Raw genomic sequence first — 57,671 nt, forward strand, 5'->3', positions numbered from 1 at the left:
TCGTAATGCGAGTGACAAGCCACTTTGACCTGAGGAGGTCGTGCCTGCTGGTTGGGCCGGTCCGAGCGCCGTGCTGAGCGAGGCGCTAGTTGGAGTGCCGCATCGGATTTCCCGTGTCGATGCGATGGTGGTGTTGGACGATCGCATGGTGAAACGATTCGTTGTCACTGCTGGGGCGAATGAGGGGTGTGTGACTGCTGCAGTCGGGGTTGTCAGATGAGCGTTCGGCGCGGCGTCGGTGTCGCGCCGATCGCGGTGTCGGTCGCAAAGACCCTGAAGCCGCGGCGGTGGGCTCGCCGTTCGCACTGCGGTAGCCAATGTTGCACTGCGGTAACCGAATTCGCGCCACCGTAACCTCTTCCCGCTGCGGTGGTTACGTCCGCGGGACCAAGTTGCCACAGCGGCAGTTCGTCAACACTACCGCCGCGTGAACGCACTACCGCAGTGCGAACGCGGCAGTGGCGCTGTCCAGACGCGAGCCGACACCCGGCCTGGATCCACCGACGGCCGGTGTTCTCTGCCGCGAATTCGTATGCGTGCAACGGATCTGGTTGCGTTGGGATCTTTGTGTCGCCAGCCCCTCGATACACCGAAACTCGCAGCTCGTTTCGGCACTCGGGGAGCGGGGGTGCGTGCTCAGTACGGCGTGCTTACGCTCCTCACGGCTCAACCTGCGGAGAGGGCCCACCGCCGGTGAATCCAGGCTCAACCAGCGGACTACTCACAGGGTGATGATGTGATCCGGCGGATTTCCTGCGAGTGCCTCGTAGAGGTCCGGGAAACACCCGACGTGTACGCCGGGCACCGTGTCCGTGGTGGTGACACCGCCGGGCTGCCCCGGAGTGCCCTGAGCCAGACCGCGTTCGATCGAACACTGGTCGCAGATCATCAGGAGGATTCCCTGCTCCTGCGCGACCTTGGCCAGCCGTTCCCCGATGGGGTCGCCGGACCGGAGGACATAGGTGTTGTCGTCGAAGAACATCATTCCGACCACCTCGGCACCGTGGCCCTGTGGATATTTTGTGCGGCCTTCGAGTTGAGGCAGGATCATCTGTCCGAGTTTGTAACTCGCGGTGTGTCCCGAAGTGGAGAAGACGTATGCCACCTTCATCTGAGGATTCCTTTCGGAGGGTTTTGCTGGCGACTTATCGCTCAGCCGGGGGCGACGATGATGCGGTGTGCGTCAACCGTCGTGTCGAGCTCGACCGTCCGGGCGTCGAGGCGACGCCACGTGGAGCTCTCTTCACCGTCGACGATCACCGACAGTCGTGGACTGGCCGGAAGCGTGTCGACGTGGAAGGTTGTGGTCTCACCACGACTGGCGGGCGTGGCGGCGAAAGTGTCGATCTCCAGTCGCCGCCGTTGCGAGTCGTAGTGTGTCCGGCGCACACCGATCGTCGGATAGTCGAGTCCGCGGATCGTAGGTTGTCGGTGGACCGCCAGGTTCGGAGAATTGAAGACACGTGACCAGGCGCCCGCTTCGGCGCACTCGACCATCATCATGGTGGCGTTCAACTGCCCGCGCGGCCACTCGCGGTTCTCGTTGAACCAGAAGGCGAAGCGAGTGTCGTTCTCGCCGAAGAATCGTGGTTCGAACTCGCGCTCGGCTACCTCGCGCAGCCGGTCCCAGGTGGTGGTGTCGCCGACCTCGCGGGCCATCCACAGCGCCGTTGACAGGAGTTGGGGATCGTCGGCCAACTGCACCACGGGGTACCTGGGGTTGTTCCACCCGAGTTGACGCATCGATGATTCGTAGAGGTCGATGCCCAGTTGGTGGTCCTGCGGGCTCAGGTAGTGCAGCAGAATTAGGGCGCTGTAGGCGTTCACCGTTCCCGGGAAAGTCATCGTCGCGTCTTCGATCGGATCGTAGTAGAACGCGACCCAGTCGATTCTGCCCTTGCGGTCGCGTCCCATGTAGTGCCGCTTGGCGTAGTCGATCCACCGTCGGAACGAGTCGTTGACATCGGTGCCGAGAACGGCGTCGTACAGCTGCAGTCCCAGCCCGGCGGCGCTCATGCAGAACGGCCAGATCTTCGTGTTCTCACAGTGAGCTCCCTGCGGCCGGGCCCACAGTTGGTCGGAGATGAATCGGGCCATTCGCTGATGGGTCCAGGTGAACTGCCGGTTCTGATAGCCCGTGACTTCGAAGGTGTCGCCTTCGGTCGCCTCGCCCGAGATGTAACGGCGGATGCTCATCAGAAGGGTGAGCCAACCGCGGTAGAAGAGATTGCCGTCGCAGCCGACCGGGTCCGGCTGCAGACCCCACGGTTCGACGCCGTTGCCGGTCCAGCCCGGAAGCGCGTAGCGGCCCCGCAGGTGTTCGGGAACGACGGTGAGCCACTCCGGCGGATAGCGGTCGACCAACGGGTCCGGGCCGATCAGGGTGTTCCAGTCGACTGCGCCCCAAAACGACCGGTAGCGTCCGATGAGTTCGTCGAGGATGCGGACGTACCCTTCGCGCCACGCCGGCGTGGATTCGAGCATCATCGGCAGGATGTAGCCCATCTCGGCGATGTCGAATCGCGGGAAGGCGCACATCGGCGGTTCGCTGTAGCGATCCCACCACGGATGGGGCTCGCCCTGGTCCGACCAATCGTCGGGCGTGGTCGCCTTGTCCCACATGAATCGCAGCCAGCCCAGTGACCGATCGTTGAGCCCGTCGCGCGGGCCGCTGGTATCCCACGAGAGTCGTGGGGCGCTGCTATTCCTATGCATTATGTGATCACGGCTCCAGCACTGGTTCGCCGGTCGTGGACCGGAGTTGATGCAATGTCGACCGGGCGCGGTGGGCCGCGGTCCAGGTGGGATCGAGATGGTCGACCGCCGGCTCGATCAACACTGTTTCGGCACCCCAGGTGGTCGGGTCGACCCGCAGGTAGCGGTGCGGGAGTTCGTGGCGCGGCCCCGCGGGGCGGCCGAGTCGGAAGAACTTGCGCGTCAAGCCGTGGAACCACAGCAACACGAAGGCGCTGCCGGTGAGCTGCACCGAACCTTCGTGCAGTCCGGCCACGACCCTGTTGACCGTCGTCGGCGAGACAAGTGCGCGCAGTGCCTGCCAGCCGGTGCGGAAGTGGACGGCACAGTCGGGCGTTTCGGTGCGTCCGCGAAAGGATCGGATTCGGCGTCGCGGCGCGTCGAACTCCCATACCTGACTGACCGTCTCGCCTGCGGACATCTGGAAGGTGAGTGTGCGGGTGATCTGTGAACGCAGTGCCGGGTGGATGCGTGATGCGGCCGACATGACCCGTCCCAGACTCCACAGCAACGCGGCGAGTACGTGGTCAGCCACGTCGCGGCGCTCCGGGCGCAACCGATTCCGGTGTGCCGGTGGCACGTCCGCGCACCAGGGCTTCGGCGTAGCCGCCTGCTCGGTAGATCGGTAGCTCACCGTCGCGGCTGGTCTCGGCCAGATAGTCGAGCATGATCTGCTGCGCCTCGCGTTGTGGCAGGGATGCGAGGAACTCGGTGCGCTCGGCTCGCAGGCCGGCCCGCTGGCCGCGGGTAACCCCTGCCGCCACGGCTCGCTTGACGGCACCGATCGCCCGCGGGGGCCGCGAGGCGAGTCGGCGGGCCTGGAGGACCGCGGTCTCGATGAGCTCGTCGGCGGGTACTTGAGCGTCGACGACCCCAAGACGCACCGCGTCGGGTCCGATGAGCGGCGCGCCCTCAAGGATCAGGAGCCGAGCCTTGTGGGGACCGACGAGTGCGCTGAGTCGCTGGGTTCCGCCCGCCCCCGGAGCGAATCCGAGCAGCACCTCGAGATGGCCGATCATATGGTCGCCCTCGGCCATCAGCCGGACGTCGCACGCCCACGCGATCTCAGCGCCGAGTCCGAGTGCGGATCCGTTGAGCGCCGCCACGTAGATCGTCTGACCGGTGCTCATTCGATCCAGGGTCCGGTGCATCTCGTCCAGTTGGATCGCGCCGGTCATCGGAGTCTTGGCGGTCATGAATCGGGTCGCCCGATTTGTGTTCAGCACGCGCGCCAGACGGACCACGACGCCCATGACGCGTCGATTGAGGGGCGGGACGGCTGAGCCGTCCTGCTGCAGCCAGGCCAGGTCCGCGTGGCTGATGAATCTCGTCGGGTGCGTCCCGGTCAGAACGACGGCGCGCCAGCGCGGATCTCGATCGATCGCCGCGACGAACGCCGCGAACTCAGCGGCGGCATCGCGGCCGAACAGACCGTGTTCGTCGGTGTGGAGGTAGGCCAGGAGGACTCCTCCGCCGAGATCCTCCGTGCGTATCGACCGTGAAGTGTGCGCGTTAACCATCGTCAACCCCTAGTGGAACTTCGTTACAGTAGGGGAGACGCTATCCTGTGGCGTCGTATCTGGCAAGCAGTTGAAAGGCAGTGATGACTGGCTCCTCAAGGCTCAGTCGCGACCAGGCCACCTCGCGGCTGGTCGCGGCTGCCGCCGACATCCTGGCCGCGGAGGGCCCCGGTGCGGTCAAGGCGCGGACCGTCGCGCAAGCCGCGTCCGTGTCGACGAGTGCGGTCTACCATCACGTCGGCGGGATTCCGGAGCTCTTTCAAGCGGTGGCCGATCGCGGATTCGAAGAACTCGCGGAGAAGTTCAGCGCGGTTCCCCGGACCGACGATCCGGTGGCGGATCTGTTTCGGCACGCGCTGGCGGCGCGGGGGTTCGCGATGGCGAGTCCGCATCTGTACGACCTGATGTTCGGATTGTCGACGCGTGGCACATACCGTCCGACCGCGGCAAACGAACCTGATCGGCGGTCGGCGTCGTTCCGGCTCGCCTACGGTCACCTCCGTAGCGTGTGTGAACGAGTCCACGACGCTGGTCGAGTGCGCGCGACGACCGACGTGACGTCTGTGGCCGACCAGCTCTGGGCGGCGGTGCACGGCTTCGTCACCCTGGAGCTCGCCGGCCATTTCGTGCAGCACCTCGACCCGGTGCGTGAGGTGCTCACGCCGATGACGGTCAATATCCTCGTCGGAGAAGGGGATTCGCGGGCATCCGCCCAGGCGTCGCACGCACAGGTCATGCTGTGCGATGCCGGGGACGGGGATCAGCGTGAGAACGCCGACAGCTCGGCGACGAACCTCTCGTGATGCTGGAATACTCCGCCGTGGCCCGCGTCGGGGTACAGAACTAGCCGTGCGTCGTTGAGTCGATAGGCCAGCTCGATGGAGCCCCGGGTGGCCAACATGCGGTCGTCCTCGCCATTGGCGACCAAGGCTGGTCCGGTGAACATCGACAGATCCATCGGAGATCGACGCCCCCACCTACTGATCGCGAGGAGTTGGGCCGCAGCGGCCCGCAGGGTCGTTCTCGGCACGCGGTCGGTCTGCCGCTCGCCGATGCGGGCCATGTAGTCGAGTGCTGCGTCTCGGCCGGCTCGTGTCCTGGTGAAGAACAGGCGTGGCTTGGGATCCCGCAGCCTCATCGCGCTCAGGGCCGTATCGGTGACCAGCCTGCGATTGAGCGTCCCGACGCCTTTGAAACCGGACGGCCCGGTGCCGGCCAGAGCGATGCGGCGGACCAATCCGGGGTTCTCGAGCGCGACGACCTGCGCGACGAACCCGCCCAGCGAAAAGCCGAACAAATCGACCGGGGTCAGGCCGAGTGCGCGAATGAAGGCGACCGCGTCGTCGGCCATCGCGCCCACGGTCGTCGGCACTCGCCCCCGGCTTCCGCCGACACCGCGGTTGTCGAAGACGATGACATGTCGATGTGCGGCGATGCCGTCCAGAACGCGAGGATCCCAGTCGTCGATCGTCGCGGTGAAGTGGTGCAAGAACACCAGAGGTATCCCGGTCGGGGCGCCGAACACACGGTAGGCGAACCTCGTGCCCGCGGCCGCGACATAGCGCGTTGGCGCCGTGATGGAGGTTTCCGTCGTGCTCGTCATCGGGTGATCACGATCTTGCCGTTGGCCTTGCCCTGCTCCACATAGGACATGGCCTCCAGCGTGTCGTCGAAGTCGAACGTCCGATCCAGCACCGGCCGCAGGGTTCCGGCGTCGTAGAGTCGGGCGAGCGTCTTCAGCGCAGCGCCGTCGGCCCGCATGAAGAAGAACGAGTAACGGACTCCGAGCTTCTTGGCGCGGGATCGGATTCGACGGCTCAGCAACGCCATCGCGGGTTTGAGCACAGGCTTTCCGAGCTGGGCGGCGAACGCCGGGTCGGGTGGGCCGACCACGCTGATCGCGAGGCCGCCGGGTTTCAAGACGGTCAGCGACTTCTCGAGGCTGCCGGTGCCCAGTGAGTCGAGTACGACGTCGTACCCTGCGATCACCTCGGTGAAATCTTGTTTCGTGTAGTCCACGACTTCGTCGGCGCCCAGATCTCGTACCTTTGCGATGTCGTCGGTGTGGGCGGTGGTGGCGACGTATCCGCCCAGGTGCTTGGCGACCTGGATCACCGTTGATCCCAGGCCGCCCGCGCCCGCGTGGACGAGGACCTTCTGACCGGGCTTGACACGTGCGACGTCCACCAGTGCCTGCCATGCCGCGAGTGCCACCAATGGAACCGCCGCTGCTTCGGCGAAGGAGAGGCTGACCGGTTTGAGAGCGGCGTCGGCCGCGTCGATGGCGATGGCCTCGGCGAAAGCGCCGATGCGCAGATCGCGGGGGCGCGCGAAGATCTCGTCACCCACCTTGAGGTCGGTGACGCGTGGTCCGACTCGGGTGACGATTCCGGCGACGTCGTGGCCCAGCACGAAGGGGCGCCGGTAGTTGAGCAACTGCTTGAACTCGCCGTTGCGGACCATCTTGTCCAGCGGATTGATACTGGCGGCCCGTACGTCGACGAGTATGTCGTTGGCGCCGAGTGTGGGGGAGGCTACGTCGGCGGGTCTGAGGCCGTCGGGGCCGTAGTGGGTGACGACGAACGCTTTCATCTTTCTTTCCTATCGATCGGGAGCGAGTCTTGCGCAGATCGTAACATTATGATCATAATATTACGATCGTACGACAAAGGACTTGGAGTGCACATGACCTCGCTGACCGACCCCCTCGAACTGCCTTCGGGCCTGCGGCTGCCCAACCGCATCGCGAAAGCCGCACTCAGCGAGGGCTTGGCCGACGCCGACAATTCGCCTGACGAACGGCTCGTGACGCTCTACCGACGCTGGGCGCAGGGCGGTTACGGGCTGCTCATCACCGGAAACATCATGGTCGACCGCGCGCACCTCGGAGAGCCCGGTAACGTCGTGATCGAGGACGACCGAGCCGCTCCGGCGCTGACGGAGTGGACCAAGGCGGCCCACGACGGCGGCGCGGCGATCTTCGCTCAGCTCAACCACCCCGGCCGACAGTCGAATCTGTTCGAGATCGGTCATCGGCCCGTCGCGCCCAGTGCGGTACCACTCGCCCTTCCCGGTGCGGTCACCCCACGTGCGCTCACCGGTGACGAAATTGAAGACATTGTCGAGCGCTTCGCCCGGGCGGCGCAGGTGTGTGAAGCCACCGGCTTCGACGGCGTTCAGATCCACGCCGCTCACGGCTACCTGGTCACGCAGTTTCTCTCGCCGCTGACCAATCTCCGCACCGACGAGTGGGGCGGCGACTCGACTCGGCGGATGCGCTTGCTGATCGAGATCGTCCGCCGAGTCCGTACCCGGGTCAGCCCCGGCTTCGCCGTCTCGGTGAAACTCAACTCGGCAGACTTCCAGCGGGGCGGATTCAGCGAGGACGAGTCGCGGGCAGTCGTCGCCGCGCTGGCCCACGAGGCCGTCGACCTCATCGAGATCAGCGGCGGAAACTACGAGTCGCCTGCCATGTCCGGGTCCGCGGCGGATTCAACCCGCACCCGCGAGGCATATTTCCTCGACTACGCCCGATCGGTGCGGCAGCACGCCGGTGCCATTCCACTCGCGGTGACCGGTGGATTCCGCAGCAGTACCGGCATGCAGGACGCACTGACGGCCGGCGACTGCGATGTGATCGGGATCGGCCGCCCGACGGTGACCACCACCGACGCCGCGACCGCGATCCTGTCCGGCCGCACCCGGCAGTTGACGACACACGAGATTCAGGCGGGTCTGCGCGGCGTGCTCGGTCGACTCACCGATCTCAAGACGCTAGACAGTGTGCTCAACCTCAGCTGGAACGGCGACCAGTTGCACCGTCTCGCGCGGGGACTGGAACCGGATCTCAAGCGCGGGCCGCTGGTTACCGCGCTGGCGATGCTGCGTCGCAATGGCCGGGTCTCGCTCACACCGCGCCGGGGTATCGCATGAGCCGGACCCGCTACGACCTCGCGGGCAAGGTCGTTCTCATCACCGGCGGAAACGGTGGAATCGGCAGCGCCACCGCCCGTGAACTGCTGATGCGCGGCGCGAGCATTGTCATCGCCGACCTCGATCCGACGACGCCGCAGCGCGCCGTCGAACTGCACCCCGAGCGCGCGTTGGGCGCTGTCGCCGACGTCCGGGACCGGGCCTCGCTCGACTCCGCGGTGGCAGCGGCGATGGACCGATTCGGTCGCCTCGATGTGGTCATCGCCAACGCCGGACTGCTCGCCAAAGCTGCGACGCTGCGCAACACACCGACGGCCGACGTCGAGACGACCTTGGCCGTCAACGTCACCGGGGTGGTCAACACCGTCGCTGCCGGCCTCGACGCCGTCATCGCATCGAAAGGGCAGGTCGTGCTGATCAGCTCGGTCTTCGCTTTCGTCAACGGCATGGGGACCATTCCGTACGCGATGAGTAAGGCTGCGGTCGAACAACTCGGTCGCGGACTGCGGATGGAACTCGCCGACCACGACGTCTCGGTCCTGACCGCGTACTTCTCCCTCGTCGACACCGCCATGATCGCCCACGGTGTGGATGAGGACTCGGTCGTCACCGAATTGCTCAGCGCGCTGCCCAAGCCGATGCTCAAGCGCATCGCTCCGACCGCGGCCGCGACTGCCATCGCCGACGGTCTGCAGACCCGGGCCGTACGGGTCGTGCGGCCGGGCCTCTGGCGGCCGGTGTCGGCATTTCGGGGCCTGCTCGGCCCGGCGACCGATGCCCGCTTCGCCGGTGATCGTCGGATTCTCGATGTCCTGGCCCGCCTCGACGCTCGCACAACTACCTCACCGACTCCGCAACCGAATCGCATTCAGTAGAAGGAACACATATGACACTCACCTGGCAGGCTGCCCCGACCAAGACCATCGACGTGAACGGCACCAGCTTCAGCTACCGGGAAGTGGGTGAACCAGGTGGTGTGCCAGTGGTGTTCCTGCATCACTTCACCGCGGTGCTCGACGACTGGGATCCCCGTGTCATCGACGGACTCGCCGCACGTCATCACGTGATCGCTTTCGACAATCGGGGAGTCGGGTCGAGCGGTTCGACGGTCCCCGGAGACATCGAGCAGATGGGGGCTGACGCGCGCGCGTTCATCAAGGCGCTGGGCTACGACCGCGTCGATCTCCTCGGTTTCTCCCTGGGTGGTGCGGTCGCCCAGATGGTCGCGCTGGCGGACCCCGGCCTGGTCCGGCGGATGGTCCTCGCGGGCACCGGCCCCCGCGGCGGCGGGGGTATCTGGAAGATGCCGTTCATCGTCGGCAGTGCCTACGCTAAGGCGTTCCTCACCCGCCAGGACCCCCGCAACTTCCTCTTCTTTCCGCGCACCGCCGAAGGCAAGAAGGCCGCGGGCGAATACTTCGGCCGGCTGGCCGAACGCACCCGCGACCGCGACCGTCCGATCTCGGCGCAAGCGCGCAACGCCCAGCTGCGCGCGATCACCGCGGGCGGGATGCATAAGCCCGACGATCTGTCGGTGATCACGTCCCCGGTGTTCGTCGCCAACGGAGACAAGGACCTCATGGTCTCCAGCGACCACTCCGCCGATCTGGCTGCGCGACTGCCGAATTCACGGCTGCGCATCTACCCGGACTCCGGTCACGGTGGCATTTTTCAGTATCACCGCGAGTTCGTGCCAGAGGTGCTGGAGTTCTTGGCGGGATGATGCCACGCTTGCGCAGCCCGGCCTCAACCTGTATCCACCGGCCGAAGCGGCCCTCTGCTGGTTGAGCCCTGGTTGAGCAGGTCCGAGCGCTGTGCTGAGCGAGGCGCTAGCCGAGTCAGTGTCGAAACCTCTCAGCCACAACGACTTTCGATGATGCGCGCCAATTTCGGCGATGACAGCCGGCAAGTGACGCGTGTGCACCCTACGGGTGCGCACGCCTCGATGTTCGATACCATCACAGTTCGACACGTGTGCTACCATCAAATGCATTGTGGTACAGGGGTTTCGACACGCTCGTCGCTAGCGTTCCTCGCGGCTCAACCAGCAGATGGAATGCCCCGACCGGTGAAACCAGGCCCAACCAGCGGGTCGGCTCGGTTCGACGCACATCTCCTCCGAGGCGTCTCAACCTGCGGAGCGGGTTCGCGGGAAATCACCCGATGACACGCTCCAAAGCGGCCTCATGTGATCGCAGTGCGGCTGCGGGGTGGGCGCCCAGGCCCACGCAGAACGTCACTCCCATCGGAAGCAAGACACGTCGCACCGGGTCGTCGAATTCGGCGAAGTGGTGGGCGAGCTCCAACATGATGTAGCCGTGGACGAAACTCCACAGTGCTCCTGCGACCGCCGACGGATCGGCGACCGCCACCGGTCCCGACGCGCCAAGGCGCTCGCAGGCGTCGGTGACATGCCGGTATGCCTCCTGGAAGGTCGGCGAGTGACCGGCCTCTCGTCGGCCGTTCTCAGCGGACGGGCGGTAAGTGGCCCGACCGGACAGACCGAACATCGCGTCGTACAGGTGGGGGTTCGCGCGAGCATATTTCAATGTCGTCAAGGCCATCGTGAACAAGTCGGCGATCGCGTCCTCGGTGACCGGCACCTCGGCGAACGCCTCCTCGATCTGGCGGAACCCGCGCTCCACGACCGCGTTGACCAGTTCAGGCACCCCGCCGAAGTAGTTGTAGACGACCATCGTCGACATGCCGGCCGCGGCCGCTACGCTACGGGCTTTGACCGCCGAAGGTCCCTCGGTCGCCAATAGCGCGATGGTGGCGTCAATGAGGCGCTCGGGAATGTCGTTGGCGTCGCTACCGGCGGTTACTGGTGTGTCGGGCATCGGTCTATCGTTCCAAACCGGCCGGCTGGATATGCGACATGGCGTGTTCGGCGAGAGCCGTGATGGTCAAGGCGGGATTGACTCCGGGATTCGCCGGCAGCGCGGCGGCGTCGCAGACGATCATGTTCTGATAGCCGAACACGCGCAACGTCGTGTCGACGACGCTCGATTCGGGACCGGCGCCGATGACAGCTCCGCCGAGGACGTGGGCGGTCATCGGCATGTTGCCGAATGCCTCGAACACACTGCTTTGCGCGATTCCGCCGGTCTGTTCGGCCAACCAGGCCGCGACCCGGTGACCGATGTCGAGATACGTCGGCGCCGGTCGTTCGGCGTCGATCTCGGTCTTGATGCGATAGCCGCGCCCCAGTAGTCGGCGCGTGGCGCGAAAACGGATCGCGTTGTCTCGGGGCTGCATGACGAGCATCATCAGCGTCCGACCGCTCCAGCCGGATCGCATGGTGGCGACCCAGTCACGGGGGTGACGCGCTACCGTGGCGAGCCACTTGCGCAGTCGAGTCGGAATTGTGCCCGGGCCGATGAGCAGGGTGAACATCACGCGCATGAGATCGCCGCGCTGTCCGTAGGTCAACAGTTCGATCTGAGTGTCACCGTCGAGGATCACGCGGCTGCTCGCGGTGACGTCTCGCCAGGTTTCGCGATCCTCCGGCAACAGCACCGACACCACCGCCTCGCTGTTGGTTCGCACTGTCGTTCCCAGGCGATCGCTGATCGCGGGCAGCGAGCCGCGATGCTTGCAGTCGGCGAGTAGTTCGTTGGTGCCGACGGCGCCCCCGGCGAAGACCACCCCGCGTGCGGTGACGGTCTGCCGGTCGCGACGCAGATACGAGCCGGGACGGCGAGTGTCCACACGGTATCCGTCACTGCCGTCGGCCGCTCCGAGCGGCCTGACGTCAACTACTTCGCGCTCGGAAACTATTGTCGCGCCCTGCTTTTCGGCGAACCAGAGATAGTTCTTCGTCAGCCGGTTCGCCGCGCCCGTCCGGCAGCCGACCATACACGCTCCGCAGCGGGTACAACCTGTACGGGCGGGGCCGGCGCCGCCGAAGTAGGGATCGGGAACGGTCTTGCCGGGCTCGCCGAAGAACACCGCGACTGGAGCCGGGGCGAACGACGCGCCGTCGAAATGGTCGGCTACCTGCCGGGTCAAATCCATCGTCGCCGATTGCCACGGGGTCGCGCTGACGCCGAGCATGTGCTCGGCCACCGCGTAATGGGGGCGTAGCACGTCCTCCCAGGACGCCAGATCACCCCACTGCGGGTCGGTGAAGAACGGCGGTTGTGCTCGGAACAACACTCCGCCGTAGATCAGGCTGCCGCCGCCAACGCCGGTCTGCGTCGAACTGAAGACGTGCCGGAACGCGACGCCGCGCATGATGCCACGCAGGCCGAGCGTCGGAGCCCAGAGGAATCGGCTCCTCTCCGATGTGGACGCGGGCAGGTCGTCGTCGGCGTAGGACCGGCCACGCTCGACGACCAGTACGCGGTACCCCTTCTCGGTCAGGCGCATGGCTGCCACGCTGCCGCCGAAACCTGACCCGACAACCACCCAATCGACGTCGTGCATCGGCTTCTCCTCAGTCTGCTTGCCCATTGTTGATAACTTCGTTATTCTGATCACGATAACTTCGTTATTCGCGGGTTGCAACTGTGTCCCGCGCTCGGCACAAGGACATCTCATGGCAGCAGAAGTACGTGGAAATCTCGACATCGAAGATGCGGGTTCGGTGCTCATCGCCCGCGTCGACGGCGGGCCGTTGGGTTTGTTCGGCAACGACATCGCCGAGCAACTCGACCGTCTCGTCGACCGGGCCGATGCGGACCCCAAGATTGGGGCGGTGGTGTTCACCGGTACGCACCCCGAACGGTTCGTGTCCCACGCGGAGGTCCGCTGGTTGCAAGAGGGGGGTGCGCGGGTCCCGTCGGTCGGCGTGCGTGGCGCGTCGGCCCTGGCGCGGGTGGCCCGCGGAGTGAACCGCGCCAGTGGCATGCAAGCCGCACTGGGCGACACGCCGCTGTGGCCCGCGGTTCAGCTAGAACGGGTGCATCAGACGTTCCTGAAGATGAACCGAAGCGGCGTCATCTTCATCGCCGCACTCAACGGATCCGCACTCGGACTGGGGGCCGAGTTCTCCTGGGCCAACGACCTTCGGGTGATGGCCGATGGCGACTTCGTCATCGGACAACCCGAAGTGTTGCTGGGCATCATGCCCGGCGGCGGTGGAACGCAACGGCTGCCGCGATTAGTCGGCAACCACAAGGCGCTCGTGGCGATCCTCTCCGGTAAGCCGTTCACCCCGTCCCAGGCGCTGGAGATCGGCGCGGTCGACGACGTGGTCGCCCCCGAGAAGGTCGTAGGGCGGGCGCTCGAACTCGCGCAATACCTCGGCTCGCGGCCCAAATCGTCCCGTGCCGCCATCAAGCGGGCGGTCTACTTCGGCGCCTCGGACTCCCTGGAGAACGGACTGCACCTCGAACGTGCGGAGTTCCTGGCCACCGCACTGTCGCCGATCGGTCAGGAGTTGATGCTCGACTACATGGCCAACACCGAGTCGTCCGGCGAACTGCCGCTGTACCAGCCGGGTGTCTACGGGGAGGTCCTGCTCAGTGGCGACACCCGTGGCGCCGGCGCGAAGGGCGACCGCTGATGAACACACATTCCGTCACCCGACACGACGTTTCCTTCGATTCCGACGGTGATACCTGCGCCGCATGGCTGTTCACGCCCGACGGCGTCGAGCGCCCGCCAGTCGTCATTCTCGGCCACGGACTGGGCGCCACTCGGGAAATGCGTCTGGACGCGTTCGGTGAACGATTCGCCCAGGCCGGGGTGGCCGCGCTGGCCTTCACCTATCGGCATTTCGGTGACTCCAGCGGGAAGCCCCGGCAATTGCTTTCCATCAAGCGGCAACTTGCCGACTGGGATGCCGCGATCGCGCACGTCAAGACTCGCGGCGACGTCGACGGCAACCGGGTCGCGGTGTGGGGGAGTTCCTTCGGCGGCGGTCACGCGATCATCGTCGCCTCCCGGCATCCGGAACTGCGCGCCGCGATCGCGCAATGCCCGTTCACCGACGGCTTGGCGTCGGCCCGCGCGCTGGGGCCGTTGGGCACGTTGAAGTTGCTTCCCGCGGTCGGCGCCGACGTCTTCGCCGCGGCTCGTGGACGAGATCCGAAGCTGTTGACGCTCGCCGGTCGACCCGGTGAACAGGCACTCATGAGCGCCCCGGACGCACTTCCCGGATATCTCGCGCTCGTGCCGGACGGGACGACGTTCGTCAACGAGGTCGCTGCACGGGTGGCTCCGACGATCACGTGGCATCGACCGGGGAAGGCGGCCCGCAAGGTCGACGTGCCGATCCTGTTCTGCATCTGCGACCACGATTCCGTTACGCCGCCCGCGCAGACTCTCGCCTACGCTTCGACCGCGCCGCGCGGAGAGATCAAGCGATACGACGCCGGTCATTTCGACATCTACCTCGGGGAACCGTTTGAGGCGGTCGTCGCTGATCAGACCGAGTTCCTCGTCCGGCACCTGCTCACCACCGAAGATTAGGACGGTCATGCACTTCGCTCATCTCCCCGACGTTCGCGCGCAACGCGACCCCGACGGACCCGCGCTGGCCGACACGACCAACACCGTGTGCAACGTCGAACTCGCGGCGGCGGTCCATGCGGCGGCCGAGCAATTCGGCGAATTGGGCATCGGCGCGGGCGATGTCGTGGCGCTCAAGCTCATCAATCGGGTGGAGTTCGTCGTCGTGCTGTTCGCGGCCTGGCGCCTGGGTGCAGTCGTCACGCCGATCAATCCCGCGGCGACCGAGTCGGAGACGGCTCACCAACTCCGCGACTCGAGGGCACGGCTGGTCGTCGTCGAACAGGACGGTTCGCCGATCGGGGGAATTCGCGCGTTAGCGGTCGATGATCTGCGGCGAACCGCTGTCGGCGCTCCCGCGCCCGCACACGACGATCCTGCCGCCCTGGCGCTGCTCATCTACACCTCGGGAACCACCGGTGTGCCCAAGGGAGTGATGCTCGACCACGCCAACCTCGACGCGATGACGCAGATGGGCGCACAGGCGTTGACGGTCACCGCGGCAGACCGCAGCCTGCTGATCTTGCCGCTCTTCCACGTCAACGGCATCGTCGTCAGCATCCTGATGTCCCTTCGGGTCGGCGCAAGTGTCTTCATCGCCGATCGGTTCAACCCGACGACATTCTTCGACGTGATCGAACGGGAACGGCCGACCTTCTTCTCCGCCGTGCCCACCATTTACAGCATGCTGGCAGCACTCCCCGAGGAAGTTCGGCCGGACACCTCCGCCGTCCGGTTCGCACTCTGCGGCGCGGCTCCCGCGTCGGCCGACCTGCTGGTCCGGTTCGCCGATCGTTTCGGTTTTCCGCTGGTCGAGGCATACGGGCTGTCGGAGGGCACCTGTGGTACCACGACCAACCCCGTCGACGGGTTACGCAAGCCGGGAACCGTGGGGCTGCCCTTTCCCGGTCAGGAGGTGCGGATCGTGGACTCCGCAGGGAACGAACTGCCGTCGGGCGAGGCAGGCGAGATCACCGTGCGTGGGCCGAATGTGATGCGCGGCTACCTCGGCAGACCGCAGGACACCGCCGCCGTGATCGTCGACGGTTGGCTGCGCACCGGCGACGTCGGACGTCTCGATGAGGACGGCTACCTGAGTGTCGTCGGCCGATTCAAGGAGATGATCATCCGCGGCGGCGAGAACATCTATCCGAAGGAGATCGAGGACGTCCTCGCCGCCGACCCCGATGTTCTCGAAGCCGCGGTCGTCGGTGTGGCCGACGAGAAGTGGGGTGAAGTGGTCGTCGCCTTCGTGCAGGCGCGTGCGGGTGCGGAGCTGAACGTGGCCGCGCTCGAGGAGCGCTGCAAGCAGCACCTGAGCGGCTTCAAACGACCGTCAGCGATTCATGTCCTGAGCGTTCTGCCGAAGAACGCCGTCGGGAAGCTCGACAAGAAGGCACTGCGGGGCATTGGCAGCGGGCGCTAGCAAGCGCCGATCCCGTCTTTCGGCAAGTGTCCGAGCCATGTCGCGAGGCGACTCTACCGCCGCAACCCATGTCGGCGTCGAGTACCCGGCGAGACGTGAACTCGCGTCCCCTTCGCGGCGATCCGAGGGCAATCTGCCGTTTCGCGCGGCCGTTCATCTCGCGGTTCGATTGTCGTAATCATCTTCAGCCGCACCCACCAGGTGCATTCGGCGGTCGCGCTGATGTCGCAGTGCTGGTCAGCCGCGACTCATCGAATTACGTTGTCTCACCTTGGTTTCGACACGCTCGCCGCTAACGCCAATGCCGCGCAGTTAAGGTCCGTGGGCTGTTGTCAAGGGGGTGGTGATGGTGATTTGTGTGTGGTGGTTGGTGCGGTCGATGGGGCCTTTGGCGCGGTGTTTGGAGATGGCGCGTTTGACTACGCGGGGGCTGGATCGGGATCGTCGTGGGGGTAGGGGCCGGGCGAGGATCGCTGCTGCGATGTGGCTGATGATGGTGTTTTCGATTGCGTTGCAGGAGTGGATGATTCGGTCGCGGGCGGTGTTGAGTGCGATGCTGAAGCTGGCCCGGTCCGGGGCGATGCCGGCAGGCTGGACGGCGTCGGCGATGGCCAGTCGCAGCGCCTGATAGGTGGCCAGTAGGGCGTAGAGTTCCTGCTCGACCCCCGCCGGGGTGCGGGCGCGCAGCACCCGACCGTGCAGGAGCGTCGATTTCAGTTCCAGGTAGGTCGTCTCAATTTCCCAACGCTGGTGGTAAAGCTCGACGAGGTCTGCCGCCGGGTACCGGTCCGGGTCGAGCAAGGAGGTCAGCAGCCGGTAGTGGCCGGTCTTGACCAGGATGCCGGTGTTGGTGTCGTAGACGTCGATGGTGGCGTCGATGACCCGCAGAGTGACCGAGCCGATGCGGGTGAGCCAGGTCCCGTCGGCACAGCGGCCGATCAGGGCGGGTTTGCGGGTGCTGCTGGCCCGGATCAGCAGATCGGCGTGGCTGCCGAGGATGATCGCCTGGTACACCCCCTGCGAGTCGTAGGCACGGTCACCCAACACCAGCATCCCCGACCGCAGGGACCGGAAAAGTTGTGTCGCATACCGGATTTCACCGTCACTGTCGGGTCCGAAGGTGACGTCGAGCAGGGTGCGGGTCCCGCAGGCCACCAACGCCGCCACCCGCATGATCGGATAGCTGGCACCGCCATGGGTGCCTTTGACATGCCGGTAACAGGGGCGGTTGGCCTCACTGTCGGGAACGACCAGGGTGGTGCCGTCGATCGCGCAGACGACCAACCCGTGCCACCGGTGCGCACCGCCGGTATCACCGGCGAGTACCTCGAACAGGGCCCGCAACGGTCGCGGGCCGACCCGGCGGCGGGCCTGGCTCAACGCCGAACTGCCCGGCCAGTGGCACCCGCGCAGGCCCGCGGTCAACCGGGCCCACACCTGCTCGTAGCCCACATCGGCGAACAAGGGTGCTGCCAACAGTAGATACACCACCACCCGAGACGGCAACCGCCGCAACCGCGACTGGGTTGCGCCGGTGTCGGACAAGACCGCATCAACCATCTCCACCGGCACGATCGCCGTCAACTCCCCCAGATGCGCGGGCCCGAATGGATCAAGAAGAGTCCCACCACCATTCGGTGACAGACTGAACAGGCAACGGGACTCCCAAGGGCTCGAGGATCGTCTTTGGCGGACAATCCATCGAAACCCCGAGTCCCGTTGCCCCACCACGCGACACGCCGACAACGCACACACTTGACACACCCCACCCACCCCTTAACTGCGCGGCATTGCCGCTAACGCTCCTCACGGCTCAACCAGCGGAGCGGGCCTACCGTCGGTGGAGCCAAGTTCAACCAGCGGAGGGGGCTGCCGTCGGTGAATCCAGGCTCAACCAGCGGACGATGGGGGCCGTTGTCGGCGAAGTATGGGGTCTCGGCTACCCGTTGGAATAATAAGTGACTTAACTCAGTTATGAGTGTAGTCACTAAGGTAACGCGATTGCAGACTCTGCCCGTGCTACTTGTGACAGCCCGTTGGCCCGATCGCAAAGGATTACCCTGTTATGACGTCCCTAAGTTCTGTGTGGCAGCCGTTCACGCTCGGTCGAATCGAACTTTCGCACCGCCTCGCATTGGCTCCGATGACCCGCAACCGGGCCGATCCCGACGGCACACCCGGAGAACTCGCGGCCGAGTATTACAGTCAGCGGGCGTCCCTGGGACTTCTGATCACCGAGGGCACCCAGCCGTCCGCGGACGGTCAGGGGTATCTGAACACGCCGGGCATCTATACCCCCGAGCAGGTGGCAGGATGGGCCCGGGTCGCCGACGCCGTGCACGACAAGGGCGGGCACCTCTTCGTCCAGCTGATGCACGTGGGCCGTATCGCCCATCCCGACAACACTCCGCATCACCGTCAGCCGGTCGCGCCGTCGGCGATCTCCGCCGAGCAGGATATGTTCACCGCGGAAGGACCCAAGAAGACCCCTGTTCCGCGGGCGCTGAGCACTGCCGAGGTACAGAACGTCGTCGGCGAGTTTCGTCATGCGGCAGTGTCGGCGATTGCGGCAGGTGCGGACGGGGTGGAAATCCACGCCGCGAACGGCTACTTGCTTCACCAGTTCCTCGCACCGAACGCCAACCAACGCACCGATCAGTACGGTGGCTCCCTCGAAAACAGGGCACGCTTCGTTATCGAGGTCGCGCGCGCCGTTGCGGAGGAGATCGGCGCGGATCGCACCGGGATCCGTATCTCGCCGGCCGTTCCGCTCGGCGCGCTCGACGAAGGCGACGCCGTCGCCGTACGCGCTCAATACCGATATCTCGTGGCCGAGCTCGCCAAGCTGAACCTGGTCTACTTGCACGTCCACCATCTCGGCGATGACGAACTCCTCACCTCGTTGCGCGAGGCCTGGCCGAACGCGATGCTCGTCGTCCGATTGGGGCGCGAGCGCGACGGCATCACCGCGGACATCGACGCCGGACTCGCCGACGTCGCGCCTCTCGGACGATTCGCGCTTGCGAATCCGGACGTCGTCGAGCGTCTGCGAACCGACGGGCCGCTGAATGATCTCGACCCCGAAACTCTCTACTCCGGGGGCGGCCACGGGTACATCGACTACCCGCTCCTGGCCCAGGCATGAACCTGAACTCCGACATTCGACCCAAAGGATTGACCACCATGCGATATCGCACTCTCGGCCGCAACAACGGACTTCGTGTGTCCGAGTTCGCACTCGGAGCCGGAAACTTCGGAACCCGATGGGGGACCGGCGCCGAACCGAAGCAGGCCCGCGAACTGTATGACGCATTCGTCGCCGCTGGCGGCAACTTCATCGACACCGCCGATACCTACCAGTTCGGTGAATCAGAGGAACTCATCGGGCAGTTCGTGGCCGCCGACCGCGATGACATCGTGCTTGCCACCAAGTTCAGCGTCGGCGCACAACCGGGCGGGGGCATTTCACGCACCGGGAATGGCCGCAAGAACCTCCGCATGGCAGTGGAGGCCAGCCTGCGCCGGTTGAACACCGACTACATCGACCTGCTGTGGGTGCACTATCCCGACGCGCTGACTCCCGTCGAGGAACTGTTGCGAGCCATGGATGACCTCGTTCGCGAGGGCAAGATCCTCTACACCGGATTCTCCAACTTTCCGGCGTGGCGGGTGTCCCGGGCGGCGACTCTGGCCGAGGTTCGCGGCTGGTCGCCGGTGTCGGCGATCCAGGTCGAGTACAGCCTCGTCGAGCGTTCCGCGGATCGAGAACTGCTGCCGATGGCCGAGGCGCTCGGCCTCGGTGCGCTGCTGTGGTCCCCGCTCGGCGGCGGGCTGCTCACCGGCAAGTACCGCGCAAGCGACGAAGGCCGACTCACGTCGCTGAAAACGTTGGTGCACACCGAGTCCACCGACCAGAAGGCGACTGTGATCGACGCTGTCCTGGCCACCGCGGAGCAATTCGGTCGCCCACCCGCGCAGATCGCGATCGCGTGGCTGCGCGAGCGAGCTCGTCGGTCGGCCACCTCGGTGATCCCCATCATCGGTCCGCGCACTACCAAGCAACTCGCCGACTATCTTGGCGCACTGACCGTCGAGTTGCCAGACGATACCTATCGTCACCTCGAGCAAATCAGTGCACCTTCCCTCGGTATTCCGCACGAGGCCAATGCCGTCGCCGTCAACGGGCTTCAAGGCGGACATGCCGAATCGTTCGAACCTCGACGCACCCCCGTCGCCTGACGAACCGAAGCCGGCCCAACCGGAGCCCATCGGTGACGTAGCGGTGTGGCTCGCACGGTCGATTCGACCACGCGAGCCACATCGCAATCAGATCGCTACACCAACCTCAGCCGACAGACTCGCCGCAGCGGCTGCCGGCTGGTCTCGTCGACGTCCGGCTCCGATCATCCTGTTTTGATCGCGCCTCACTCGGGGCGCGGCGTTTCCGCACGGCCCGTCATCACGTTGATCGGTGGCCCTCACCGCAGTGAACCGGTATCGATGACGAATCGGTACCGTACGTCGCTCGCCAGTACCCGCGCATAGGCTTCGTTGATGTAATCCGGCGCGATGACCTCGATTTCTGCGGCGATCCCGTGCGCGCCGCAGAAGTCGAGCATCTCCTGCGTCTCGGCGATCCCGCCCATCAGTGAGCCGGTCACGCTGCGCCTGCCCACCGCGAGCGGAAAGGCCGGAACCTCCAAGGCGTGCGCCGGCATCCCTAGTTCGATCAGAGTGCCACCTACCTGCAACAATTCGAGAAACCGGCCGAGTTCCAATTTGGCCGACACGGTGTTCAAGATGATGTCGAAACGGCCGGCGAGCGACGAAAACATCTCCGGATCACTCGTGGCGTAGTAACTGTCGGCGCCGAGCCGCAGGCCGTCGGCCCGCTTCTTCAACGATTGACTCAGCACCGACACGTCGGCACCCATCGCCTTGGCGAACTTGACCGCAAGGTGGCCCAGACCACCCAGGCCGATGATCGCCACCCTGCTGTCCGGTCCCACCCGCCACCGACGCAGCGGCGAGTACACGGTGACTCCCGCGCACAGGAGCGGAGCGGCCGCGTCGAGCGCAACGCTGTCCGGAATGCGGAGCAGATAGTTCTCGTCGACGACGATGCTCCCGCTATAGCCGCCGAAGGTGGGTTCGCCGTCCTTCCCGATTGAGTTGTACGTGAGAACCATCCCGGATCCGGTGCAGTACTGCTCGGAACCCGCCAAACAGTTGGGGCACTCACGGCACGAATCGACGAAGCAACCGACACCCACGCGGTCGTCTATGGCGTACCTGGTGACCGCGTGGCCGACTTCGGTAACGATACCGGCGATCTCGTGTCCGGGAACCACCGGATACTCGACGGGTCCCCATTCGCCCTTGACGATGTGGATATCGGTGTGACAGATGCCGGCGAAGTAGATGTCGAGCCGAACATCGTTGGGGCCCAACGCGCGACGCGTCACGCTGGTCCGACTCAGCGGAGCCGACGCGGACGTGGCGGCGTAGGCGGAAGTAGTGGTGGTCAACGAGGAACTCCTGTCAAGGTCGCGCTTCCGTTCGGTCGCACGACGATCTTGGCGTCGCGCTCCGGATCGGCCAGTCGGTCGAACGCATCGGCGACGTCGTCGAGAGTGATGGTGCTCGTGATGAGTGGCGCTACCTGCAGTGCCCCGGAAGCGAGGTGTTCGAGGACTTCGCCGTACTCCTCCGGTGAGAAGGCGAAGGCGTACACCAGATCGATCTCCTTGATGCTGGCGACGGTCGGGTGGAAGGTGTCGGGCTGCATGCAGACTCCGGCGACGACGACCTTCGCGGAACCGATCGCACCCGCGAATACCTGCGCCATGAGGTCCGGGACACCGACACACTCGAAGATGACCTGTGGCCGGAAGTCGCCGGGGATCATCAGGTTCGGTGGTGCGAGCCGTGCCGGATCATCGGTTCGCGCAGCTTCTCGCCATGCGTCGTAGGGTGAGGTGACGCGCGGATCGACCACGATGTCGGCTCCCAAAGTGGTGGCCAGAGCCCGACGGGTAGGTGAGAGATCTGCGGCCACGATCGGTCCGTAGCCGCGCATCTTGAGGACAGCGATGACGGCGAGGCCGACCGGGCCGCAGCCGATGACGAGTGGCACGTCGTCGGCTCCGACGTTGCCCCGGTTGACCGCGTGCAACGCGACTGTCATCGGCTCGGCAAGTGCGGCCACTTCGTCGGAGAGGTTGTCGGGCACCGGGAACATGAGATCCTCGGAGAGGAGCATGTACTGCGCGTACCCGCCGGGAATGTCGGGACCCGCATAGCCGATCAGTCGGAGCGGATCCCGAAGCAGCAGCCCGGGCGAGGCCACGCGGCTACCGGGCGGCAGACTCGCCTTGCTCGATGGGCCATAAGAGACGACCTCGGCGCAGAACTCGTGGCCCATCACAATCTGTGCGTCGGCCTCGAACAGTGCGGTCCCGGTGGCCATCTCGGTGGCGTCGAGCAACTCGCCGGTATGTGCACGGCAGTGCAGGTCGCTGCCGCAGATCCCGGTCGCGAGGACTCTCACCAGAGCCTCACCCGGTCCGGGTTGGGGAATCGGGAGATCGCTCAGGGTCAGGTTGCCGTTCTGTAAGACAACGGCCTTCATCGTGGTCGTGGCGGTGTCGTCGGTGGTGAGTGTCATGGTCGAATACCTCGGTACAGAGAGTGAGTGGGAACGCCGACTGGCGAACTGTGCTGATCGTCACATCGAAATCGCGGAACTACTTGCCTCCGCACGACAAGTACTTGGCATCTGGCGACTGAGGTCGAAGTGATCACGTCAGAGTCCGGCGAGGAAGTCGAGCAGGAGTCGGTTGACCTCGTCGGGCCGTTCATCGCTTAGCCAGTGGCCCGCACCGGCGAGGATGTGCTCGCCGCGAAGGTCCTTGACGTGCTCGTGGGCACGACGGGCGGCGTCGCGGCTCCACACGGTCGATGTGTCACGCTCGCCGGCAATGAAAAGAGCTGGAACGCTCAGCGGAGTGCCGACGAACGGCGCCAGTTCCTCCCAGGCGTTGTCGGCATTGTCGTAGTAGGAGAGCGGCGCGCGGAGTCCGCCGTGCTCCAGTTCTGACACCAGGTAGTCGAAGTCGTCCTGAGACAGCCACGGCGGCAACGTATCCGGGACGATGAACCGACTGAAGAACGTGTTTCCGTGCGGGATGCTCATGGTTGCGCGAGTGAACGCGATCACGGCTTCGTACGGCAGATCGAGCAAGTCGACACCCTCGAGTTCGGGCGGCACGGGTGCGTCGCCGGACAACGTGTACATCCCGGCGGCCAGCCACGCCCGGATGTCCGCCTCGATCTCTGATTCCGCACCGTAGGTCGGGTCGGCGAAGTAGTCCTGGTAGAAGACCGTGTCTTCACCGGCGATCTCGGCATGGATCTCGCTGGGGCGGCGTTCGCCGAACGGATCGCCGGGCAAGGCCGCGAGACCGCGGCCCGCGAATGGCAAGCTCAGACCGGCTACGGCGCAGAACACGTCGGGACGAGTCCATGCCGACGTCCATGCCACCGGTGCCCCGAAGTCGTGACCGACGACCACCGCCGACGTCTCACCCAGTGCCTCGACGACCGCCACGTTATCCTCGACCAATCGTGGTACGGAGTACGCGGCGCGATCGGTCGGCTTGGACGATCGTCCGTACCCTCGCATGTCCAGCGCGACGGCACGGTAGCCGGCGGCGGCCAGCGCGTCGAGCTGATGTCGCCACGAGTACCAAGATTCAGGAAAGCCGTGACACAGCAGCACCAGCGGGCCGCCGGTACCCGCGATATGCACGTTGAGTCGTACACCGTTGGCGTAGATGGTCTGGGTTGGGTAGTCGTGGGCACTCATGGCGGCTCCAGATCGAAGTGTGTGTCTTCTTGCGTCCGAGGTCGGTGCTCGACCGCCTCCGGATCAGTCCACGACTTCGCAGGGCGGTACGGCTTGCCAGCGCATGACGAAAAGTTGTCCGTTCACGACAAGCGCCGGCCGGTCGCGCGGTCCGCACGAGAGCTGTCGCATCGTGACAAATCAACGTCGCGCGCGGTAAAGGCTCATCGCCCGATCCGCCGAAACACTCCAGCTCTGACCGCAATCGCCGTGATTGCGAACATAAGCGGATCCGCTGATCCGAAGGCGACGACGCCGGCGACGAACGATCTACGACGTGCGGTCCCATCGATCGGATGACGGCCCGGCGCGAGCGTTGACGGATTCTCCGGCGCAATCACATGGAGAACGTGCGGGTTTGGCCGTTAACGCGTGTTGACGTAGTTCCGCACGGCGCAACCCCTCTGCCGGTTAGGCGCAGTCGAGTCGAAACCACGGTGAGGTGAATTCGCAACGGAGTCAAGGCGTTTCGTGCGGTGGCGCCGTTGGGTTGCGTGGTTTCGACACGGGCCTGCGCTAGCGCTTCGGCCCGGCTCAACCGGCAGCAGGTGGCCGGCGCAACCTCTCTGCCGGTTGGGCGAGGCGCAGTCGAGTCGAAACCACGGTGAGGTGAATTCGCAACGGAGTCAAGGCGTTTCGTGCGCTGGCGCGGTTGGGTTGCGTGGTTTCGACACGGGCCTGCGCTAGCGCTTCGGCCTGGCTCAACCGGCAGGTGGGCCGACGCAACCTCTCTGCCGGTTGAGCGAGGCGCAGCCGAGTCGAAACCACGGTGAGGTGAATTCGCAACGGAGTCAAGGCATTTCGTGCGCTGGCGCCGTTGGGTCGCGTGGTTTCGGCTAGTCGTCATGCCGGAGTCAAGGCCCGGCGACCCTCTCGCACCCGAACTTGGAGGTGCTTCGGGGTCTCACCGAACCACCGCCGGCAGGCTCGCGTGTAGCTGCTCTGCTCCGCGTACCCCAGCGCACGGGCGATGTGGGCGACGGACATGCCGGTGCCCGACATTTCCCACGCCCGCTCGCGACGCACGTCGTCGAGGATCTTCTCGAATGTTGTGCCCTCCTCGGCGAGATGCCGCTGGACGGCTCGCGGGTGCATGGCCACAGCCCGGGCCACATCGGCCAGGGTTGCTTCGTTGACCGCCAACAGTCGGCGGGTCAGACCCCGCACCTGTTCGGTGACGAGCACACCCGGCCGGACCTGGGTCAGGTGGCTCTCGGCGAGGGCGTGTGCGATCCGGTCGCGGTCGCGGATCGGCCTGTTCAGCACGGAGAGGGGAAAGTCGATGCGGTTGTGTGCGGCGCCGAACTGAGGTCGCTGCACGAACACGTCATCGTAGCGGCTCAGGGCGGCCATTGCTGAGTGCTGGAACGTCACCTTCAACGGTACGAATCCGCCGCCGACCAGGGCGTCGAAGCCCTTCATCGCGAGCGCGAGGCTCTTCTCCACCATCAACTGGCGATCGAGATCGTTGTTGAGGAGGGTGTCGAAGGAATAGATCGCCGCCGTCTCGGTTCGGGTCAGCTTGATTGTGTCGGCAGCCACGATGTTGTGAAGGAATCGACACGCACCGTCGATGGCGTCGCCGACGGTCGCCGAGTTGTACAACATGACCGCGAGCGGGCCGAGTACCTGCAGGTTTTGCCGATCCGCCAACCGCAGACCGATGTCGGTGGCCCCAAGGGTCCGGGCAACGTCACCCAGTACCGCCGCGGAGTCGGCATAGCGGACGAAGCTGTCGAAGTCGTCGACCGTTGCCGGGTCGATGCCGTGCGCCCGAAACAGTGCGTCGGGATCGCCGCCGAGTTCGGTGATCAGTTTCGGCAGTCCGGAAAGCACCGTCGCGTGGATCAAGTACGTCATCGCGACCCGCTTTCGGCTCCGGTTGGGCTGATGTCGGGCGTCATTTCACGAGTCCGCGGCCGACCGACGCGGATGGTGACAGGGCTTCGGAAATCAGTGGTCACATCGCAGTCCTTACGGGAGCGCCGGGGGCGATCGAGTAGCCGTACGCCGTCGACGACCTCGACCTCGAACGGACTTCGGTTCGGTAGTGATTCATGTCACGTGACCCGATCCACATCCAGTTTGACGCTGGTGCGTGCGCCAGGACTTGGCAAGAAGCGACACAAAGTTGTCATCCGACGACAGCGGACGCTTGCAGTCTGCAGACACCTTGACAATTGTTCTGACTGGACTCATTATTGAGTACAGTCACTAATGGGAGCCGAAAGGAGAGTGACGGGAACGATGAAAGCGTTCACAGTTCACGAGTACAAGAAATCGTTGCGAGAAGTCGACGTCGCCGAGCCGACGGTCGGTCCGCAGGACGTCCTGATCGAGGTGGTCGCGGCAGGGCTGAACCAACTCGATGAGAAGGTCCGGCTGGGTGAGTTCAAGCCGCTGCTGCCGTATCGAGCGCCGTTTGTGCTCGGGCACGACGTCGCGGGGACGGTCGTACGAGTCGGCGCGGATGTCAGTCGGTTCAGCGTCGGGGACAACGTGTACGCGCGTGCAGGTGATGGCCAGATCGGGACGTTTGCCGAGCGGGTGTCGGTTCGGGAAAGCGATGTGGCGCGAGCGCCACGCGGCGTTTCGATCGTCGAAGCGGCCTCGCTACCGTTGGTCGCGTTGACCGCCTGGCAAGCGTTGGTCGTCATCGGCAAGGTCAAACCCGGCGACAAGGTGCTGATACATGCGGGCGCGGGCGGCGTCGGGTCCATCGCGATCCAACTCGCCAAGCACCTGGGCGCGACCGTGGCCACCACGGTGAGTGCGGCGAATGCTGCTCTCGTACGGGAGTTGGGCGCCGACGTCGCCGTCGACTACCGGACCGAGCGGTTCGAGGACGTCCTGAGCGGATACGACCTCGTCGTCGACGGCGTCGGTGAGGACAACGTCCTGCGGTCACTGGGGGTACTCAAGCCGGGAGGTGTCGTCGTCGGGCTGGCCGGCCCGCCCGACCCCGCCTTCGCCCGTGCACTCGGCCTCAACATCGCGGTCCGTGCGTTCATCGCAGTGACGAGCCGCAAGGTTCGCTCACGCGCGGCGAAACTCGGTGTCGGCTACCGCTTCCTGTTCATGACCGCCAGCGGTAGCCAGCTCGCTGAGATCGCCGAGCTCGTCGACGCCGGGGTTCTGCGTCCCGTCGTCGGAAAGACCGTCCCCTTCAACGAACTTCCCGCAGCGCTCTCCAGCGTCGGCCGGGACGGCACGGCGGGCAAGACCGTCGCTGTCGTGCACTGAACAACACCCACCGAGAAAGAACAGCACCGATGACCATCACCTCTTATGCGCAAGCCCCCGCGTCGAGCATCACCGCGGGCGGCGAGACCTTCGCCTACCGCGAACTGGGCCCCAAGGGCGGCATCCCGGTCGTCTTCTTCGTCCACCTGGCGGCGACCCTGGACAACTGGGATCCGCGGATCGTCGACGCCATCGCCGCGAATCGGCATGTGATCACCTTCGATCAACTCGGTGTCGGTGCCTCCTCGGGTGCCTTCCCCGACACGCTCGAGGCCGCGGCCGACGACGCCTACACCTTCATCACCGCTCTCGGCTACGACCGGATCGATGTCTTCTCCTTCTCGATGGGAGGCATGATCGCTCAGGACCTGATCGTCAAGCATCCCGGACTGGTGCGCAGACTCGTGCTGACCGGTACCGGTCCGCGTGGCGGCAAAGACATCGACAAGGTCGCGGGCACCACCTACTGGGACATCCTGCGCGCCACCCTCACTCGCGCCGACCCGAAGGAATTCCTGTTCTTCAACCGCGACGCGGTGGGAAAGCAGGCCGGAAAAGACTTCGTGAAACGCCTGGGCGAGCGTACCGAAGACCGTGACAAGGCGATCTCCACCAAGGCGTTCCAGACCCAGCTCAAGGCGATCAAGGCCTACGGTCGCTCGGCGCCGTCGAACCTGTCGGTATTCACCGGACCGACGCTGATCGCCAACGGCGACCACGACCGGATGGTTCCGACCGAACTCTCTCGCGATCTGCAGCGTCGCATCGCCGGATCGGAACTGATCATCTATCCGAACTCCGGCCACGGCGGTGTGTTCCAGTACCACGAGGAGTTTGCCCCGGCCGCGGCCGAGTTCCTCGCCGAGTGACCCTACGATGTCGTAGAGAAGTGCACCGTCGTCGAAGAGTCTGAGATCCCGAGAAGACCCATGCCTGTATCCAAGTCATCGAGCCGGCCCACGGTAGGTCGACGCGAACGCAACAAGCAGGAGAAGTTCGACCGGATCATGGCAGCGGCGACGACGCTCTTCGCCGACCACGGCGTCAACGACGTCACCACCCAGCAGATCGCCGACCTCGCCGACATCGGTACCGGCACGCTGTTTCTGTATGCCCGCACGAAGGGCGAGCTGCTCCTCATGGTGCAGAACTCCAAGTACGCCAGAGCGCTCGAGGCCGGCGAGGCCGACTCGGCGAACATCGACGATCCGGTGGGAGCGATCATGGCCGTCCTGCGCCCGATCGTCGAGTGCAACCGGTCCCAGGTTGAGAACGGCCGTACCTACCTGCAGGAAGTGGTATTCGGCAACCCCCAAGAACAGCACCATGCGGCGGCGCTGCGGATCGTGGCCCAGACGGCGCAGATCCTGGCTGACGTTTTCCAGCGAACTGGAGTCGCCGGCGGCGAAGAGGCGACCGTGCTCACCGATCTCGTGCAGGCCAGGATGTTTCTGGTGATGGCAGTCAGCGGCCCCGATGTCGCGGTCGGCGACGTCGTCGGCGAGATCGCGCGCAGCGTCGAAGTGCTGATCGATTCGCGTCGACGGTCGGGTCCGTGAGCGTGACTCGCCGGTACCGGGTCACTCGCTAGCGTTATCGTGACCTATCTCATCCGAGCCACGGTCATCTCGCGGGCCGGCGAGTTGATCGACGAGTTGGGCGGCGACTCGGGCACACTGCTGCGTGCGCATGGGATCGACCCGCCCGCGATCGAGGATTTCAACTGCTATGTGCGCTACGAAGACGCGGCCGCGGTCCTCGGGCATGCGGCGCGCTCGTTCGACTGTCCGGACTTCGGCCTTCGAGTGGGCAGCAGGCAGGGGATCGCCGCACTCGGTCCGCTCGGGGTGATTCTGCGCAACGCGGAAACCGTCGGCGACGCCGTCGATGCGGTGTGTCGGCTGCTGCGCAACCTCGCGCCGGCCGACACCGCTCATCTCCAGCGGCGGCCCACGTCGGCCGTGTACTCGTTCTCGACGATCCTGCGCAACGACTTCGATCGACGACAGATGGTGGAGAAGAGCCAGTCCCTGGCGATGCAGGCCTTTCGGGTGATGATCGGGCCGACCTTCACCCCGCGCCGCGTCACCTTCACCCATGGGCAGTTCGCGCCGATGACTGCGTACCATGATGTTTTCGGTTGCGCGGTCGACTTCGGCTGCGGCGAGAACGCTATCCATCTGGCGTCGAGCGATCTCACCCGGGAGATCGGCGACCGTGACGCGACGGCTCTCCGGCTCGCCGAGGACTACTTGAGTCGGATGCGCCCGGAAGTGGCCCTCGCCGAGCATGTTCGCGATGTCACGCGCAGGCTGCTGCTGGTCGGCCCGGCCACGCTCAACGCCGTCGCGCACACGGTCTCGGTGCACGAACGCACTCTGCAACGCGAACTCGCAGCCGAGGGGACCGGCTTCGAGGAGATTCTCGACGGCTTGCGCCGCACCATGGCCTGGGAGCTTGCGGCGACGGGTATGTCTGCCGCGCAGATCTCCCGCGCACTCGGATATGCGGAGCAGAGCAGCTTCAGTCGCGCCTGCCGACGGTGGTTCGGTGAGCCGCCACGAAGTCTTCTGCGGCGTCGGCGCGGACAGCGACCCGATGCGCCCGCGGGCGATGCTCCGCAGTGATCCGCATCACCCCTGCTGTCGTCAGAAGGCAACTCTCTGTCGCGAGGTGTCAAGTTTTGCCCTGAGGGAGGCTGCGAGAGTGGAGTGAGCGTCACGAATTGTGATGCGACTCACGACACTGAGCGGACAGGTGCGAGCATGCCGAATCTCAACCGGATCACAGTTCTCGGCGCAGGGGTGCTGGGCGGACAGATCGCCTGGCACAGCGCATTCAAAGGCAAGTCAGTCGTGGCCTACGACATCTCCGCGGACGCGATCGAGCGTGTTCGCGCAGTTCACGACACCTACGAGGCGATATATCGGGGCGAGGTAGGCGTGTCCGACTCCGACGTCGCCGGCACCCGAACCAGACTCACCTACTCGACCGACCTGCAAGCGGCCGTCGCCGATGCGGATCTGGTCATCGAAGCGGTTCCCGAAGTTCCCGACACCAAGACCGCCGTCTACACCCAGCTCAGCACCTTGCTGCCGGAGCACACGATCGTCGCGACGAACAGTTCGACGTTCCTGCCGCGAGACTTCGCCGAGGCGACGGGGCGGCCCGCCAAGTACTGTGCTCTGCACTTCGCGAACATGATCTGGGCGATGAACCTCGCCGAGATAATGGCCCACCCCGGCACTTCGCGCGAGACGCTCACCGACGTCACGCGGTTCGCGATCGAGATCGGAATGGTGCCGATCCCCGTCGGCGGAGAACAGAACGGCTACGTGATCAACAGTTGGGTCGTCCCACTGCTCAACGCCGGACAGACCCTGGTGACCAACGGCATCGCCACGGCGCAGGACATCGACCGCACCTTCATGGCGAACGGCGCCAGATTCGGTCCGATGGGCATGCTCGACATCATCGGCATGAAGACCGCCTACGACGTTCTCGCCTATTGGGGCGAACGCGGCGACGACGCCCAGATGGTCGCCAATGCGGGCTACCTCAAAGAACACTTCCTCGATCGGGGTCGGCTCGGTGTCGCGACGGGGGCCGGATATTACGACTACCCCGATCCGGCCTATCAGGCAGCCGACTTCCTCGACGTCCCGGATCTCTCGGTCGTCGACGACCTCGTCGAGCTCATCGCCCTGGACTGAAAACACCTCACGCGGATACCGCTCACCGGTACCCGTCGACACTCAATAGGAGTTTGCATGACCATCAACACATCGCACCACGCGCAGGTCGTGTTCGACCACGTCGACGTACTCGTCGTCGGAGCCGGACTGTCGGGCATCGACGTGGGATATCACTTGAAGAATCTCCAGCCCGGGCGGACCTTCGCCATCGTCGACGCCCGCAACGATATCGGCGGTACCTGGGATCTCTTCAAGTATCCGGGTATCCGATCGGACGCCGATTTGCAGACCTTCGGATACGGGTTCAAGCCGTGGCGCAGTGAGAACGCGCTCGCCGACGCCCACGAGATCATCGACTACCTGCAGGAGACGATCGACGAGAACGACCTGGCGCGCCACCTGCTGCTGGGACACAAAGTCGTGGCGGCCGATTTCTCCACCGCGGAACAGCGCTGGCGGGTGACGCTCGAACGCGTCGCCGACGGCGCATCGGTCGAGGTGAGCGCCACGATGCTGTTCTCTGCGGCGGGCTACTACGACTACGACCGGGGTTATGCGCCCGAGTTCGCCGGCGCCGAGGAGTTCGCCGGGCAGATCGTGCACCCCCAGCATTGGCCGGAGGATCTGGACTACGCGGGCAAGAAGGTGGTGGTGATCGGCAGCGGCGCCACCGCGGTGACGCTCATCCCGTCGATTGCGGCAGCGGCGAACCACGTCACGATGCTGCAGCGGTCGCCCTCCTATGTGCTGCCCATCCCACGGCAGGACCCGGTCGTGAACACCCTGCGCAAGCTGTTCTCCGACAAGATCGCCCACAACATCACCAGGGCCTTCAACATCCGCAAGATGAATGCCCTGTACAAGGGCAGCCAGCGGTTCCCCCGGCAGATGCGTGCGCTGGTCCGCAAGATCAACGCTGCGGCACTTCCCGAGGGCTACGACGTCGACACCCATTTCAACCCGGAGTACAACCCGTGGGATCAGCGCATGTGCATGGTTCCCGACGGCGACATGTTCGCGGCCATCTCGGCTGGACGCGCCGCGGTGGTCACTGACCGGATCGTGCGTTTCACTCCGACGGGTGTGTTGTTGAAGTCCGGCACGGAGTTGCCAGCCGACATCATCGTGACCGCCACCGGTCTCAACATGGTGCCCTTCGGCAAGATACGGCTGGCGGTGGACGGCGTCGAGGTGGATCTGCCCGCCCACGTCGTCTACAAGACGGTGATGGTCAGCGATGTTCCGAACTTCGCCTTCACCGTCGGCTACGTCAACCATGCCTGGACGCTCAAGGCCGATCTCGTGGCCGGATGGTTCTGCCGCCTGCTCGACCACCTGGACCAGCACGGATACGCGAGCGTGACCCCGGTGGTCTCCGACGCGTCGATGGTTCGCAAGCGCTATATCGAGATGGACACCGGCTACATCAACCGCGGTATGCACCTGTTTCCCAAACAGGGCACCAGCGGCCCGTGGGCGGCACCGCAGAGCTACAACCGCGACCGGGTCGTATTGGGGAAGGACCCGATCGACGACCCCGCCCTGCGGTTCACCGCGGCGGAGTTGCCCAGTCGGGCAGCGATGGCTCCGGCGGCGAGTGACGTGGTCGTCGTCCGGTGAACACTTCACTGCACATCGACGTCCGCGGGCGACGTACCCGTATCCGTCTCGCGGGCGACCCGCGGTCGCAGCCGCTGGTTCTCCTCCACGGGATCGGGCGCACGCTGAACGATTGGGACGAACAATTCCCCCGGCTCTCGTCACAGTTTCGACTCATCGCCATCGACCTTCCCGGTTCCGGATTCTCCGAACGGTCCGCTCAGCCCACCACCCTGCCGGTGCTCGCCCGGGCGGTGCTCGACGTCCTCGACGAGATCGGGGAGTCCCGCCCGGTTCACCTCGCCGGGAACTCGCTGGGTGGCGCGGTGGCCATGCAGGTCGCCGTGCTCGCCCCACCGCGTGCGGCGAGTCTCACGCTCGTCGACAGCGCGGGCTTCGGCACGCGGGTCGCCCTCGCGTTGCGACTCATGACAGTGCCTCGGCTCGGAGAGGTGATGACCCGGCGGGTGACCAGAGCGTCTGCTCGGATGATGGAGCGTACGTCGCTGGCCGACCCCGCGCTGGTGACGCGGACGCGGATCGATCGCGCGATCGCGGTGTCCAGGCAACCGGACACCGGTGCAGTGATGCTGGAGACGGCACGGGAGTTGGCCACCATGCGGGGTATAAAGGCGCAGTGGCGGGCCGAGCTCCTGGACGCCGTCGACGCCGTGGGACTGCCCACACTGGTTGTCTGGGGTGAGGCCGACCGCGTTCTTCCGAACTCGCACCTGCGCGCGGCACGAGCGGCGTTGCGCGATGCACAGACGCGACTGTTCCCCAAGGTAGGGCATATGCCCCAGATCGAGGTGCCGGATGCGTTCGCCGAGCTGATCACGACATTCGTCGAGTCTCGGCCGGGGCTCTGACCCGGGGGAGTCAATCGACAAACAAAGCCGCCCCACGAATCCGTGGAGCGGCTTTGGGTGCGACTAGCCTACTTGGCGATCGCCGACTGGACGAGGTCGATCACCGAGCTCAGACCCGGGTTCTCCTGCTTGGCCTTCTCCAGCGCCAGACGGATGTTGTCGGTGGTCGGCGAGTTGGCGATGTCCGACTTTGACGGCGGCTTGGTGGGGGCGGCGCTGGCCGGCGCTGCCGCCAGTCCGAGTGCTCCCGCCATGCCGAGTCCGGCGATACCGGTGACGATTGCCCGCTTGAGGATGGTTCCCCGAGTCATGTTCACTGCCTTCCCCGCACTCGCATAGGCGCGGTGGTCTGATTTCGAATTCTTCACAGCCAGTCTAAAGGAAAACCCGCGAACTGCCGTGTCCGTGGTCGGTCTCACGCTGTGGGCTGGCTGTTTACCGCGTCGACGCTCACCGCCCACGCCGGATTGCTCTCGATGGCGGCGATGATGCGCGGGCGCAGTTCGGCGGCCGAGATCACCGCGTCGACCGAGCCCACCTCGACGGCGCGGCGGATGCTGTGCACCGAGTCGAACTCCGCCGCGATCTCGCTGATCTTCTCCGCCCGCACCGACTGTCGTACGTCGTCGAGTTCGGCGGACAGCGTCGAACGCGCGGTTCCGGTCGCGGCGTCGACGCGTGCGTCGAGCTCCTGTACCCGGGCGTCGGCGTCGGTGCGTTTGGCCACCTCACCAGCGAACACGACCGCTGCGGCGGGAGCGCCGCCGAGCACCGACGCGAACGAGCCGTCGATGGCGAGCACCGTCATGTTCGGGTTGAGCGCCTTGGAGAACACCACGAATGCACCGCCGTGATAGCGCGAGATCACGCAGAACACGATCGGGCCGTCGAAGTTGACGATGGCGCGACCGATCTCGGCGCCGTACTCCAGCTGCAGCTTGCGCAGCGACTCGGGTGAGCCGTCGAAGCCGGACAGGTTGGCCAGCACGACCAGCGGACGGTTGCCGCTTGCGACGTTGATCGCCCGGGCCGCCTTCTTCGACGACTGCGGGAACAACGTACCCGCGGTGTAGGTGTCGGGGCCGTCGGTCGGCGTGAAGCCGCGACGCTGCACCTCCCGCGACTCGATGCCCAGCAACGCCACCGGGATGCCACCGAGGTGAACGTCGGCGACGACGGCGGTCTCGGCGTCGGCCATGCCGGCCCACCGCTCACGCATCGGGTGATCCTGGTCGGCGAGCGCGCGCATGACGGTCCGGATGTCGAACGGCTTCTTGCGGTCGGGGTTGCTGGCCGCGGAGAAGATCTGCCCGACGGTGGTGAAGTCGCTGTCGGCGAGCTCATGCGGGAAGTCGGAGACGTCGCGGTCGACGGGGTCGCCGGTGACCGCGCGGCGCGGCGTCGACTCACCCGGTGCCACATAGGTGTGGTCGTAATGCGACATCAACACGTCGCGTGCCGCTCCGAGGTTCGGCGCCCAGTACTGCGCCTGGCCGTTGGGGCCCATCACGCGGTCGTAGCCGCCGATGCCGAAGTTGTCCTCGGCCGACACGCCGCCGGAGAAGTCCAGCGACTGCTTGCCGGTGAGCACCATCGCCGACTCCGGCGTCATCACCAGAATGCCCTTGGTGTGCATCAGCATGGTGGCCTCGGCGTTCCAGTACGGCTGACCGCCGACGTTGATACCCGCGACGACGATGTTGATCTCGCCGCCCACCTGAGTGAATTCGATGATTCGCTTGAGCGCCAACGCGATCCAGTCCATGTTCTCGGTGCCCGAGTCCATCGAGATGCGCGCGCCCGACGACAGCGCGTACCACTCCAGCGGCACACCGAGACGTTCGGCGAGGTCGATCGCGGCGACGACGCGCGCACATTCCGGCTCAGCCAGAGCGCCCAGCGACTTGGTCGGATCACCAAGCAGCAGAACACGTTTGACGCCCTCCGGGTACTTGTCGGTCGGTGTGGTGATCAGTCCGACGACCAGTGCCGCCGAGTTGCGGCCCCGAGGCCGGTCGACGGGGACAAGGGTCTGTTCGGTGGAATTCGGCCCGCTCCCGGCGCCGGCGTCGAAGTCGTACTCCTCGAACTCGCCGAGCAGCGCGGCCAGCTCGTACGGGTACACGTTGTTGCGGCGCGACGCCCGCAACACCTTCTGCCGGTAGGCGTCGATCGGCTCGATCGGATCGTCCGACGGTTCAGTGACCTCGACGTCGAACAGTCCCGTCGGATTGATCGTGAACTGCACCGACACCTTGGTCAATTCGCCGGTCTCACGGTCGCGACGCCGTGCGATCACCTGAACTTCTTCCAGCCCGACGCCGGTCGCGCTGCCGCGGATGTAGTCGGCGATGCGATCGAGGTCGGCGTGGTTGGCCTCCAACGGCGGCCACACGTAGATGACGATGCGGTTGGTCGCCGATCCGCGGTCACCGGCGCGGCGGGCGCGGCGGATCGAATCCACGCATGACGCCAGCGCCGTCTCAGCGCTCGGGATGGTCAGCAGGCGGCCGTCGTTGTCGCGCAACGCACTCAGATCGCGGACCTGGGCGAAGGCGATCAGTCGGTCGTCGGCCGGATTCTCCTTGGCCACCGCGCGGAACAAGTACACCTCTTCGTCGTCCGACGACGGCAGACGGGTCAGATCGAACTTGCGCAGCCGCTCCATCCGCATGCGCTGCGCGATGTACGGGTGCAGGCCGCGGATCAACCGCTCCTCGACCATTCCGGTCGCCGACGGGCGGAAGGTGAAGTGGTGGTGCATCAGCGCGCCGTCGGCGCCCGCGACGGTGGTGGTGATGCGGTGCACCTGCCTCGGCAGGGTGCGTCCGGCGATCACATCGTGCAGGGCTCCGACGATGGCGTCGAAATCGTCGGGCTGATCCTCCCAGCTCAGGTAGATGTCGGCGTCGACCGACGACGTATTGCCCACGACGTCGGCGAGTCCGTCGAGGGTGGCCGCGAGGTCGTCGAAGCGGACCGCGGCCGAGACGAGGCTCGCGCCGTCGCGCTCGGCGATGACGAAGGTCGTGCCGCCGGCGTCGGCGGTCCGGACGTCGGTCAGTCCCTTGTTGCCGTAGTACCGGCGGGTGAGGACTTCGAGCATGACGGTGTTGTCGGCGCCGTCGACCATGCGTTGCCCGAGGAGCCGGACCAGCGGCTCGGTGCTGCGGACCACCTCGGCGATTCGCTCTGCCCGGTCGGCGGCGTCGGGGTTGGCGTCGAGGTAGGCGAGATGTTCGCCGACGTCGCCGTAGACCCGCGAGCGGTTGTCCTGGACCAGCGCTTGGCCGAACCACAAGTACAGCAGACCGCGGGAGAGGTCGGCGATGGCCGGGAACCGCAACTGTGCCGCGGCGGCCAGGTGCTCGACGGCCGCGCCGACCGACTCACGCAGTTCGCCCGACGGGGCCGGCTCGCGCAGCAGCTCACGCAGCAGGGCCTGAATCGTCGCACGCGACTGATCGGTGTTCTGCAGCGCGAGGAAGATGCGGAACACCGCGGCTTCCAGCTCCGGCGTACGGTCCAGCTCGTCGATGCCGTAGTGCGCCAGGGCCGTCGAGAGCTGGTTGTGGAACGACTCGGGCAGACCGTCGCGCTCGACGTCGAGGCTCTGCAGATAGGTGTGCAGGTTCTCGCGGGCGCTGTGGACGTGTTCGGCGGAGACCTGATCGGAGAGTCGGTTCTGGCTCAATTCGGCGAGGTCGGCGAACACGGTCAGCAACTCGACCTCGCCGGCCAGGCGGGTGTCGGTGTCGGTCGACTCGCCGCGTGCGGCCAGGTAGTCGTTGAGCAGACGCGCACTGTCGAGCGGGTCGACGTCGTAGCCGAGGATCTGGCTGCGCAGATCCTCCTGTCCACGGGCAACCCGCTCGGCGGCGGCGACGTCGGCGGGCGCCTCCGGGAGGTCGATCTCGACGTCCTCGACCGCGGCGTCGGCGGCCTCATCATCGTCGTCGGCGACGGGCTCCAGCCGCAGCAACGGCGCACCGGTCTCGACCTGCGTGCCGACCGAGACCAGGCATTCCTTCAGACGTGAGCGGGTCGGTGCGCGCAGCACCGTCTCCATCTTCATGCTCTCCAGCACCAGGACGGGGGCTCCGGCCTCCACCTCGGCACCGACTTCGAGCGGCGTCGCGACGACGAGAGCCGGCGCGGGCGAGCGCACGACGCCGCCTTCGTCGCGGCTGACGCGGTGCGTGACACCGTCGACGTCGACGAGGTGCACGGTGCCGTGGGTATCGGTGACCAGGCGGTAGCGCACGCCGTTGAGCACGATCTGCGCGGCATGCTTGTCGAACCGCTCGAGGTCGACGTCGGCGGTGCGGGTCTGCTCGCCGGATTCGATGCCGACGCGGAAGCGGTTGGCGCCGACGCGGGCGACGCGCACGCGGTAGGCGACGCCGCGCAATTTCAGATCGAGCGGGGTGCCGCTGCGATGCTGCACCTGGGGGCGACCACCCGACGCCGTCGAGAGCAGACGTTGCCGTTCGACGGACTCGTCCTCTTCGTATGCATCGATCGCCGCGGCGACCAGCGCGACGGCGGAATGCTGATGGGCGACGAGCCGGCCCTCGGCGCGGACGCGGTCGATCCAGCCGGTGTCGGCGCTGCCGTCGATCACCTCGGGCTGGTTGAGCAGTTCCAGGACGAAGCTCTTGTTGGTCGCGCCACCTTCGATGACGACGCGGGTTTCGGCCATCGCGCTGCGCAGGCGCCCGAGCGCCTCGTCGCGGTTGCGGCCGTAGGCGATGATCTTGGCGATCATCGAGTCGAAGTCGGCGGGGATCGAATCGCCCTCGCTGACGCCGGTGTCCACGCGCAGGCCGGGGCCCGCGGGGAGGTCGAGGCGGGCGATGCGGCCGGGGGCCGGGGCGAAGTCGCGGTCGGGGTCTTCGGCGTTGAGGCGTGCCTCGATGGCGTGGCCGCGCTCGACGGGTATCTCACCGACGAGCTTTCCGCCGGATGCGACGTGCAGCTGGGCGCGGACCAGATCGAAGCCGGTGGTGATCTCGGTGATCGGATGCTCCACCTGAAGTCGGGTGTTGACCTCCAGGAATGCGAAAAGCTTCTCGCCGGGATGGTAGAGGAATTCGACAGTCGCGGCTCCGCGGTAGTCGACGGCGACGGCGAGGCGCTCGGCGGAGGCCTTCAGCTCGGCGACCTGCTCGGGAGCGAGCACCGGCGACGCAGACTCCTCGATGACCTTCTGGTTGCGGCGCTGCACCGAACAGTCGCGCACGCCGAGGGCCCACGCGGTGCCCTGCCCGTCGGCGATGACCTGCACCTCGACGTGGCGGGCGCCGGTGACCAGGCGCTCCAGGAACACGACACCGCTGCCGAAGGCGCGGGCCGCCTCATTTCGGGTCAACTCGTATGCTTCGCGCAGGTCGACGTCGTTGGTGACGACGCGGATACCGCGCCCACCTCCGCCCGCGGTCGCTTTGAGCATCAGCGGGTAGCCGATCTCGGCGGCAGCGGCGATCGCGTCGTCGACGGTGTCGACCGCGCCGCGGCTCCACCCGGCGACCGGCACGCCGACTTCTTCGGCCAGTAGTTTCGCGCCGATCTTGTCGCCCAGCTTGCGCATCGCCTCGGCCGACGGCCCGACGAAGGTGACGCCGATACGGTCACACAATTCGGCGAACGCCGGGTCCTCGGCGACGAAGCCCCAACCGACCCAGGCGGCCTGCGCGCCGGTCTCCAGCAGCGCGCGCTCCAGGATCTCCAGGTTGAGGTAGGGGCGGGCGGCGGCCGGCCCGAGGTCGTAGGCGACGTCGGCTTCGCGGACAAAGGTCGCGTGCTCGTCGACGTCGGTGTGTAGTGCGATCACCTCGATCGATTCGCCCGTCTCCGCAGACAAGCCACGGACGGCATGGATGAGGCGCATGGCGGCCTCGCCTCGGTTCACAATTGCGATGCGGCTGAACAACATCCGCTCCTGATCTCTTCGGGAAGTCGTACCTGACCGCAGGGAGCGGCCGGATAGATTGTTGCGAATCGAATCCATACGCGCGAGTACGGGGGTCGTGAGCTGGGGTTTTGTGGTCGTTGCAAGGTGGCCTGGGAGGGACCGAGCGCTCGGACGGTAGGAGTGGTAACGGGTCTGCCGAACCGGCTGCGAGTCGTTCGCCGTGTGCACCTCCGATATCTCGCCTACCATGAGATACCGACCGTTTGGACAGTAATTGGAGGCGGTGTGCACGCCATGAACGCCGTGACACTCAGCACCGAGTCGGTGGCCGCCGACGACGCCGTGGGCTACTGGTGCGACATGATCTGCGACACCTTCGTCCGATTGAGCGCCGCACCGGCCGGCGTCGACGACTTCTTCGGCCGGATCACCAGCACCCAGGTCGGCGACGTCGAACTCTCCGACGTCGTCGCCGCCGGCCAGCATGTCCGCCGCACCAAACGCTTCATCTCCGGTGCCAACGATGAGTTCCTGCTCGCGTCGGTGCAGTTGTCGGGCACCGGCGTCGTCGAACAGGACGGTCGCAGCGCGCTGCTGCACGCCGGTGAGATGGCGTTCTACGACAGCACCCGCCCATACGGCCTGGAATTCCCGACGTCGTTTCGTCAACTCGTCATTCAGGTGCCCAAGATCGCCTTCGACGCCGACGACACCGCGCGCATCACCGCCCGCAGACTCGGTCACGGAACCCCCGGCGCCGTCGTGGCCAAGTTCCTCACCGCTGTCATGGAGGAGTCGCAGAGCTCGCCCGACGCCACCAAGGCGCTCGGCGGGCATGTCATCGGGCTCCTGTCGGCCGCGGCGAGCTTCGCCGACGTCGCCGAACGTACCGTGACCCCGACGATCGAGTCGGTGCGCGCACGGGCCCTCGAGCTGATGACGGCACACCTCGCCGATCCGCGCCTCGACGCCGACACGATAGCCCGGCGCTGCAACGTATCGCGCCGCACGCTCTATCGGGCACTCGCCGGTGAGGGTTTCGCCGAACGTCTTCGGACCATGCGCATCGACCGGGCCCGCACCATGCTCGACGTCGGGGGCGACCGACCACTCGGACTCATCGCCGCCGCGTGCGGCTACGAGAGCGAATCGGGCTTCCATCGGGCGTTCCGTACCTCACTCGGGATGACGCCCGGCGAGTACCGCGCCCGCTGACCATTCGTGCCTGCGGACTTGGCACGCTCGGTCAGTCACCTTGACACGCACGGTCACGTCCGCCGCCGCGAAAGCCTCCATTCTTGGGACACAAGCGAATCCAAGCCCCACTGGAGGAATCATGAAAGACATCGTTCGCGTAGCCGCGGTGCAGGCCGAGCCGGTCTGGTTCGACCTCGACGGATCTGTCGCCAAGGTCATCGACCTCATCGGGCAGGCCGCGGCCGGCGGCGCGCAGCTGGTCGCGTTCCCGGAGACCTTCGTGCCCGGCTACCCGTGGTGGATCTGGCTCGACTCGCCGGCCGCCGGGATGGCCTACGTCCCGGTCTACGCCGCGACGTCGATGACCCGTGACGGTGAGCACCTCGCTGCCATCTGCGCTGCGGCGAAACAACATTCGATTCAAGTGGTGCTCGGCTTCAGTGAGCGCGACGCAGGCAGCCTCTACATGGCACAGGCGTTCATCGCCGCCGACGGCGAGTTGACGTCGGTGCGCCGCAAGCTCAAGCCCACCCACGTAGAGCGCGCGGTCTTCGGCGAAGGCGACGGCAGCGACCTGCAGGTGCACTCGACGCCGCTGGGCAACGTCGGCGGACTCAACTGCTGGGAGCATCTGCAGCCGCTCACCAAGTACGCGATGTATGCGCAGAACGAAGAGATCCACATCGGTGCGTGGCCGAGCTTCTCGGTGTATGTCGGTGCGGCACAGGCACTCAGCGCCGAGGTCAACACCGCGGCCAGCCTGATGTACGCCGTCGAGGGCCAGACCTTCGTCGTCGCACCGTGCGGCGTCGTCGGCGCCGCCGCGATCGAGAAGTTCTGCGACACCGACGTGAAACGTCAACTGCTGCAACCGGGCGGCGGCCACGCGCGCATCTACGGACCTGAAGGGTCGACGCTGGCTCAACCCCTCGAACCAACCGAGGAAGGCATTCTCTTCGCCGACCTCGACCCCACCATGATCGCCATCGCCAAATCCGTCGCCGACCCCGTCGGGCACTACTCGCGGCCCGACGTCCTGCAACTCGTCGTCAACCGGGCACCGACGCCGCGCACCCTCGACGTCTTCGTCCCGCGAGAGCCCGCCGTCGACGCTGATTCTCTTGTCGCTGAGGTGGTTTAGCAATGGAATCGGCGATCGCCGAACACCTGAGGTGTCCCCGGTCGACGCCGAGTGCGCTGCGGGAGGGGTGGCAGCCGCCGTACCCGTCGTACGTGGCGCGCTTCGCCCCGACGGTGGACCGGATCGGCATGATGATCCTCGGCGCCCAGTTCCCCGACTCCCAGACGGTGCCGGCCGAAGTCGCGACCGCCCGCGCCGAGCTGCTCGATTCGCTCGTAAATCATTGCGGGGCAAAGCGATTCGACGAAGTCGGCTACGTCGACGAAGCCGGCTTTCGGACCGTCGCGACCGTCGCCTACTGGGATGACGCCGATGCCTACCGCGAGGCGTTGGAACAGCTGCGCAAGTCGTGGCTGTCCGATGCCCGCGTCGACGGCGCGGCCGGCTACTTCATCGAAGCGATCGCGCCGTCGCTCGACCGCGTCGAGACGTTGTATTCGTCGGATCGTGTGCAGGGCGTCGCCCTTCTCGCCGACGGGCTCAGTGGTGACATCCTCGAGCACGGCTACTGGGGCAGCGCCCGCGACCGACTCGCCCGGGCACAGACCGACCGGCTCGAACCAACGCCGGAAACTGCTGCTGTGCAGCAGGATTCGGGGCGACGGATCGTTCCGGGACGACAGAATCTCTGCCTGATCCGCTCGGGTCAGGATTGGTCGGAGACCGACGGCGACGAGCGGCAGATGTACCTCGGCGACGTCGAGCCGGTCCTGCGAGCCGGGATGGAATTCCTCCGCGACGACGGCGAGTCGATCGGCTGCTACTCGAATCGTTATGTGCGAGTACTGGATACGTCCGGCAACGACACCGATCAGAGCTTCGGTCTGAGTTGGTGGCGCAGTCTGACCGACCTGGACTCCTGGGCCAAAGACCACCCGACGCACAAGGCGATCTTCGGTGAGGCGATGCGCTACCTGTCGTCGCTGGGGCCCGCCGCGCGCCTGCGCCTGACCCACGAAGTAATGGTGGTGCAGGCGCAGGACCAGCACTTCGAGTACGTGAACTGCCACGCGGGAACGGGTTTGCTGGCGACGACGCCTGCCGTCTAGTCGGCTGGTTGAGCCGGGCCGGAGCGTGAGCGATGGCCGTCCACTCAGCTGGTTGAGCCGGGCCGGAGTTAGCGATGGCCGTCAACCCCGCTGGTTGAGCCGGGCCGGAGCGTTAGCGAAGGCCCGTGTCGAAACCACGCAAGCCGACACTGTCAGCGCGCCAAACACATAGCGGCAGTTGGTAACTCGTCTCACCCTGGTGTCGACGCGGGCGCGTTACTGCGACTCGCTGCGCTCGCCCGGCACGGCGCGTCGAGCCCGGCTCAACCAGTCGGCATCAATCAGCCCCGCGCTGCGGGGCGGCCACCCCGCTCCCCGAGCCTGGGATCCACCCGATGGTGGACCCCCTTCGCTGGTTGAGGAGGTCCGAGCGCCGTGCTGAACGAGCTTGCGAGTCGAAGTAGACGAGCCTCGGTCACCGCACCGTCTTCTCCGGCCGCATCTCCGAAGCGCGGTCGACGGGCGACAGCCGAAAGATCTGGGTCGCACGCGCGCAAATTCGATGGAACCGAATCCCGATCCGCTGCGTCTAAGAGAGGCGGGTTCGATCGGCGAACCCTGGGGGAGGGCTCCATCATGTTTCGAAATTCGTTGTGGCGCAGGCTTGTCACCGACGACGACGGTATGTCGACTGCCGAATACGCCATTGGCACCATTGCGGCCGCCGCGTTCGGCGCGCTGCTGTACACGGTCGTCACCGGCGACAATATCGTCAGTGCGTTGACCGGCATCATCTCCAAGGCGTTGTCGACGTCGGTGGGGTAGACCGTGTCCCGGTTGGTTCGGCGCGTCGCCGGTCTTCGACGGTTGCGGGACGCCGACGACGGTATGTCCACGGTCGAGGCAGCGTATGGCATCGCGGCGATCATCGTCGTGCTCGTGCTGGGAATCGTTGCGGTGTCGGCCGTTTCGGCTCAAGTGCGGTGCGTCGACGCCGCGCGGGAGACGGCGCGGCTGACGGCCGCGGGCGATGCGAACGCGAAGACCGTCGGTACGCGAGTCGCGCCGAGTGGGGCGTCGATCACTGTCGACGCCGCAGGTGATTTCATCGAGGTCACCGTCGCGACCCGAGTGGCGCTGCTGCCCGGAGTCGACATTTGGGCCCGCGCCGTCGCCGCTCGCGAACCCGACGAGTCGACCGAAGTGGCGGGGAGGACCGACGGTGCGCAGCCTGTTCCGTGACGAGCGGGGCGCGGCAACGGTATTGGCCGCCTGGGTTATCGGTGTGTTGGTGGTGATCGTCGTGCTGATGCTCTACGTCGGGGCCGCGATCGTCGCCCGTCACCGTGCCCAATCCACGGCAGACCTGGCTGCCCTCGCGGGAGCTATCGCGCACCTTTCCGGTGACGACGCGTGTGCCCGGGTCGATGTGTTGGCGCAGAGGCAACAGGTCCGCGCCGAAGTGACCGGCTGCCACGTCGTCGACGACGACGTGACCGTGACTGTCGCGGTCGGCATCGACCTGGGGCACTGGGGGATTCGTGCGGCGACCGCGACGGCTCGGGCGGGACCGGTGGACGGGTAGCGCTCTAGTATTTCAGCGAATTGCAGTGTGGCTCACGCTGTGCACGGGAATGTGCGGAAGCCGAGGGTTTCGCAACTTCCCGGCTCCCGCACAATTGGAGTTCGAATGACTGGCTATTCCGACTCCGTTGATCAGTTCGTCGTCAGCGCCGGAAACCAGATATCGGTCAACACGTCTACCGCGACCGATTCTGCTACCTCGATCGTGCCTTGCAGTGCCCACCGCGCGAAGAACCGTTCCAGTTGGGCCACAAAGAGTTCGACGCGCAGCCTTGCTTCGGCGCGTTGCTCAGGCGCCTGTCTGCTGAGATACCGCGGCATCGCATCCGGTAGAGCGGTGATTCCCTCGCGCGCGGTCGCGGTGAAGTCTGGTTCCAGAGCGGTCGCTTCGTTCCAGGCCGCCAACATGTCCTTGTGCTCGGTGAACCACGCTATGGCGTCGGTGACCCACGCCGCGAACACATCGCGCGAGCCGGTGGCCAGCACCTTGTCGAGGCCGTCATAGAACTCCGTCGCCGACTGCACGTCGTCTTCGCTGACGGCCTGCAAGATCGCGAGCTTGCTCGGAAAGTGCAGGTAGAAGGTCGCACGGCTGCATCCGACGTCGGCCGCGACGTCGTCGATCGTGACTGCGGCGTACCCGTGCTCACAGAAGTGAGCGCGCGCCGCTTCGATCAGCCGGGCACGCGTCGCGCGCTTCTGTTCCTCGCGCAGCGAACCGCGTCGGCGAGGCGTCGTACGGGCTTCGGTCACGCGTCCAGCCTCACTCACCGGCGACGATTCCACAAGTCGCACCGTTGTTCACTCGACGTAGACCAACTCACTTGACAGTATGTCAGTGAAACGTCACTATGAGCTGGATCACGAATCAGCCTCTGCGGGATGGATGCCGTGCACCGAAGTGTGCCCCGCTGCGCGACGAACAAGGACTCGACGATGACTGACGAGAACGCACAAACCGTAGACCCGCAGCAATACATCGGGCAGGTGATGGGTGGGCTACTCGGCCCGGGTGGACCGTTCGAGCAGGTGGTCGAGGACGTACTCGGGGTGCGGATGCCGGTGATGGCCAACCGCGACAAGGCTCTCGGCGACGTCCTCGACCGTTCCCGTGCCTTCGGTGACCGCGACTATGTCGTCACCGCGGACCGCCGGATCTCCTACGTCGAACACGCCGACGCTGCCGCCGCCCTCGCGACAGCGCTGCGCGACCGATACGGGGTCGCCAAGGGCGATCGTGTCGGAATCCTCGCGGCGAACAGCATCGAATGGGTCATCTCCTTCTGGGCGATCCAAGCGCTCGGCGCGATCGCGGTCGGCTACAACTCATGGTGGGCGCCGCGCGAAGTCGCCTACGGACTCGGCCACACGACGCCCGAGGTCGTCATCGCCGACGCCAAACGGAATGCCGTCCTGGCCGACCTAGGCACCGACGTCCCCGTCATCGTCATCGAGACCGACCTGCCGGACCTGCTCACCGAGTTCGCCGGATCACCGCTGCCGAGAGTCGACGTGGGCGAAGAAGACCCCGCGGTCATCCTCTACACCAGCGGCACCAGCGGCCGCCCCAAAGGTGCCGTGCATTCGCAGCGAAATGTGTTGGCGGTCATCGACTATCACCGTTTCAACGACGCACTGTCGGCCGCGTTGCGCGGGCAGGCGGCCGACGGGCCGTCGGACCTTCGGTACCTGTTGACCTCTCCGCTGTTCCACATCGCGAGCCTGCATAACCTCGTCATCCCGCGCCTCGCGACCGGCAGCGCGGTGATCATGTACCAGGGCGGCTTCGATCCCGAGCGGGCGCTGTCGCTCATTGAGCAGGAGAAGGTCACCAGCTGGGGCGCCGTCCCGACGATGGCGCAGCGGCTCATGGACTTCGACGGGGTCGACCGCTTCGACACATCGTCGATGACGGCGTTCGCGCTGGCGTCGGCGCCGTCGTCGATCGCATTCCAACAACGGTTGCGTGACCGGCTGCCGTTTGCGCAGTACTCGCTCGTCGACAGTTACGGTCTCACCGAATGCGGTACGGCGGTTGCCGTCGCGTCACCGCTCGACCTCGCCGCCGCTCCGGGAACCCTCGGCCGACCGATCGTCGGCGTCGCCGTGGAGATCCGAGATCCGTTGGGGGAGAAGCTCCCCGACGGAGCCGAGGGCGAGATCTGCGTGCGGAGCCCATACGTGATGCTCGGCTACTGGAACGACGACGCCGCTACCCGCGCCGCCATCACCGACGACCGCTGGCTGCGTACCGGCGACTACGGACAGATCGACGACGGGCGAGTGCGCCTGACCGGCCGCCGCTCCGACCTCATCCTGCGCGGCGGCGAGAACATCTACCCGGTCGAGATCGAACAGGCGCTCGACGAGCATCCCGCGGTTCACGAGTCGGCCGTCGTCGGAGTCCCCGACGACGACCTCGGGCAGTCGGTCGCGGCGATCGTCGTCGTCGATTTCGAAGACGCGGTGACCGAAGCAGAACTGGCCGAGTTCCTCACCGACCGCCTCGCGTACTTCAAAGTGCCTGCCCGGTGGCGCATCACCACGACACCGTTGCCGCGCAACGCAACCGGCAAGACCATGCGTCAGCGGATTCAGATCTGAGTGAGTGATCCAGCTGTTGCCTGAGCGGGGTGAGCCGCTTTCTGCTCAACAGCACTGGTGTGGCCCGGCTAATGCTCCACCAGCGGGGGCTTCGGCCCGGACTCAACCAACAGGCGGTCCTTCGATCAACTCGACAATCGGCGGACTTTGGCCCGGCCAACCACCAAGGCCTTCGGCCCGGCCAACCACCAAGGCCTTCGGCCCGGCCAACCACCAGGGCCTTCGGCCCGGCTCAATCCGCTGGCAGTCGCTCGGCCTCTGCCGGTTCCCCGCTCGGCCCGGGCTTGTTCGCGAGGTCGGTTTCCAACAGTCGCGTGAGACCGTTCGACACGGCTGCGAGATCGGGACCCAGGACGTCGCGGATCCGCGTGTTGAAATCGACCAGTTCTGAACCCGCGGCGTGCAGCGTGGTGCGCCCGGCATCGGTCAGCTCCAAACTGGCTGCGCGATGTTCACGGGGGTGCGGTGTCTTGTCGAGCAGTCCCTGCGCCTGGAGCCGTGACACCATAGTCGCCATCGCGGGTTCTCCCTGGTCGAGCGTCGTGGCGACATGACGCTGAGTGCATCCGGGGCTTTGATCGACGACCATCAGCACCGCGACCTGGGTGGTCGTGACCGACGCGGCGCCGATGCTGATGCGGTCGGCCGCGGTCTTGAGCCGGTGTGCGGCACGCTGGAGCAGAAAGTACACCCGGGGGTCGGCGGTTGTCATACCAATGATCTTGACAAGCTCGGACCGGTCGCGTCATCCTGACTTCGTATACGAAGTGAGGATGTGGAATGGAAATTGTGGATGTTTGGGCCCAATACCCGACACGACGGCTCATCGAACAGCCATTTCTGTCGACGCTGGCTCGGTGGACACGCCAAGATATCGAGACCGCGGAGTTTCCCATCGAGTTGACCGCCGACGTCATGGCGGCGGGCGGCGTGGGCAGGGCGCTCTTGTCGGCGTGGGAAGGGCCGCGAGGCTCCTTGATCTCCAACGACGAGGTCGCTGAGGCGTTGACTCAGCTGCCCGACGGCTATCGCGGATTGGCCGCCGTCGACATCACCAACCCGGTGGCCGCGGTGGCGGAGGTTCGACGCTGCGTGAGAGAATTGGGATTCGTGGGCGTTCGGATCGTTCCCTGGTTGTGGAACCTGCCGCCCAACGATCGTCGGTTCTATCCGATCTACGTGGCCTGCGTGGAGCTCGGCGTCCCGCTGTGTACGCAGGTCGGGCACACCGGCCCGCTGTGTCCGTCTGAGCCGGGCCGACCGATCCCGTATCTCGACGAGGTGCTACTGGACTTTCCCGACCTGGTTGTCGTCGGCGGGCATGTCGGATATCCGTGGATTGACGAGGTCGTTTCGCTGGCCCGCAAATATCCCAACTTCTATCTCGACACCTCCGCCTACGCCGTTCACCGGTTACCCGCACAGTTCGTCGATTTCATGCGCGGACGGGGACGTACCAGGGTGATGTTCGGAACGAACTGGCCGATGATGACACCCCAACACAGTCTGGAACGGCTCGACGAGCTGAATCTCGACCGGGAGACCACCGAATTGTTCCTGTCCGGCAATGCCGTTCGCGTGTTCGATCTGTAGGTTTCCCAGCGCGTCACCTCAGTCGTCTGAGGTCGGGGAGGTAGTGCCCGACGCAGTCAGCCGCCCCAGCAAGGTCAGGACCTTGATCGCGCCGTCCTTGTCGAGCGGTTCATTTCCGTTGCCGCACTTGGGCGATTGCACGCACGACGGGCAGCCGAGTTCGCAGCGGCACGACGCTACGGCCTGTTTCGTCGCCGAAATCCATTGTGCGAAAGCCTCATAGCCGCGGTCGGCGAAACCGGCACCACCCGGATACCCGTCGTAGACGAACACGGTCGGCAGTCCGGTGTCGGGGTGGCCATCGGTGGACAGGCCGCCGATATCCCACCGGTCGCAGGTTGCGACGAGTCCCAGCATGCCGATCGCCGCGTGCTCGGCGGCGTGCAGCGCACCGGGGAACCGCCCGACGCTGCACCCCACCGATTCGAGTGCGTCCGGTGTGACGGTGTACATCACCGCGCGCGTGTGCAAACGCTGCTCGGGCATGTCGAGCGGCACGGAGTCGATCACCTCGCCGGTCAGCAGCTTGCGCAGATAGCCGACGACCCGGTGCGTCACGTCGACCTCGACCAACGCCAGGGTGAGGCCGGAGAATATCTGGGACTCAATGGTTTTCGTGACCGAGACGTCGGTGATCTCACGCGCCGACGTCGTCCAGTCCGGCTCTTGTGGATGTAGCAGCGCGAGCCCCTCCTCGAGATCCAATTCGTCGACGACGTAGCTCACCCCCTGATGGATGTGGACCGCGCCCGCGTGCACCGATGACATCGCCCGACCGGCGTCGACGGTGCCGAGCAGCTGTGAGCTCGTCGCATCGACGATCAGCACCTGCCCGCCGACGCCGCCGCGGATGTCGACGTCGGCGTGCGGGTCGAGCCCCGCCGCCGCATACCATCCCGCGGGGCGCTTCTTGAGAAGTCCCGTGGAGGTGAGCCGTTCGACCGCGGCCTCGGCGTCGAAGAGTTCGACGTCGCTCGGCTTGAGCGGCAATTCGGCTGCCGCGCACAGTAGTTGGGCGTCGAGCACATACGGATTCGACGGGTCGATGACGATCGCCTCGATCGGCTTGTCGAGCAATGCCTCGGGGTGATGGACGAGGTAGGTGTCGAGCGGATCGTCGCGTGCCACGAGAACCACCGCCGATGACTCGCCCCGCCGTCCCGCGCGGCCGGCCTGCTGCCAGAACGACGCGACGGTGCCCGGATAGCCGGCCACGATCACCGCGTCGAGGCCGCTGATGTCGACGCCGAGTTCGAGGGCGTTCGTCGTTGCGACGCCGAGCAATTCGCCGTCGGCGATGGCGCGTTCGAGGCGGCGCCGGTCGTCGGCCAGGTAGCCCGCGCGATAGGTGCCGATCCGGTCGACGAGGTCGGGCGCGGATTCCGCCAGAAGACTGCGCGCGGTGCGTGCGGTGATCTCGACGCCGCGCCGACTGCGCACGAAACACAGTGTGCGCGCGCCTTCGACGACGAAATCAGCCAGCAGGCGCGCGGCGTCGGCGCCGGCGGATCGTCGAACCGGAGCGCCGTTCTCTCCGGTGATCTCGGGGACGAAGTCGGGTTCCCACAGTGCGACCGTCCGTGCGCCGTGCGGTGAGGAATCCTCGGTGACGGCTACTGCGGGGGCGCCGATCAGCCTGGTCAACGACCCGGCCGGATCGGCATTGGTGGCGCTCGCCGCGATGACCACCGGATCGGCGCCCAGTGCCCGCGCGATGCGAAGTACCCGACGCAGCACCAATGCAGTGTGTGAGCCGAAAACACCGCGATAGTGATGTGATTCGTCGACGACGACGAAGCGCAGATGGCGAAAGAAATGCTGCCACTTGCCGTGCGTCGACAATATGCCGATATGACACATGTCGGGGTTGGTGAAGATCCATCGGGAATGCGCTCGGGCCCACTGCCGAATATCGGGCTCTGTGTCACCGTCGTAAGCGCACGGTTGCAAATGGGAAAACTCATCGCGGCCCGCGAGAAGAGTTGCCAGTGAACGAAGTTGATCGGCGCCGAGGGCTTTCGTCGGAGACAGGTACAGCGCGCAGGCGAGCGGATCACGCACGAATTCGGTGAGGATCGGTACCTGGTACGCCAACGACTTTCCAGACGCGGTGCCGGTCGAAATCGCAACGTTGTGGCCATCGTGGGCGAGGCTCGCCGCGCGGATCTGATGCTCCCACGGCTCGGAAATTCCTTGCGCGGCATACGCCTTCACGATCGACGCCGGAACCCACTCGGGCCAGTCGCGATGTCTGGCGACTCGCGCGGGAAGTACCACACTGTGGCGCAGCGGGGAGGCGTCGGCGGGAGTTCCGGCAAGGGTGCGGGTAAGCAGTTCGGTACCGTAGTCGTCGGTGGGCATGGCCTCTCGGGTGGGTCGGAGCACGGGGCGTCGTCGACGTGAGTCGGTGTGGGCCATGCTATCCGCGACCAGTGACACCTCCGACGGGTGGTTCGCTCCAACCGCGTCGGCGCGGTTGAGAAATCAAGGTTAAAGTCGACCCGAAAGATAACTGTTTGGTTTCAACTCGCTGAACAACGTTGGGATTTCACGCAATCTGCATCTGATGGCTGTTGTGAAGTCGCTGAACGTGGTTGACTGTCACCGGTCGCAGCTTCTGATCAGTCTCGCTGGGATGCGGGCTCTGAGGGGAATCGATGTTGCGGACGTGGTACTGAGGTTAGTTTGGTCTGTCCAGGCTCTTTGATGTATGGCGGTCGGAACCGGCCAACGGCACGAGACCATCGTGTTGCCTCTGTTGGTGAGTTGTAAAGGATTGCAGTAATGGCACAGGGAACTGTGAAGTGGTTCAACGCGGAAAAGGGCTTCGGCTTCATCGCACCGGATGAGGGCTCGGACGACGTGTTTGTCCACTACTCCGAGATCCAGGGATCCGGTTTCCGCACTCTCGAAGAGAATCAGCGAGTGGAGTTCGAGGTCGGGCAGGGCACCAAGGGCCCGCAGGCCACCGGCGTGCGCGCCGTCTAGAACGCACCGCTCGTACATCGAGCTTGCGGAAGCCACCCCCGGCCGAACCGGCTGGGGGTGGCTTCTGTCTATCCGCAGCCATACGGCGTCGCACTGCGATCTGACCGTCGTCCTAAACTAGAGCGCATGTCCCAGATCGCGCTGTTCTCCGCTGACACCGACGAGCCGAGACTCGTCGACGTCGCCGGATTGCTCGCGGGCAATGGGCAATCCGTGCACACGGCCCTCGGTACCAGAGTGTCGGTGGTCGTCGCCGACCGGTGGCGGGCCGACGAGATCGTCGCCGAACTGACCGCGGCCGGGCTGGAGGCGGAGACGGTGATCTCCGAGGAGGGTTCGCTGGTCGCTCGTACGCTGCCGACCCCGCGATTGACCGCTCTGCACCGCAGTTGGTCGCGTGGCGCCGTCAAAACCGTTCCGCCCGGCTGGGTGCCGACGGCACGTGCCGTACGACTCTGGGTGGTCGCGGGCGGGCACAGCGAAGGTGGGCGTTATCTGCTCAACCTCGACCCGCATGCACCCGACACACATCCGCGCCTCGCGACGTCGCTGATGCGGATCGGCATCGCGCCGATCATCGTCGGCGCACGCGGGTTGACGCCCGCGTTGTGCGTTACGGGTAAGCGTCGCCTCACTCGGCTGCACGAGACGGTCGGCCCGGCACCGAAGACCGTCGGCGTCGACGCCGATTGGCCACCGGAACAGTTGCACTGACCTGGGCTTTTGTCGCACCGCACGCCGGCGTCGGGGAATTTCTGGACACCTGACGACGTAATGGGATGTGCAGCGCACGCTATATATAAGGTACAAACGCCTGTAACAACACCTATTCTTCGGTAGACCGCAATCCGAAGTCGACACGAAAGGCGCCCGTGGCCGAGACTGACACAGCAGCACCGACGAAGCCCATCCGCAGGCTCGTCATTGTCGAGTCCCCGACCAAGGCCCGCAAGATCGCCGGTTACCTCGGCGCCAACTACGTCGTCGAATCGTCCCGCGGTCACATCCGCGACCTGCCGCGCGGCGCCGCCGACGTCCCCGCGCAGTACAAGGGGCAGCCCTGGGCGCGGCTCGGCGTCAACGTCGATGACGACTTCGAGCCGCTCTATGTGGTGTCGGCGGACAAGAAGTCCACGGTCACCGAGCTGAAGTCGCTGATGAAGGACGTCGACGAGCTCTATCTCGCCACCGACGGCGACCGCGAGGGAGAGGCCATCGCGTGGCATCTCCTCGAGACGCTCAAGCCCAAGATCCCGGTCCGGCGGATGGTCTTCCACGAGATCACCGAGTCGGCGATTCTCGCCGCAGCGGACAGTCCCCGCGACCTCGACATCGCCCTCGTCGACGCCCAGGAGACCCGCCGCATCCTCGATCGCCTGTACGGCTACGAGGTGTCGCCGGTGCTGTGGAAGAAGGTCATGCCCAAGCTCTCGGCGGGGCGTGTGCAGTCGGTGGCGACACGCATCATCGTCGAGCGGGAACGCGAACGCATGGCGTTCGTGTCCGCCGACTACTGGGACATCGCCGCGACGATGGACGCCGGCCGTGAGGGTTCCGCTTCGAAGGAGTCGGCGGCCTCGCCGCGCACATTCCGGTCGAGGCTGGTCAGCGTCGACGACCTGCGGGTCGCGACCGGCCGCGACTTCGACTCGCGTGGACAGCTGAAGAAGGCCGACACCGTCGTCGTGCTCGACGAGGCGCGCGCCCGTTCGCTGGCCGCGGGGCTGACCGGTGCGGCGATGACGGTGACGTCGGTCGAGGAGAAGCCGTACACCCGTCGTCCATACGCGCCGTTCATGACGTCGACGCTGCAGCAGGAGGCGGGCCGCAAACTGCGCTTCTCCTCCGACCGCACCATGCGCATCGCGCAGCGGCTGTATGAGAACGGCTACATCACCTACATGCGTACCGACTCGACGACGCTGTCGGAGTCGGCGATCGCCGCTGCCCGCGCGCAGGCAACCCAGCTGTACGGAGCCAACTTCGTTCACCCGACGCCGCGTCAGTACACCCGCAAGGTGAAGAACGCGCAGGAGGCGCACGAGGCGATCCGCCCGGCCGGTGAGTCCTTCCGTACGCCAGGTCAGGTCGCGTCGGCGCTGTCGTCGGACGAGTTCCGGCTCTACGAGCTGATCTGGCAGCGCACCGTCGCCTCCCAGATGGCCGATGCCAAGGGCACCACGATGAGCCTGCGTATCACGGGCACGGCGACGAGTGGTGAGCTGTGTACCTTCGCGGCGTCGGGCCGTACGATCACCTTTCCCGGCTTCCTGTCGGCCTACGTCGAGACCGTCGACGAGCAGGCCGGCGGCCAGGCCGACGACGAGGAGTCGCGGCTGCCCAACCTCGTCGAGGGTCAGGCGCTGACCGCGAATGACGTTGACGCGGACGGGCATTCGACCAACCCGCCGGCCCGCTACACCGAGGCGTCGCTGATCAAGGTGCTTGAGGAGCTCGGCATCGGTCGACCGTCGACGTACGCATCGATCATCGGCACCATCCAGGACCGCGGCTACGTCGTGAAAAAGGGCAGCGCGCTGGTGCCGTCGTGGATCGCTTTCGCCGTAATCGGTTTGCTAGAGGCGCATTTCGAGTCCCTCGTCGACTACGACTTCACCGCGTCGCTGGAAGACGACCTCGACCAGATCGCCGGCGGCAACGAGGACCGCACTACCTGGCTGACCGAGTTCTACTTCGGCAATCGTCATGAATCTGATTCTCCTGCAACGGGTTCCACCGACGGTGCGCGCTCGGACATCGCGCGCCTCGGCGGACTGAAGACGCTCGTCGGCGTCAATCTCGAAGGCATCGACGCGCGAGAAGTCAACTCCATCAACCTGTTCGACGACGAGCTGGGCCGCCCCATCTACGTGCGTGTCGGACGTTTCGGTCCGTACCTGGAGCGCAACATCGCCGGGCCCGACGCCGAACCGGACCTGCAGCGCGCCAACCTGCCCGCCGACATGACACCCGACGAACTCACCATCGAGGTCGCCGAAAAGCTGTTCAGCACACCGCAGGAAGGACGCGTGCTCGGCGTCGATCCGGTCAGCGGCAACGAGATCGTCGTCAAGGAAGGACGTTTCGGGCCGTATGTCACCGAGATACTTCCGCCTGCCGACGAGGACGGCGACGACGGCGATACGCCCGAGCCAGCACTGACGATTCCGCCCGGTCCGACGCCGCGCGACGGCGGCGCACCCGGCGTCGAAGCCGATGCGGAATCTCCTGTATCCCTTGATGATCCGTCGGGCGGCGTCGGCACCAAGACGGCTAAGAAGGCGGCGAAGAAGACCGTCAAGAAGGCTGCGAAGAAGGCGGCGGGCCCCAAACCACGCACAGGTTCGCTGTTCAAGTCGATGGACATCGCCACGGTCACCCTCGACGACGCGCTCAAGCTGTTGTCGTTGCCGCGGGTCGTCGGCGTCGACCCGGAGTCCGGCGACGAGATCACCGCGCAGAACGGGCGGTACGGGCCCTACTTGAAGAAGGGCAGCGATTCGCGTTCGCTGGCGTCGGAGGATCAACTCTTCGACGTCACGCTCGACGACGCGTTGAAGATCTACTCCGAGCCGAAGCGTCGGGGTCGGGCCGCGGCTGCGCCGCCGCTGCGTGAGCTGGGCAACGACTCGGTCAGCGACAAGCCGATGGTCATCAAGGAGGGTCGTTTCGGCCCGTATGTGACCGACGGCGAGACCAACGCCAGCCTCCGCAAAGACGACGACGTCGCCACCATCACCCCCGACCGCGCCATGGAACTGCTCGCTGATCGTCGGGCCCGAGGTCCGGCGAAGAAGGCCGCGAAGAAGGCTCCGGCCAAGAAGGGCGCGGCGTCGAAGACTGCTGCGAAGAAAGCTCCCGCGAAGAAGGCCGCTGCGACGAAGACTGCCGCGAAGAAAGCTCCCGCCAAGAAGACTGCTGCGGCAAAGAAGACTGCGGCAGCCAAGAAGGCGCCGGCGAAGAAGGCCGCGGCGAAGAAGGCCGCGGAGTAAGTGGCTGTGTTAGGCAGCCACCATGCTCTTCGACGGTCGGTCCTGGGCAGATTGCATTCGGCTTTCTCGGCGCCGTCGGGGGAGCGGGTCCCTTGCTGACTCTGACGTGGCAGTTTTCGATCTGCCTCGACGTCGCTGGCTGGGGCTGATTGCATTCGGCTTCCTCAGTGCCGTCGGGGGAGCGGGCCCCTCGCTGACTCTGACGTGGCAGTTTCCAATCTGCCTCGACGTCGCTTGGCCGTGGGCTGATTGCATTCGGCTTCCTCAGCGCCGTCGGGGGAGCGGGCCCCTCGCCGACTCTGACGTGACAGTTTGCAATCGGCTCGGCACGTCGAAGGGCGATGTGGCAGATTGCATTCTGCTTTCTCGGCGCCCTCGGGGGAGCGGGCCCCTTGCTGATTCTGACGTGACAGTTTGCAATCGGCCCGACGTCGCCGCCGCCGCGGGCTGATTGCCTTCGGCCTCCTCAGCACCGTCGGGGGAGCGGGCCCCTCGCCGACCCTGACGTGACAGATTCCAATCGGCCCGACGTCGCCGCCGCCTGGGCAGATTGCATTCGGCTTCCTCAGCGCCGTCGAGGGAGCGGGCCCCTCGCCGACCCTGACGTGACAGATTCCAATCGGCTCGACGCACCCGCCCCGCCAACCCCAAACCAACCCCGACCCAACCCCTTCCAATCGGCCCGACGTCAGCCGTGCTCGACGGGATCCAATTTCGGTCGAGCCAGCAGGGTTTCGATGCCGCGGCCGCGGAGCTCCACGCCTTCGCCGATTTCCCAGAACTCGGCCTCCTCGGCAGAGCCGAGGAACACCGCACGGGCCGAACCCAGCACTCGTGTCGGCTCGTCTTTGGCCAACTCGGTGAGGCGGGCCGCTTCGTTCACCGGGTCGCCGATCACCGTGTATTCCAGGCGCTGCTGCGACCCGATGTGGCCGGCGATCGCCTTTCCGGCCGACACTCCGATACCGAAGTCGGTGTTGCCCAGCGTCCGCTCGATCTCGACCCGCAGTTCGCGCGACGCGGCCAGCGCGCGGCCGGCGAAGTCGTCGAGCTCCAACGGCGCACCGAAGATCGCCAGCGCGGCGTCGCCCTGGAACTTGTTGACGAAGCCGCCATGGCGCCCAACGACGTCGACGACGACTTGGAAGAACTCGTTGAGCAACCCGACCACTTCACGCGGCGGCCGGTTGACGGCGAGTCGCGTCGAGCCGACGATGTCGACGAACAGCACCCCGACGTAGCGTTCCTCTCCGCCGAGCTCGGTGCCGGTCTCGATGGCGCGGCGGGCGACGTCCTCGCCGACGTAGCGGCCGAACAGGTTCCGCAGTTCTTGGCGTTCGCGGACGTCGGCGACCATCTCGTTGAAACCCGCCTGCAGGAGTCCGAGGTCGCTGCCGTCGTAGATCTTCACCGCGACGTCGAGGTTGCCCGCGCGCACCTCGTTCTGCGCATGCCGGAGCTGTTTGATCGGATCGGTGATCGCGCCGAGCAGCCTCGCGATGGCGAGTACGCCCAAGGCGAGTCCAGCACATGCCATCCACAGGATGGGGCGGATCAGCTCCGAAGCGTTGGCGCCGCCCGTCTCGAACCGGGCGAGCAGGATCAGGATGATGATCACCACCAACGGCAGTGCGACGGTGATCAGCCAGAACAACGTGATGCGCGTGCCGACGCTGGGTGCGACGGCGATGTCCGGGTCGTTGGCCATGGCCGCGACGGTGATCGGGCGCAACACGCGCTCAGCCTGCAGATAACTCAGGACGCACGTCACCAACGCGCCGATGGCAGTGGCTCCCGCGACGAAGAACGCACGACGCCCGCTGATCCCCAAGTTCAAATAGGTGAACAGGATGCCGCCGACCAACCAGATGCAGAAGTTCGACAGCGTGAGCAGCCACGGTAAGGCCAACGCCCGACGTCGGGCGTAGTCGTTGTCCAGGCGTGAACGCCGACGATGCCAGACCAGCACCGGCAGGGTCAGTTGAATGCTGAGGTACCCGCCGATCAACGTCGCGACGATCAGGTAGAAGGCGAAGATCAGCTGATTTCGGGCGTCGATCTGCGACAGGCTGACCGCATACTTGTCGGGCATGCCGAAGCGGAGGAATGCGAAGGTGAACAGCGCGCCAAGCAGGTTGGCCCGCAGCATGTCGAGCGCGAGGATCGGCCACGGGGTATGGATCAGCCAGCGGGCCAGGTGTAGGCCCTTTGACCACCGTGAGCGACGTTCAACCACATCGTCAAAGGTAGCTGGCTGCTTGCAATTGT

General features: G+C 65.8%; 46 protein-coding genes. 27 read left to right on the forward strand and 19 right to left on the reverse strand.

Annotated elements, in window-relative coordinates; genetic code table 11:
* Positions 1-721: 721 nt before the first annotated feature.
* Genes HH308_RS16080 through HH308_RS16095 form a run of 4 tightly spaced genes read right to left on the reverse strand, consistent with a single transcriptional unit; the run spans position 722 to position 4,274 of the window.
* Positions 722-1,111, reverse strand: a complete 390-nt coding sequence (locus tag HH308_RS16080) for a SaoD/DsrE family protein (protein WP_170195241.1) — start codon at positions 1,109-1,111, stop codon at positions 722-724.
* A gap of 41 nt (positions 1,112-1,152) precedes the next feature.
* A complete protein-coding gene (locus HH308_RS16085) occupies positions 1,153-2,715 on the reverse strand; it encodes a linalool dehydratase/isomerase domain-containing protein (protein ID WP_170195242.1) in 1,563 nt (520 codons plus the stop codon).
* 7 nt (positions 2,716-2,722) lie between these two features.
* On the reverse strand, positions 2,723-3,289 hold the full coding sequence (locus tag HH308_RS16090) for a hypothetical protein (RefSeq protein ID WP_170195243.1): 567 nt from the start codon (positions 3,287-3,289) through the stop codon (positions 2,723-2,725).
* Positions 3,282-4,274, reverse strand: a complete 993-nt coding sequence (locus HH308_RS16095) for an enoyl-CoA hydratase/isomerase family protein (RefSeq protein WP_170195244.1) — start codon at positions 4,272-4,274, stop codon at positions 3,282-3,284. The genes HH308_RS16090 and HH308_RS16095 overlap by 8 nt, the downstream gene beginning before the upstream one ends.
* Positions 4,275-4,357: 83 nt before the next feature.
* On the opposite strand from HH308_RS16095, the gene HH308_RS16100 reads away from it, so the two are divergent.
* A complete protein-coding gene (locus tag HH308_RS16100; RefSeq protein ID WP_170195245.1) occupies positions 4,358-5,077 on the forward strand; it encodes a TetR-like C-terminal domain-containing protein in 720 nt (239 codons plus the stop codon).
* Here HH308_RS16100 and HH308_RS16105 read toward each other — a convergent pair.
* Both HH308_RS16105 and HH308_RS16110 read right to left on the reverse strand, forming a co-directional pair.
* The gene (locus HH308_RS16105) at positions 5,035-5,877 is read right to left on the reverse strand and encodes an alpha/beta fold hydrolase (protein WP_170195246.1); all 843 of its coding nucleotides are present in this window, start codon (positions 5,875-5,877) and stop codon (positions 5,035-5,037) included. The two genes, HH308_RS16100 and HH308_RS16105, sit on opposite strands and share 43 nt — an antisense overlap.
* On the reverse strand, positions 5,874-6,866 hold the full coding sequence (locus HH308_RS16110; protein WP_170195247.1) for an NADP-dependent oxidoreductase: 993 nt from the start codon (positions 6,864-6,866) through the stop codon (positions 5,874-5,876). The genes HH308_RS16105 and HH308_RS16110 overlap by 4 nt, the downstream gene beginning before the upstream one ends.
* A gap of 93 nt (positions 6,867-6,959) precedes the next feature.
* Here HH308_RS16110 and HH308_RS16115 point away from each other — a divergent pair, with 93 nt between their 5' ends.
* The 3 genes from HH308_RS16115 to HH308_RS16125 are packed head-to-tail and all read left to right on the forward strand — an operon-like array spanning position 6,960 to position 9,930.
* The gene (locus tag HH308_RS16115) at positions 6,960-8,207 is read left to right on the forward strand and encodes an NADH:flavin oxidoreductase/NADH oxidase family protein (protein ID WP_170195248.1); all 1,248 of its coding nucleotides are present in this window, start codon (positions 6,960-6,962) and stop codon (positions 8,205-8,207) included.
* Entirely contained in the window at positions 8,204-9,082 is an 879-nt protein-coding gene (locus HH308_RS16120; protein ID WP_170195249.1) for an SDR family NAD(P)-dependent oxidoreductase, read from the forward strand. The genes HH308_RS16115 and HH308_RS16120 overlap by 4 nt, the downstream gene beginning before the upstream one ends.
* A gap of 11 nt (positions 9,083-9,093) precedes the next feature.
* The gene (locus HH308_RS16125; protein WP_170195250.1) at positions 9,094-9,930 is read left to right on the forward strand and encodes an alpha/beta fold hydrolase; all 837 of its coding nucleotides are present in this window, start codon (positions 9,094-9,096) and stop codon (positions 9,928-9,930) included.
* Between the two features lie 433 nt (positions 9,931-10,363).
* On the opposite strand, the gene HH308_RS16130 is transcribed toward HH308_RS16125, so the two are convergent.
* Entirely contained in the window at positions 10,364-11,047 is a 684-nt protein-coding gene (locus tag HH308_RS16130; protein WP_170195251.1) for a TetR/AcrR family transcriptional regulator, read from the reverse strand.
* 4 nt (positions 11,048-11,051) lie between these two features.
* Positions 11,052-12,662 carry a GMC oxidoreductase gene (locus HH308_RS16135; protein ID WP_170195252.1) on the reverse strand — a complete coding sequence of 537 codons (1,611 nt, stop codon included), beginning with the start codon at positions 12,660-12,662 and terminating at the stop codon, positions 11,052-11,054.
* A gap of 85 nt (positions 12,663-12,747) precedes the next feature.
* On the opposite strand from HH308_RS16135, the gene HH308_RS16140 reads away from it, so the two are divergent.
* From HH308_RS16140 to HH308_RS16150, 3 genes are read left to right on the forward strand one after another with little or no spacing between them, the layout of a single operon-like run.
* Positions 12,748-13,716 carry an enoyl-CoA hydratase/isomerase family protein gene (locus tag HH308_RS16140; protein WP_170195253.1) on the forward strand — a complete coding sequence of 323 codons (969 nt, stop codon included), beginning with the start codon at positions 12,748-12,750 and terminating at the stop codon, positions 13,714-13,716.
* Positions 13,716-14,624, forward strand: a complete 909-nt coding sequence (locus HH308_RS16145; RefSeq protein WP_170195254.1) for an alpha/beta hydrolase — start codon at positions 13,716-13,718, stop codon at positions 14,622-14,624. The genes HH308_RS16140 and HH308_RS16145 overlap by 1 nt, the downstream gene beginning before the upstream one ends.
* Positions 14,625-14,631: 7 nt before the next feature.
* The gene (locus HH308_RS16150) at positions 14,632-16,089 is read left to right on the forward strand and encodes a class I adenylate-forming enzyme family protein (protein WP_170195255.1); all 1,458 of its coding nucleotides are present in this window, start codon (positions 14,632-14,634) and stop codon (positions 16,087-16,089) included.
* Positions 16,090-16,401: 312 nt separating this feature from the next.
* On the opposite strand, the gene HH308_RS16155 is transcribed toward HH308_RS16150, so the two are convergent.
* Positions 16,402-17,862, reverse strand: a complete 1,461-nt coding sequence (locus HH308_RS16155; protein ID WP_312870629.1) for an IS4 family transposase — start codon at positions 17,860-17,862, stop codon at positions 16,402-16,404.
* Positions 17,863-18,154: 292 nt separating this feature from the next.
* On the opposite strand from HH308_RS16155, the gene HH308_RS16160 reads away from it, so the two are divergent.
* Complete coding sequence (locus tag HH308_RS16160; RefSeq protein ID WP_170195256.1) at positions 18,155-19,234, forward strand: alkene reductase; 1,080 nt, start codon at positions 18,155-18,157, stop codon at positions 19,232-19,234.
* A gap of 38 nt (positions 19,235-19,272) precedes the next feature.
* On the forward strand, positions 19,273-20,328 hold the full coding sequence (locus HH308_RS16165) for an aldo/keto reductase (protein WP_170195257.1): 1,056 nt from the start codon (positions 19,273-19,275) through the stop codon (positions 20,326-20,328).
* A gap of 239 nt (positions 20,329-20,567) precedes the next feature.
* Here HH308_RS16165 and HH308_RS16170 read toward each other — a convergent pair whose 3' ends face one another.
* The 4 genes from HH308_RS16170 to HH308_RS16185 all read right to left on the reverse strand — a co-directional run bounded on the left by HH308_RS16170 (position 20,568) and on the right by HH308_RS16185 (position 25,855).
* Positions 20,568-21,617, reverse strand: a complete 1,050-nt coding sequence (locus HH308_RS16170; RefSeq protein WP_170195258.1) for an NAD(P)-dependent alcohol dehydrogenase — start codon at positions 21,615-21,617, stop codon at positions 20,568-20,570.
* Complete coding sequence (locus HH308_RS16175; protein ID WP_170195259.1) at positions 21,614-22,756, reverse strand: zinc-binding dehydrogenase; 1,143 nt, start codon at positions 22,754-22,756, stop codon at positions 21,614-21,616. Before HH308_RS16175 ends, HH308_RS16170 begins: the two co-directional genes overlap by 4 nt.
* Before the next feature lie 138 nt (positions 22,757-22,894).
* The gene (locus HH308_RS16180) at positions 22,895-23,956 is read right to left on the reverse strand and encodes an alpha/beta fold hydrolase (RefSeq protein WP_170195260.1); all 1,062 of its coding nucleotides are present in this window, start codon (positions 23,954-23,956) and stop codon (positions 22,895-22,897) included.
* 882 nt (positions 23,957-24,838) lie between these two features.
* Positions 24,839-25,855 carry an AraC family transcriptional regulator gene (locus HH308_RS16185; RefSeq protein ID WP_170195261.1) on the reverse strand — a complete coding sequence of 339 codons (1,017 nt, stop codon included), beginning with the start codon at positions 25,853-25,855 and terminating at the stop codon, positions 24,839-24,841.
* A 387-nt stretch (positions 25,856-26,242) separates the two neighbouring features.
* On the opposite strand from HH308_RS16185, the gene HH308_RS16190 reads away from it, so the two are divergent.
* From HH308_RS16190 to HH308_RS16220, 7 genes are all read left to right on the forward strand, one after another.
* Positions 26,243-27,238, forward strand: coding sequence for an NADP-dependent oxidoreductase (locus tag HH308_RS16190; protein ID WP_170195262.1), 996 nt, complete (start codon positions 26,243-26,245; stop codon positions 27,236-27,238).
* Positions 27,239-27,267: 29 nt separating this feature from the next.
* A complete protein-coding gene (locus HH308_RS16195; RefSeq protein ID WP_170195263.1) occupies positions 27,268-28,107 on the forward strand; it encodes an alpha/beta fold hydrolase in 840 nt (279 codons plus the stop codon).
* Positions 28,108-28,167: 60 nt separating this feature from the next.
* The gene (locus HH308_RS16200; protein ID WP_170195264.1) at positions 28,168-28,797 is read left to right on the forward strand and encodes a TetR/AcrR family transcriptional regulator; all 630 of its coding nucleotides are present in this window, start codon (positions 28,168-28,170) and stop codon (positions 28,795-28,797) included.
* A gap of 39 nt (positions 28,798-28,836) precedes the next feature.
* The gene (locus tag HH308_RS16205) at positions 28,837-29,865 is read left to right on the forward strand and encodes an AraC family transcriptional regulator (RefSeq protein WP_170195265.1); all 1,029 of its coding nucleotides are present in this window, start codon (positions 28,837-28,839) and stop codon (positions 29,863-29,865) included.
* 138 nt (positions 29,866-30,003) lie between these two features.
* Positions 30,004-30,951 carry a 3-hydroxyacyl-CoA dehydrogenase gene (locus HH308_RS16210; protein ID WP_170195266.1) on the forward strand — a complete coding sequence of 316 codons (948 nt, stop codon included), beginning with the start codon at positions 30,004-30,006 and terminating at the stop codon, positions 30,949-30,951.
* Positions 30,952-31,008: 57 nt separating this feature from the next.
* A complete protein-coding gene (locus tag HH308_RS16215; RefSeq protein ID WP_170195267.1) occupies positions 31,009-32,553 on the forward strand; it encodes a flavin-containing monooxygenase in 1,545 nt (514 codons plus the stop codon).
* Positions 32,550-33,401: an alpha/beta fold hydrolase gene (locus HH308_RS16220; RefSeq protein ID WP_312870634.1), complete on the forward strand. Its 852-nt coding sequence runs from the start codon at positions 32,550-32,552 to the stop codon at positions 33,399-33,401. Before HH308_RS16215 ends, HH308_RS16220 begins: the two co-directional genes overlap by 4 nt.
* A gap of 68 nt (positions 33,402-33,469) precedes the next feature.
* On the opposite strand, the gene HH308_RS16225 is transcribed toward HH308_RS16220, so the two are convergent.
* Together HH308_RS16225 and HH308_RS16230 are read right to left on the reverse strand one after the other, a co-directional pair.
* On the reverse strand, positions 33,470-33,712 hold the full coding sequence (locus HH308_RS16225; RefSeq protein WP_170195268.1) for a hypothetical protein: 243 nt from the start codon (positions 33,710-33,712) through the stop codon (positions 33,470-33,472).
* 104 nt (positions 33,713-33,816) lie between these two features.
* On the reverse strand, positions 33,817-39,336 hold the full coding sequence (locus HH308_RS16230; protein WP_170195269.1) for an ATP-binding protein: 5,520 nt from the start codon (positions 39,334-39,336) through the stop codon (positions 33,817-33,819).
* Positions 39,337-39,609: 273 nt separating this feature from the next.
* On the opposite strand from HH308_RS16230, the gene HH308_RS16235 reads away from it, so the two are divergent.
* From HH308_RS16235 to HH308_RS16260, 6 genes are all read left to right on the forward strand, one after another.
* Positions 39,610-40,530 carry an AraC-like ligand-binding domain-containing protein gene (locus HH308_RS16235; RefSeq protein WP_170195270.1) on the forward strand — a complete coding sequence of 307 codons (921 nt, stop codon included), beginning with the start codon at positions 39,610-39,612 and terminating at the stop codon, positions 40,528-40,530.
* A 121-nt stretch (positions 40,531-40,651) separates the two neighbouring features.
* Positions 40,652-41,653 carry a carbon-nitrogen hydrolase family protein gene (locus HH308_RS16240; RefSeq protein WP_170195271.1) on the forward strand — a complete coding sequence of 334 codons (1,002 nt, stop codon included), beginning with the start codon at positions 40,652-40,654 and terminating at the stop codon, positions 41,651-41,653.
* 2 nt (positions 41,654-41,655) lie between these two features.
* Positions 41,656-42,702 carry a phenylacetaldoxime dehydratase family protein gene (locus tag HH308_RS16245; RefSeq protein WP_170195272.1) on the forward strand — a complete coding sequence of 349 codons (1,047 nt, stop codon included), beginning with the start codon at positions 41,656-41,658 and terminating at the stop codon, positions 42,700-42,702.
* Between the two features lie 576 nt (positions 42,703-43,278).
* Positions 43,279-43,467 (forward strand): DUF4244 domain-containing protein, encoded by a 189-nt coding sequence (locus HH308_RS16250; protein ID WP_170195273.1) that lies wholly within the window; start codon positions 43,279-43,281, stop codon positions 43,465-43,467.
* Positions 43,468-43,470: 3 nt separating this feature from the next.
* Positions 43,471-43,884 (forward strand): TadE family type IV pilus minor pilin, encoded by a 414-nt coding sequence (locus HH308_RS16255; RefSeq protein ID WP_312870636.1) that lies wholly within the window; start codon positions 43,471-43,473, stop codon positions 43,882-43,884.
* A complete protein-coding gene (locus HH308_RS16260) occupies positions 43,865-44,227 on the forward strand; it encodes an Rv3654c family TadE-like protein (RefSeq protein ID WP_170195274.1) in 363 nt (120 codons plus the stop codon). The genes HH308_RS16255 and HH308_RS16260 overlap by 20 nt, the downstream gene beginning before the upstream one ends.
* Positions 44,228-44,358: 131 nt before the next feature.
* On the opposite strand, the gene HH308_RS16265 is transcribed toward HH308_RS16260, so the two are convergent.
* Positions 44,359-44,979: a TetR/AcrR family transcriptional regulator gene (locus HH308_RS16265; RefSeq protein WP_170195275.1), complete on the reverse strand. Its 621-nt coding sequence runs from the start codon at positions 44,977-44,979 to the stop codon at positions 44,359-44,361.
* Between the two features lie 183 nt (positions 44,980-45,162).
* On the opposite strand from HH308_RS16265, the gene casG reads away from it, so the two are divergent.
* Positions 45,163-46,830 (forward strand): steroid-24-oyl-CoA synthetase, encoded by a 1,668-nt coding sequence (casG, locus tag HH308_RS16270; RefSeq protein WP_170195276.1) that lies wholly within the window; start codon positions 45,163-45,165, stop codon positions 46,828-46,830.
* Positions 46,831-47,062: 232 nt separating this feature from the next.
* Here the strand turns inward: casG and HH308_RS16275 are convergent, their stop codons facing one another.
* Positions 47,063-47,542, reverse strand: coding sequence for a MarR family winged helix-turn-helix transcriptional regulator (locus HH308_RS16275; protein ID WP_170195277.1), 480 nt, complete (start codon positions 47,540-47,542; stop codon positions 47,063-47,065).
* Positions 47,543-47,610: 68 nt separating this feature from the next.
* Between HH308_RS16275 and HH308_RS16280 the strand changes: the two genes are divergently transcribed.
* Positions 47,611-48,423 (forward strand): amidohydrolase family protein, encoded by an 813-nt coding sequence (locus tag HH308_RS16280; protein WP_170195278.1) that lies wholly within the window; start codon positions 47,611-47,613, stop codon positions 48,421-48,423.
* Positions 48,424-48,441: 18 nt separating this feature from the next.
* On the opposite strand, the gene HH308_RS16285 is transcribed toward HH308_RS16280, so the two are convergent.
* Entirely contained in the window at positions 48,442-50,784 is a 2,343-nt protein-coding gene (locus tag HH308_RS16285) for a DNA 3'-5' helicase SftH (RefSeq protein ID WP_170195279.1), read from the reverse strand.
* Between the two features lie 423 nt (positions 50,785-51,207).
* On the opposite strand from HH308_RS16285, the gene HH308_RS16290 reads away from it, so the two are divergent.
* The 3 genes from HH308_RS16290 to topA all read left to right on the forward strand — a co-directional run bounded on the left by HH308_RS16290 (position 51,208) and on the right by topA (position 55,403).
* Positions 51,208-51,411, forward strand: a complete 204-nt coding sequence (locus HH308_RS16290) for a cold-shock protein (protein WP_004022110.1) — start codon at positions 51,208-51,210, stop codon at positions 51,409-51,411.
* 126 nt (positions 51,412-51,537) lie between these two features.
* Positions 51,538-52,125 carry a hypothetical protein gene (locus HH308_RS16295; protein WP_170195280.1) on the forward strand — a complete coding sequence of 196 codons (588 nt, stop codon included), beginning with the start codon at positions 51,538-51,540 and terminating at the stop codon, positions 52,123-52,125.
* A gap of 158 nt (positions 52,126-52,283) precedes the next feature.
* On the forward strand, positions 52,284-55,403 hold the full coding sequence (gene topA, locus HH308_RS16300) for a type I DNA topoisomerase (protein ID WP_170195281.1): 3,120 nt from the start codon (positions 52,284-52,286) through the stop codon (positions 55,401-55,403).
* Between the two features lie 688 nt (positions 55,404-56,091).
* Here the strand turns inward: topA and HH308_RS16305 are convergent.
* The gene (locus HH308_RS16305) at positions 56,092-57,552 is read right to left on the reverse strand and encodes an adenylate/guanylate cyclase domain-containing protein (protein ID WP_246284657.1); all 1,461 of its coding nucleotides are present in this window, start codon (positions 57,550-57,552) and stop codon (positions 56,092-56,094) included.
* Positions 57,553-57,671 lie beyond the last annotated feature (119 nt).

The sequence above is a fragment of the Gordonia asplenii genome (assembly GCF_012933505.1).
GTDB classification, from domain to species: domain Bacteria; phylum Actinomycetota; class Actinomycetes; order Mycobacteriales; family Mycobacteriaceae; genus Gordonia; species Gordonia asplenii.

What these genes read in the sequence shown, in the direction of transcription:
- HH308_RS16080 (WP_170195241.1), bottom strand. Translation starts at nt 1,111, where the DNA reads ATGAAGGTGGCATACGTCTTCTCCACTTCGGGACACACCGCGAGTTAC.
- HH308_RS16085 (WP_170195242.1), bottom strand. Translation starts at nt 2,715, where the DNA reads ATGCATAGGAATAGCAGCGCCCCACGACTCTCGTGGGATACCAGCGGC.
- HH308_RS16095 (WP_170195244.1), bottom strand. Translation starts at nt 4,274, where the DNA reads ATGGTTAACGCGCACACTTCACGGTCGATACGCACGGAGGATCTCGGC.
- HH308_RS16100 (WP_170195245.1), top strand. Translation starts at nt 4,358, where the DNA reads ATGACTGGCTCCTCAAGGCTCAGTCGCGACCAGGCCACCTCGCGGCTG.
- HH308_RS16105 (WP_170195246.1), bottom strand. Translation starts at nt 5,877, where the DNA reads ATGACGAGCACGACGGAAACCTCCATCACGGCGCCAACGCGCTATGTC.
- HH308_RS16110 (WP_170195247.1), bottom strand. Translation starts at nt 6,866, where the DNA reads ATGAAAGCGTTCGTCGTCACCCACTACGGCCCCGACGGCCTCAGACCC.
- HH308_RS16115 (WP_170195248.1), top strand. Translation starts at nt 6,960, where the DNA reads ATGACCTCGCTGACCGACCCCCTCGAACTGCCTTCGGGCCTGCGGCTG.
- HH308_RS16120 (WP_170195249.1), top strand. Translation starts at nt 8,204, where the DNA reads ATGAGCCGGACCCGCTACGACCTCGCGGGCAAGGTCGTTCTCATCACC.
- HH308_RS16125 (WP_170195250.1), top strand. Translation starts at nt 9,094, where the DNA reads ATGACACTCACCTGGCAGGCTGCCCCGACCAAGACCATCGACGTGAAC.
- HH308_RS16130 (WP_170195251.1), bottom strand. Translation starts at nt 11,047, where the DNA reads ATGCCCGACACACCAGTAACCGCCGGTAGCGACGCCAACGACATTCCC.
- HH308_RS16135 (WP_170195252.1), bottom strand. Translation starts at nt 12,662, where the DNA reads ATGGGCAAGCAGACTGAGGAGAAGCCGATGCACGACGTCGATTGGGTG.
- HH308_RS16140 (WP_170195253.1), top strand. Translation starts at nt 12,748, where the DNA reads ATGGCAGCAGAAGTACGTGGAAATCTCGACATCGAAGATGCGGGTTCG.
- HH308_RS16145 (WP_170195254.1), top strand. Translation starts at nt 13,716, where the DNA reads ATGAACACACATTCCGTCACCCGACACGACGTTTCCTTCGATTCCGAC.
- HH308_RS16150 (WP_170195255.1), top strand. Translation starts at nt 14,632, where the DNA reads ATGCACTTCGCTCATCTCCCCGACGTTCGCGCGCAACGCGACCCCGAC.
- HH308_RS16160 (WP_170195256.1), top strand. Translation starts at nt 18,155, where the DNA reads ATGACGTCCCTAAGTTCTGTGTGGCAGCCGTTCACGCTCGGTCGAATC.
- HH308_RS16165 (WP_170195257.1), top strand. Translation starts at nt 19,273, where the DNA reads ATGCGATATCGCACTCTCGGCCGCAACAACGGACTTCGTGTGTCCGAG.
- HH308_RS16175 (WP_170195259.1), bottom strand. Translation starts at nt 22,756, where the DNA reads ATGACACTCACCACCGACGACACCGCCACGACCACGATGAAGGCCGTT.
- HH308_RS16180 (WP_170195260.1), bottom strand. Translation starts at nt 23,956, where the DNA reads ATGAGTGCCCACGACTACCCAACCCAGACCATCTACGCCAACGGTGTA.
- HH308_RS16185 (WP_170195261.1), bottom strand. Translation starts at nt 25,855, where the DNA reads ATGACGTACTTGATCCACGCGACGGTGCTTTCCGGACTGCCGAAACTG.
- HH308_RS16190 (WP_170195262.1), top strand. Translation starts at nt 26,243, where the DNA reads ATGAAAGCGTTCACAGTTCACGAGTACAAGAAATCGTTGCGAGAAGTC.
- HH308_RS16195 (WP_170195263.1), top strand. Translation starts at nt 27,268, where the DNA reads ATGACCATCACCTCTTATGCGCAAGCCCCCGCGTCGAGCATCACCGCG.
- HH308_RS16200 (WP_170195264.1), top strand. Translation starts at nt 28,168, where the DNA reads ATGCCTGTATCCAAGTCATCGAGCCGGCCCACGGTAGGTCGACGCGAA.
- HH308_RS16210 (WP_170195266.1), top strand. Translation starts at nt 30,004, where the DNA reads ATGCCGAATCTCAACCGGATCACAGTTCTCGGCGCAGGGGTGCTGGGC.
- HH308_RS16215 (WP_170195267.1), top strand. Translation starts at nt 31,009, where the DNA reads ATGACCATCAACACATCGCACCACGCGCAGGTCGTGTTCGACCACGTC.
- HH308_RS16225 (WP_170195268.1), bottom strand. Translation starts at nt 33,712, where the DNA reads ATGACTCGGGGAACCATCCTCAAGCGGGCAATCGTCACCGGTATCGCC.
- HH308_RS16230 (WP_170195269.1), bottom strand. Translation starts at nt 39,336, where the DNA reads ATGTTGTTCAGCCGCATCGCAATTGTGAACCGAGGCGAGGCCGCCATG.
- HH308_RS16235 (WP_170195270.1), top strand. Translation starts at nt 39,610, where the DNA reads ATGAACGCCGTGACACTCAGCACCGAGTCGGTGGCCGCCGACGACGCC.
- HH308_RS16240 (WP_170195271.1), top strand. Translation starts at nt 40,652, where the DNA reads ATGAAAGACATCGTTCGCGTAGCCGCGGTGCAGGCCGAGCCGGTCTGG.
- HH308_RS16245 (WP_170195272.1), top strand. Translation starts at nt 41,656, where the DNA reads ATGGAATCGGCGATCGCCGAACACCTGAGGTGTCCCCGGTCGACGCCG.
- HH308_RS16250 (WP_170195273.1), top strand. Translation starts at nt 43,279, where the DNA reads ATGTTTCGAAATTCGTTGTGGCGCAGGCTTGTCACCGACGACGACGGT.
- casG (WP_170195276.1), top strand. Translation starts at nt 45,163, where the DNA reads ATGACTGACGAGAACGCACAAACCGTAGACCCGCAGCAATACATCGGG.
- HH308_RS16275 (WP_170195277.1), bottom strand. Translation starts at nt 47,542, where the DNA reads ATGACAACCGCCGACCCCCGGGTGTACTTTCTGCTCCAGCGTGCCGCA.
- HH308_RS16280 (WP_170195278.1), top strand. Translation starts at nt 47,611, where the DNA reads ATGGAAATTGTGGATGTTTGGGCCCAATACCCGACACGACGGCTCATC.
- HH308_RS16285 (WP_170195279.1), bottom strand. Translation starts at nt 50,784, where the DNA reads ATGCCCACCGACGACTACGGTACCGAACTGCTTACCCGCACCCTTGCC.
- HH308_RS16290 (WP_004022110.1), top strand. Translation starts at nt 51,208, where the DNA reads ATGGCACAGGGAACTGTGAAGTGGTTCAACGCGGAAAAGGGCTTCGGC.
- HH308_RS16295 (WP_170195280.1), top strand. Translation starts at nt 51,538, where the DNA reads ATGTCCCAGATCGCGCTGTTCTCCGCTGACACCGACGAGCCGAGACTC.
- HH308_RS16305 (WP_246284657.1), bottom strand. Translation starts at nt 57,552, where the DNA reads ATGCTGCGGGCCAACCTGCTTGGCGCGCTGTTCACCTTCGCATTCCTC.